Below are 57017 nucleotides of genomic sequence, written 5' to 3' on the forward strand. Positions count from 1 at the left end.
ATCGAAGCCTTCGAAGTGCGGGCTCATCACCGGGCCGATCCGCTCTTCGGCGAGCACATGCACCTGCATGTCCGCCGGCCATGGCGGTTCGGCATAGACCAGCAGGGCATCCAGCCCCGGGCGGCGAGGATCGAGATCGCCTTCGCCAGCTGAAAGGTGCAGGCGCAACTCCGGCAGGTCAGCCTTCAAACGTCCCAGGCGCGGGATGAACCAGCGCGCCAGCAGGCTGCCGGAACAACCGAGCACGAAGGGCGCTTCGTCGGCATCGCGGGAAAGCTCGGCGCAGACACTGCGCAAGCGGTCGAAGGCCTCGAAGCTGGCATCACGCAGGCGCACCCCGGCATCTGTGAGTTTGACGCCACGCCCGTCCTTGGCGAACAGGGCCACGCCCAGATGCTCCTCAAGCACCTTGATCTGTCGGCTGACGGCGCCATGGGTGACGTGAAGTACTTCGGCAGCCTGGCTGACACTGTTCAGCCGGGCGGTCGCCTCGAAGGCCCGCAGGGCGTTGAGGGGGGGAAGGTCCTGGGCCATTTGACTTGTGAGTTTTCCTGACAGGTTTTCGCAATCTTATCGGTTTTCAGCCGGGCATGTCGTGGGTAGAGTAAAGCCCATCGACCAGTGTCGGCCTCTTCGCGGGCAAGCCCGCTCCCACAGATTCCAAGTGCGACGCCGTACCTGTGGGAGCGGGTTTACCCGCGAAGAAGCCAGCACGATCCCAACCCATACACCGCTTATGGAGCGCCCCATGACCCAGACCCAATACCGCGCCGGCCCCGATGCCAACGGCCTGTTCGGCTCGTTCGGCGGCCGCTACGTGGCCGAAACCCTGATGCCCCTGGTGCTGGACCTGGCCCGCGAATACGAAGCCGCCAAGGCCGACCCCAAGTTCCTCGAAGAACTCGCCTATTTCCAGCGCGACTACATCGGCCGCCCCAACCCGCTGTATTTCGCCGAGCGCCTGACCGAGCACTGCGGCGGCGCGAAGATCTTCTTCAAGCGTGAAGAGCTCAACCACACCGGCGCGCACAAGGTGAACAACTGCATCGGCCAGGTGCTGCTGGCCAAGCGCATGGGCAAGAAGCGCCTGATCGCCGAGACCGGCGCCGGCATGCACGGCGTGGCCACCGCCACCGTCGCCGCGCGCTTCGGCCTGCCCTGCGTGATCTACATGGGCGCCACCGACATCGAGCGCCAGCAGGCCAACGTGTTCCGCATGAAGCTGCTGGGCGCCGAGATCGTCCCGGTGACCGCCGGCACCGGCACCCTCAAGGACGCCATGAACGAGGCCCTGCGCGACTGGGTCACCAACGTCGAGGACACCTTCTACCTGATTGGCACCGTGGCAGGCCCGCACCCGTACCCGGCGATGGTCCGCGACTTCCAGTCGATCATCGGCAAGGAAACCCGCGCCCAGTTGCAGGAGAAGGAAGGGCGCCTGCCCGACAGCCTGATCGCCTGCGTCGGCGGCGGCTCCAACGCCATGGGCCTGTTCCACGACTTCCTCGATGATGCCAGCGTGCAGATCATCGGCGTCGAAGCCGGCGGCCACGGCGTGCACACCGACAAGCACGCGGCCAGCCTCAACGGCGGCGTACCGGGCGTGCTGCACGGCAACCGCACCTACCTGCTGCAGGACGACGACGGCCAGATCACCGACGCCCACTCGATCTCAGCAGGCCTGGACTACCCCGGCATCGGCCCGGAGCACGCCTACCTGCACGAAGTGAAGCGCGTGGAGTACGTCAGTATCACCGACGACGAGGCCCTCGACGCCTTCCACGCCACCTGCCGCCTGGAGGGCATCATCCCGGCGCTGGAAAGCTCCCACGCCCTGGCCGAGGCGATCAAGCGCGCGCCGAAACTGCCCAAGGACCACCTGATGGTGATCTGCCTGTCCGGTCGCGGCGACAAGGACATGCAAACCGTGATGAACCACATGGCCGCCCAGGAGAAACAGGCATGAGCCGTCTCGAACAACGCTTCGCCGAACTCAAGGCCGAAGGCCGTTCCGCCCTGGTCACCTTCGTCACCGCCGGCGACCCGGGCTACGATGCCTCGCTGGAGATCCTCAAGGGCCTGCCGGCCGCCGGTGCCGACGTGATCGAACTGGGCATGCCGTTCACCGACCCGATGGCCGACGGCGTGGCCATCCAGCTCGCCACCCTGCGCGCCCTGGAAGCCGGTCAGACCCTGGCCAAGACCCTGCAGATGGTTCGCGAATTCCGTGTGGATAACCAGACCACGCCCATCGTGCTGATGGGGTATTACAACCCGATCCACCGTTTCGGCGTGGAGCAGTTCGTCGCCGAGGCGAAAGAGGCGGGCGTCGATGGTCTGATCATCGTCGACCTGCCACCGGAACACGACGCCGAGCTGGCCACGCCAGCCCAGGCCGCGGGCATCGACTTCATCCGCCTGACCACCCCGACCACCGACGATGCGCGCCTGCCGCGCGTGCTGGAGCGCAGCTCCGGGTTCGTCTACTACGTGTCGGTGGCGGGTGTGACCGGTGCGGGTTCGGCGACCACCGAGCATGTGACCGAGGCCATTGCGCGCCTGCGTCGGCATACCGATCTGCCGATCAGCGTTGGCTTTGGTATCCGCACGCCTGAACAGGCTGCAGCTATCGCCCGTCTGGCCGATGGCGTGGTGGTCGGTTCGGCGCTGGTCGACAAGATCGCCCAGGCCAAGGATGCCGGCCAGGCGGTGAAGGATGTGCTGAGCCTGTGCTCGGCGCTGGCCGAAGGCGTGCGCGCTGCCCGCAACTGATCCGCGCAGCAGGTGTATTTGTGGGAGCGGGCTTGCCCCGCGATAACGATGGTGGACTCACCGCCGCTGTCGCGGGACAAGCCCGCTCCCACGTTGCATCAAGCACCAAATATCGACAGATCCAACGGCCTGATCGCCCCCATCCAGATCGCATGATCGCGATGATCCGCCAGCTCATCGCCAGTTTCCGGGTGCAGGAACACCACCAGCCCCTTGCGATACAACGCCAGCCACGGCAACACCACACCCACCACCTCCGGCCCGAAGGCCAGCTGACAGCTCCAGTCCGGGTGCGGCCCGACCGGTTTCTGATGCATGCGTCCCATGGTCACGGGAAACAGCCGCGTTGCTTCCTCGCACAGCTCACGGGCCTGTTCCATGGTCGATGCGTCGTAGTACACGTGGGCGTGATAGCCCTTGATCCTTTGCACGATGGCTCCTGATTACAGTAATACGAACATCTTGAAGTCTACGCCATCCCTGTAGGAGCGGCCTTCTCCAGCCAATCCACGAACCGCTGGATCAGCGCCCCGCGCCGTTTGCGCGGCGGCAGCACCACGTAATACCCGCGCTCCGACCGCAAACTGCCTTCCATAGGCCGACACAACAACCCTTGCTCGACCAGCCCATCAACCAGGTGCGCCCAGCCAATCGCCACCCCTTGCCCGGCAATCGCGGCCTGGATCAGCAGCGTGTAGTTATCAAACCGCAGCTGCCCTGACGGAGGGGGACTGTCCACACCAAGACCACGAAATACCCCCGCCCAATCGAACCAGCGACTGGCCTGCTCACCCTTCAAATGAAGCAAAGGCAATCGTTGCAAAGCCACGGCTGACAGAGGTTTGCCATGAGTCAGCCGTGGGCTGCAGACTGGGAAGACCTCCTCGTCGAACAACCAGCGACTCTCGCCCTGATGGAAGCGCCCATCGCCAAACAGCACCGCCACATCGATGTCCGGGCGCAGCATCCCCTGGCTGCGCTCGCCGGTCACCAGGCTTACATCCACCTGTGGATAAGCCTCGTGGAAACGCTGCAGACGCGGCATCAACCAGAACGCGGCAAACGCGAAGTCAGTGGCCACCTGCAACACCTCGCGCTGACCACGCCCGCTGGCCAAGGCAACACCATCGTCCATGGCCTGCAACCCTTGATGCACCTGTTCGAACAGCAGCTGGCCCGCTTCGGTCAGCTCGATACCCCGGTAGATGCGGTCGAACAACCGCGTTCCCAACTGCGCCTCCAGGCGCTTCACCTGCTGGCTCACCGCCGGCTGCGTGGTGCCCAGCTCCACGGCGGCAGCGGTAAAACCGCGCAGACGTGCGGCGGCCTCGAACACGCGCAAGGCATCGAGGGACAGGTCGGCAAGGTGCTCAAACATAAGCTTGGCTAATCCCAGTCATTGCCCGGCATGGGCTTTACCCACGTTATCCACAGCACCATGCTGGATTGCAAGCGTTCACCATAACTCTCGACGATGGAAGGGCACCATGAAGCAACCCAACATCCTGTTCATCATGGCCGACCAGATGGCCGCGCCGCTGTTGCCGATCTACACCCCATCGCCGATCAGGATGCCCAACCTGGCGCGCCTCGCCGAGCAGGCCGTGGTGTTCGACTCCGCCTACTGCAACAGCCCGCTGTGCGCCCCCTCGCGCTTCACCCTGGTCAGCGGCCAGTTGCCCAGCCGCATCGGCGCCTACGACAACGCCGCCGACTTCCCCGCCGACATTCCGACTTACGCCCACTACCTGCGCCGCCTCGGCTACCGCACCGCGCTGTCGGGCAAGATGCACTTCTGCGGCCCGGACCAGCTGCACGGCTACGAAGAACGCCTGACCAGCGACATCTACCCGGCCGACTACGGCTGGGCGGTGAACTGGGACGCGCCTGACCAGCGCCCGAGCTGGTACCACAACATGTCCTCGGTGCTGCAGGCCGGGCCGTGCGTGCGCACCAACCAGCTGGATTTCGATGAAGAGGTGGTGTTCAAGGCACGCCAGTACCTCTACGACCATGTGCGCGAAGACGATGGCCGGCCTTTCTGCCTGACCGTGTCGATGACCCACCCCCACGACCCGTACACCATCCCCAAACGCTACTGGGATCTCTACGAGGCTGTGGATATCCCGCAGCCCCGCGACATGATCGCCCAGAGCCAGCAAGACCCTCACTCGCAACGCCTGCTCAAGGTCTACGACCTGTGGGACAAGCCCCTGCCTGTGGACAAGATCCGCGACGCCCGCCGCGCCTACTTCGGCGCCTGCAGCTACATCGACGACAATATCGGCCTGCTTGTGCAGACGCTGGAAGACTGCGGCCTGGCCGACGACACCCTGATCGTCTTCTCCGGCGACCACGGCGACATGCTTGGCGAGCGGGGGCTTTGGTACAAGATGCACTGGTTCGAGATGTCGGCGCGGGTACCGCTGCTGATCCACGGGCCCAGGCACTTCAATCCTGCGCGCATCAGCGCCAGCGTCTCCACCTGCGACCTGCTGCCGACCCTGGTCGAACTGGCCGGCGGCACTGTGGATAAAAGCCTGCACCTGGACGGCCGCTCACTGCTCGGCCACCTGCAAGGGCAGGGCGGTCATGACGAGGTGATCGGCGAATACATGGCCGAAGGTACCGTCGGCCCGCTGATGATGATCCGCCGTGGCGCCTACAAGTTCGTGTACAGCGAGGACGACCCCTGTTTACTCTACGACCTGAGCCGCGACCCGCACGAGCGGGAGAACCTCACCGGCAGCCCCGAGCACCAGGCGCTGCTGCAGGCATTTGTCGATGAAGCGAAGCAGCGCTGGGATATCCCCAGCCTGCGCCAGCAGGTGCTGGCCAGCCAGCGCCGCCGCCGCCTGGTGGCCGAGGCGCTGGCCATCGGCACGCTGAAAAGCTGGGACCACCAACCGCTGGTGGATGCCAGCCAACAGTACATGCGCAACCACATCGATCTCGACGACCTCGAGCGCAAGGCACGTTATCCACAGCCCGCACCCCTGGATTGAGAAGAGAGGCCGCCATGCAGAAGTTCTCCACCGCCGTGCTCGCCCTGGCCCTGAGCCTGGGCACGGCCCACGCCGCCGACGGCGACGCGCAATGCAGCACCGTGAAACTGGCCGACCCTGGCTGGAGCGATATCGCCAGTACCAACGCCGTGGCCCGCCTGCTCCTGGAAAGCCTGGGCTACCAGGTGAAGATCGACAGCCTGGCCGTGCCGATCATCTACGGTGGCCTGAAGGATGGCCGGGTGGATGCCTTCCTCGGCAACTGGATGCCGGCGCAGCAAGGCTTCCATGACAAGTTCATCGCCAATGGCGACGTGCAGCAGCTGGCGCGCAACCTGGAGGGCACCGAATTCACCCTGGCGGTGCCCGATTATGTGTGGGAGGCCGGCGTGAAGGACTTCGCCGACCTGCACAAGCACGCCGACAAATTCGACAAGAAGCTCTATGGCATCGGCTCCGGCGCACCGGCCAACCTGTCGCTGAAAGAGATCATCGAAAAGAACGATTTCGCGCTTGGGCAGTGGAAGCTGGTCGAGTCCAGCGAACAGGCGATGCTGGCCCAGGTGGATCGGGCGGTGAAGAAGCAGCAGTTCATCACCTTCCTGGGCTGGACGCCGCACCCGATGAACGTGAAGTTGAAGATGCATTACCTGACGGGGGGCGAAAAATGGTTTGGCAGCAAAGGCGATGTGTACACGCTGACCCGCAAGGGATATCCACAGGCGTGCCCGAATGCGGCGAAGCTGCTGGCCAACCTGACGTTCACGCTGGATATGGAGAACAGCATCATGGCCGAGGTTGTGGATAAGAAGGTGAGCTTTGATGAAGCGGCCAGGGGGTGGGTGAAGGCTCATCCACAGGTGCTGGATGCGTGGCTCACAGGGGTGACCACCAAAGCTGGCGGGGAATCCCAAGCGGCCGTAAAAGCTAAACTCTGACCCGTTGAGCGACATCTAACCCCTGTGGGAGCGGGTTCACCCGCGAACACCGGCACAGCCGGTGCCATGCACCGCGGTGCTCGCGTCGCGGGTAAACCCGCTCCCACAGGGCTGGTGAAATCTTCAGGATTCCCTATTCCCATGCCCCGCCTGACTCACCTGCTGCCCTTCCTCACCTGGCTCCCCCGCCAATCGGGCCGCAGCCTGCGCCAGGACCTGCTGGTGGGCCTGAGCGGCGCCATCCTCGCCCTGCCGCAATCGATCGCCTACGCGCTGATCGCCGGCCTGCCCGCCGAGTACGGCCTGTACGCCGCCATCGTGCCGGTGCTGGTGGCCTGCCTGTGGGGCTCTTCCTGGCACCTGATCTGCGGCCCCACCGCCGCTATCTCCATCGTTCTCTACGCCAGCATCAGCCCGCTAGCCGTGGCCGGCAGCGCCGACTACGTGACCCTGGTGCTGCTGCTGACCTTCATCGGCGGCATCTTCCAACTCTTGCTGGGGCTGCTGCGCTTCGGCGCGCTGGTCAACTTCGTCTCCCATTCGGTGGTGCTGGGCTTCACCCTCGGTGCCGCCGTCGTCATCGCCCTGGGGCAACTGCCCAACCTGCTGGGCCTGGACCTGCCAAGCCAGGCCACGGCTCTGAAGACCGTGCAGGAACTGGCCGGCCATGTTGGCGAGGTGGACATGCCATCGCTGATGCTGGGGCTGAGCACCCTGGCGATTGGCGTGCTGTTGAAGCTGTGGCGTCCACGCTGGCCGAGCTTGTTGATAAGTCTGCTGCTGGTGAGCCTGGCAGCCTGGCTGTTGCCCGGCGTGTTCGGCCATGTGCCGCGCGTGCCCGCTTTCGTCGGCCAGTTGCCACCGCTCAGCCCACTGCCGTTACTCGATGTGGAACTGATCCTGCGCCTGCTGCCCAGTGCCGTGGCTGTCGGTATGCTCGGGCTGGTCACCAGCCTGTCCATCGCCCGTTCGCTGTCCGCCCGTTCCGAGCAACTGATCGACGCCAACCAGGAGATCCGCGCCCAGGGCTTGTCGAACATCGTCGGGGCGTTCTTCTCCGGCTACCTGTCCTCCGGCTCCTTTACCCGCTCCGGGCTCAGCTACGACGCAGGCGCCCGCTCGCCGTTGGCCGGGGTGTTCTCGGCGCTGTGGGTGGCGCTGTTCGCGGTCGCTGGTGCCGGGCTGATCGCCCATCTGCCGATCCCGGCAATGGCGGGCAGCATCCTGCTGATCTGCTGGGGGCTAGTGGACCATCGCGGCATCCGCGCGCTGTTCCGGGTCAGCCGCTCGGAGTTCCTGGTGATGGCGCTGACCGCCGCCGCGACCCTGCTGCTCGAGCTGCAGACGGCGATCTACGCCGGGGTGCTGGCATCGCTGTTCTTCTACCTCAAGCGCACCTCGAGGCCGCGAGTACAGCAGAGCCGGGAAGGGGGGGCGGACGTGTTGCGGGTGGGCGGGTCGATCTTCTTCGGCGCGGCGCATTACCTGCAGCTGCGCTTGCAGCGCTGCCAGGGGCCGCATGTGGTGATCGATGCGCGACAGGTGAACTTCATCGATTATTCGGGTGTGGATATGTTGCACCGCGAGGCGCGGCGGTTGATGCGCAATGGCGGGAGCCTTACGTTGCAGCGGGCAAGGCCGCAGGTGATCGAGGAACTGCAGAAGCTGGAAGGCATGGCGAGTTGCCCGATTCGCTTCGAGGGCTGACGGTCAACTGGTATTTCTGTCAGTTGCGAACAGCGTGCAGGCGATGAAAGAGTGAATAACGCTCATTCACTGCGGAGCACGCCATGAGTAGTTGCGTTCATCTCGCACTGGCACTCGTGCCATTACTAGCCGCTCCAGGCAGCAGCGCTGTGGACAATTGCTGGAGCGTTACCGATGCACAGGCACGTATCGCCCGGCTGGAAAGCGATATGACAGCGCGCGAGCCCTACACCGGCATAACGCAATCCGCAGCAAAACTCGCTCACTACCAACAGCAGGTCGAGCTGGAGCGCCAATTCATCCGACAGAGCTCCGACGTCAACTGCGCGCCAGCTGACGACGCAGCTCATCCAGCACAGGGGCCGTGTCCGGACGCACCCCCCGCCAGATAAAGAACGCCTCGGCCGCCTGCTCGGCCAGCATCCCCAGTCCATCCAGCACCTTGGCCGCACCCAGCTTGGTGGCCCACAGGCAGAACGGCGTCGGCTCCTTGCCATACATCATGTCGTAGCAGACGGTGCTTCCTGCCTCGACCAGGCTGTCGGCAATCGGCGGCAGTTCGCCAGACAAGCTCGCAGAAGTAGCGTTGATGATCACGTCCACCGGCTCCTGCAACCAGCTGAAACCACTGGCCACCACCGGCCCCAGCTCATCGAACTCCCGCGCCAGCTGCTCGGCTTTCTCGACGGTGCGGTTGGCGATCACCAACGATTGCGGGTTGTGCGCCAGGATAGGCTCCAGCACGCCCCGAACAGCACCGCCGGCGCCAAGGATAAGGATACGCTTGCCCGCCAAGACCACCCCGGCGTTCACCGTCAGGTCACGCACCAGCCCGGCGCCATCGGTGTTGTCACCCTGCAGGGTGCCATCAGCCAGCTTGGTCAGGGTGTTCACCGCGCCGGCACGCTGGGCGCGCGGGGTGAGGCTGTCGCACAGGCGATAGGCCTCTTCCTTGAACGGCACGGTAACGTTGGCGCCGCTGCCTTGCTTGAAGAAGCCTGTGGCGCAGTCGCTAAACTCGTCCAGTGGCGCCAGCAGGGTGGCGTACTCCAGGTCCTGGCCGGTCTGGTCGGCGAACAGGCGGTGGATCAGCGGCGACTTGCTGTGGCCAATGGGGTTGCCGAATACGACGTACTGGTCCATGGGAGCTCCTCGGTTATCCACAGGCTTACTGGGCGAGCCAGTCGCGGTCCTGCAGGAAATAGTCGGTCAGGCGCGCTTCTTCGCTGCCCGGCTCGGCTTTCCAATCGTAGCCCCAACGTACCTGCGGCGGCAGCGACATCAGGATCGACTCGGTGCGACCACCGGACTGCAAACCGAACAGCGTGCCACGGTCGTAGACCAGGTTGAATTCAACATAGCGGCCACGGCGGTATTCCTGGAATTCGCGCTGCTTGGCGGTGTACGGCGTGTCCTTGCGGCGTTGGATGATCGGCAGATAGGCATCGACGTAGGCATCGCCGATGGCGCGCATGAAGGCGAAGCAGGTGTCGAAGTCCCACTCGTTCAGGTCGTCGAAGAACAGGCCGCCGATGCCGCGCGGCTCGCCACGGTGCTTGAGGTGGAAGTAGCGGTCGCACCAGGCCTTGTAGCGTGGGTACACATCGGCGCCGAACGGCGCGCAGGCCTGTTCGGCGACGCGGTGCCAGTGCACGCAGTCTTCCTCGTTGCCGTAGTACGGGGTCAGGTCGAAGCCGCCGCCGAACCACCACACCGCCTCTTCACCCTCTTTCTCGGCGATGAAGAAGCGCACGTTGGCGTGGGAAGTCGGCACATGCGGGTTGTGCGGGTGGATCACCAGCGACACGCCCAGGGCCTCGAAGCCACGGCCCGCCAGCTCCGGGCGGTGGGCGCTGGCCGACGGCGGCAGGCCGGCGCCGAACACGTGGGAGAAATTCACCCCACCTTTCTCGATCACCTTGCCCTCGCAGATCACCCGTGTGCGACCGCCGCCGCCGGCATCGCGCACCCAGGCATCCTCGACGAAGCGGGCGCCGCCGTCTTCGGTTTCGAGGGCAGAGCAGATGCGGTCTTGCAGGTCGAGCAGGTAGGCTTTTACGGCCTCGGTGCGGCTGGTCATCGGGTCACCTGGAAGGAGCGGGAAAATTCGCCGCGTAGCATACCACCGGCCGACGCCGCGTCGCAGTTGACGGCGGTCAAGCAAAGGCGTCCGATAGAAGGCCTTTGCGACCCTCGACGACAGGAGTGTGTGATGGCCAAGCGTATCCAGTTCAGCCAGCATGGCGGCCCGGAAGTCCTGCAACTGGTGGAGTTCGACCCGGCACCGCCCGGCCCGCAGCAGGTGCGGGTGCGCAACCATGCAATCGGCTTGAACTTCATCGACACCTATTTCCGCAGCGGGCTGTATGCGCCGCCTGCGCTGCCTTCCGGGTTGGGCACCGAAGCGGCCGGCGTGGTCGAGGCGGTGGGCGAGGGCGTCAGCCGGATCAAGGTCGGCGACCGCGTGGCCTATGCCGGTGGGCCGCTGGGGGCCTACAGCGAGGTGCATACGCTGCCGGAGGCCAACCTGGTGAAGCTGCCGGAGGCGATCAGCTTCGAACAGGCGGCGGCGGTGATGCTCAAGGGGCTGACCACGCAGTACCTGCTCAAGCAGACCTATGCCGTGCAACCGGGGGACTTCGTGCTGTTCCATGCCGCCGCCGGCGGTGTGGGCTCGCTGGCGTGCCAGTGGGCCAAGGCGCTGGGCGCGAAGCTGATCGGCACCGTCAGCTCTCCCGAGAAAGCCGAACGAGCCAAGGCCCTCGGCGCCTGGGCGACCATCGACTACAGCCATGAAGACGTGGCCAAGCGTGTGCTGGAGCTGACAGACGGTCAGAAGTGCGCGGTGGTGTATGACGGCGTGGGGGCGGATACCTGGTTGACCTCGCTGGATTGCCTGAGGCCGCGAGGGTTGATGGTGAGCTTCGGCAATGCCTCCGGCGCGGTAACCGGGGTCAACTTGGGGATCCTGTCGCAGAAGGGGTCGTTGTATGTCACCCGGCCGACGCTGGGGAGCTACGCCAACAATGCCGAGAACACCCAGGCCATGGCCGATGACCTGTTCGCGATGATCGCCAGTGGCAAGCTGGTTGTGGATATCCAGCAGCGGTATCCGTTGAGCGAGGCGGCCAAGGCGCAGGCGGAGTTGTCGGCGCGGCGGACTGTTGGCTCGACTGTTCTGCTGCCTTGAGATCCTGGGGCCGTTTTACGGCCCTTCGCCGGCAAGCCGGCTCCTACAGGTTATGCGTGGTCCTTGTGGGAACCGACTTGTTCAGCTCATTGATGCGATTTTTATTCGACACATCCCTGCTCACCTGCTCGACGGAAGAGCGCAATCGCTTCGCATTGACCTGTGAACTCAACAAGTATTGCGTTGTTTTCATGTACTGAATCTCCATGGCTACCCAGACTCTGTGGGAACGGGGTCACCTGCGAAGCAGGTGCTGCGATAGATGGCACCGGCTTTGCCGGTGTTCGCGGGTAAACCCGCTTCCACAGGTTATGCGTGGCCCTTGTGGGAGCGGGCTTGCCCGCGATTGCGTCAGTTCAGCCGATGGATTTCTTGACTGCCGGCGCGGACTCGATGCCATCGAGCATCGCCTCCACCAGCCCCTCCGCCATTTCCAGCGAATGCAGGCTCGACCAATACATGCCTCGCCCCTCGTCGCGCAGGTGGTCGAGGGCCTTGATGCCGGTGTCATAGGCACAGCGCAGGTAGAGCGCTACGTGTACCAGGGCGTCGTGGGCTTCGATGTTGGGGTTTACGGTGAAGAGTGGCGGGTGGCCGGCGTCGCAGCGGCCGAAGGGGTGGGTGGTAGTGCTGGGGAGTGGTGGATCGGGGACAATTTTCTTCATAGTTTGCTCCAGAGTTGGAGCTGACACCTGCCCGTTACCACACGGTTGGGTGGCAGCTGTACGCGGAGTGGTAAACCGGACTGGAGACACTTCCGGCAGGCAAAAGCCTCCCGCGCACAGCCGCCATAGGCTGCAGTGCTCCAGAACTACCGGGTTACCACACCCGATCGCCAAGTTATTCGGCGATGGTCTGGAGCCTAGAGGCAGGAGTTCCCACTGAGAAGGTAATGGCGGTCGACAGACTGCGTAGGATATTTCTCTGAATTCAGAATGGGCAGCCATCTGGGTGCAAATCAGAAAAATCGGCGGGGAATTCTGGGGCCGCTTTGCGGCCCTTTCGCGACACAAGGCCGCTCCCACAGATGCCAGCGCCAAGCCTGAGAGCTGCGCTGTACCTGTAGGAGCGGCCTTGTGCCGCGAAACGAGGGCGAAGCCCTCGCCAGCGGTATCAGCCCGGGCGCACAACCTCACCGGTCGCCAGGTCGCGAATCAGGCTCGGGTTCTTCCGCCCACCCAACGCCCCACCCAGCACCATGTCCAGCTCGTTGTGGAAATACTGCTCCACCCGCAACCGGCTCTTGGCCGCCGGCCGCCCGGCCGGGTTGCAGGAGGTGGAGATCAACGGCCCGACCAGCGCGCACAACTCACGCACCTGTGGATGATCGCTGACCCGCAGCGCCACGGTGTCGTGCTGCCCGGTCACCCACTCGGGCAGCAGGCCCTGGTGCGGCACCAGCCAGGTGTTCGGCCCCGGCCAGGTGGCGCTCATGCGGTCGATCCAGTCCTGGGGGAAATCCTCGAACAGAAAGTCGAACTGGCGGATATTGTCGGCGACCAGGATCAGCCCTTTATCCACAGGCCGCGACTTGAGCGCCAGCAGGCGATACACCGCGTCCTCGTTCCACGGGTCGCAGCCCAGGCCCCAGACCGCTTCCGTCGGATAGGCGATCACCGCACCCGCCTTCACCTCGCGCGCGGCTTGTTGCACACGCCAACTGCTCACCATTTTCCGTCTCTCCGCATAAACGCCGTGCGCGCAGTGTACTTAGCCGGCACGGGCAAACCAACGCCCGGCTTCATTGCTCACCCGGCCTTCGAGCTCCAGCTCGGTAAGGCTGGCCAGTACCTGGGCCAGTGGCAGGCCGCTGCTGCTGGCCAGGCCCTCGGTGGTCTGGGGTGCGGCGTGGAGCAGGGCGATCAATGGATGAGCGGGTTTATCCACAACCGCAGGCGGCAGGTTCTGCCAACCGCGCAGGCTGTCGAGGATCTGCTCCACGCTTTCCACCAGCAGGGCGCCATCGCGGATCAGCTGGTGGCAGCCCTTGGCGCCGGGGTGATGAATGGACCCGGGAATCGCGTACACCTCCCGCCCCTGTTCGGCGGCAAGCCGTGCGGTGATCAACGAACCGCTGGCCAGGCTGGCCTCGACCACCAGCACACCCAGCGACAAGCCGCTGATGATCCGGTTGCGACGCGGGAAATTGCCGGCCAGCGGCCCGGCATCCAGCGGATACTCGGAAACCAGCGCGCTGCCACTGTCGAGCATTGCCCGTGCCAGGTCACGGTGGCGCTGTGGATAAAGTTTTTGCAACCCCGTGCCGAGCACCCCGATGGTGTGCCCGCCGGCCTTCAAAGCGGCCCGATGAGCGGCACCGTCGACGCCCAGCGCCAGCCCGCTGGTGATGGTGAAACCGGCCTGGGAAAGGCATCGGGAAAACGCGCCTGCGGTATCCAGCGCCGGGGGTGAAGCACGCCTGCTGCCCACGATCGCCAGTTGCGGTTGTTCGAGTAAATCGGGGTCGCCCGCGACGAACAACAGCGGCGGCGGATCGTCTATCTCGGCCAGCAACGCCGGGTAGCCAGGCCCGTCCCACATCAGTAAATGCTGGCCCGGACGCTCTAGCCAGCGCCTTGCAGCCAATGCGCCATCGCGCACTTGCGGGCTGCGCCGGGCGTCTGTACTGGCAGCCTTCAGCCCCAACGCCTGCCAGGCACTGGCCGGCGCGCTGAGTGCCGACGAGGCACTGCCGAACGCTTCGATGAGGGTATGGAAACGACGCAAGCCAATCTCCGGAAGGCTATGAAGACGCAGCCGCGCCTCCAGTTCCGCAGGCGGACAAGGCGACGAACGGGATGGGTTCATGGTGGATCGTCCTTGATCGACAGGGGGCCAGATACGTGGCACAACCTGTGGATAACTTTGTGAGTAACGCTTTGAAAAGCTGTCCATGAAACGGCAGCTATCAAGCCCATAGAGACCCTAGCCAAGCTTCACAGGTGCCGAACGCCCCATTTCCCTTTATTATGTGTGCTCAGTTTTCAACCGACCGCACAGTGACTGCCTGACCGCCATGGCCATTTTGAACATTCTCGAATTCCCCGATCCGCGCCTGCGCACCATCGCCAAACCGGTGACGGCGTTCGACGACGCCCTGAGCCAGCTGATCGACGACATGTTCGAGACCATGTACGAGGCGCCGGGCATCGGCCTGGCCGCTACCCAGGTCAACGTGCACAAGCAAGTCGTGGTGATGGACCTGAGCGAAGACCGCAGCGAGCCGCGCGTCTTCATCAACCCCACGGTCGAGGAGCTGACCCACGACATGGGCCAGTACCAGGAAGGCTGCCTGTCGGTGCCCGGCTTCTACGAGAACGTCGATCGCCCGCTGCGCGTGCGGGTCAAGGCCCAGGACCGCGACGGCAAGCCCTACGAACTGGAATGCGAAGGCCTGCTGGCCGTGTGCGTGCAGCACGAGTTCGATCACCTCAACGGCAAGCTGTTCGTCGACTACCTGTCCCAGCTCAAACGCGACCGGATCAAGAAGAAGCTGGAAAAGCAGCACCGCCAGCAAGCCTGATCCCCACCTTCCAGAAGGCTTGCTCCGGCAAGCCTTTTTCTTTTTGAAGAAGCGAGAACTCCATGCGCATCGTCTTCGCAGGCACTCCAGAGTTTGCCGCCGAACACCTCAAGGCCCTGCTCGACAGCCCGTACGAGATCGTGGCCGTCTACACCCAGCCCGACCGCCCGGCTGGCCGTGGCCAAAAGCTCATGCCAACCGCAGTCAAGGCGCTGGCTGTAGCCCATGACATCCCGGTGTACCAGCCGCAGACCCTGCGCAACGCCGAGGCGCAAGCCGAGCTCGCCGCGCTCAAGCCGGACCTGATGGTGGTGGTCGCCTACGGCCTGATCCTGCCGCAAGTGGTGCTGGATATTCCGCGCCTGGGCTGCATCAACAGCCACGCCTCCCTGCTGCCACGCTGGCGCGGTGCGGCGCCGATCCAGCGCGCCGTGGAGGCTGGTGACGCCGAGAGCGGCGTGACCGTGATGCGCATGGAAGCCGGCCTGGACACCGGCCCGATGCTGCTCAAGGTGGTTACCCCGATCAGCGCCGAGGACACCGGTGGCACCCTGCATGACCGTCTCGCCGAAATGGGTCCGCCTGCTGTAGTCCAGGCAATCGCCGGCCTGGCCGACGGTTCGTTGCAAGGTGAAGTCCAGGACGATGCCCTGGCCACTTATGCCCACAAGCTGAACAAGGACGAAGCCCGCATCGACTGGAGCCGCCCGGCCGTCGAGCTGGAGCGCCTGATCCGTGCCTTCAACCCCTGGCCGGTGTGCCACAGCACCCTCGACGGCGAAAGCGTGAAGGTGCTGGCCGCCAACTTGTCCACAGGCAAGGGCGCCCCCGGTGAAATCCTCTCCGCCAGCAAGGACGGCCTGGTCGTCGCCTGCGGTGATGGCGCCCTGAGCCTGACCCGCCTGCAACTGCCCGGCGGCAAGGCCCTGGCCTTCAGCGACCTGTTCAACAGCCGCCGCGAGAAGTTCGCCAGTGGCAAGGTGCTCGGCCAATGAACCCACGCCTGGCCGCCGCCCGTGCCCTTGCCGCCGTGCTTAGTGGCAAGGCCTCGCTGAACAGCTCGCTGCCGGCGCAACTGGACAAGGTCGAGGAGCGCGACCGCGGCCTGACCCAGGACCTGGCCTTCGGCACCGCCCGCTGGCAACCGCGCCTGGACCTGCTGGCCGCGCAACTGCTGCAGAAGCCGTTCAAGGCCGCCGACGCCGATGTGCAGGCGCTGCTGCTGGTCGGCCTGTACCAGCTGTTCTACACGCGCATCCCGGCCCACGCCGCCATCGGCGAGACCGTGGGTTGCGCCGACAAGCTCAAGAAGCCGTGGGCCAAGGGCCTGCTCAATGCCGTGCTGCGCCGCGCCCAGCGTGAAGGCGAGGAGCTGCTCGCCGGCATGGAACGCGACCCGGTGGTGCGTACCGCCCACCCGCGCTGGCTGCAGAAGTCGCTGAAAGCCTTCTGGCCGGAACAATGGGAAGCCATCTGCGCCGCCAACAACGCCCACCCGCCGATGATCCTGCGGATCAACCGCCGCCATCACAGCCGCGACGCCTACCTGGCGCTGTTGGCCGAGGCCGGCATCCAGGCCAGCGCCTGCCAGTACAGCCGCGACGGCATCGTCCTGGCCGAGGCCTGCGACGTGCGCGGCCTGCCGGGCTTCACCGACGGCTGGGTGAGCGTGCAGGACGAAGCCGCGCAGCTGTCCGCCGACCTGCTCGAACTGGCCCCCGGCCAGCGCGTGCTCGACGCCTGCTGCGCCCCGGGCGGCAAGACCTGCCACCTGCTGGAAGCCGAGCCAGGCCTGGCCCACATGGTCGCCATCGACCTGGAAGCCAAGCGCCTGGCCCGCGTGCGCGAGAACCTCGACCGCCTCAAGCTCGATGCCGAGCTGATCGCCTGCGACGCCCGCGACACCGCCAGCTGGTGGGACGGCAAGCCGTTCCAGCGCATCCTGCTCGATGCGCCGTGCTCGGCCACCGGCGTGATCCGCCGCCACCCGGACATCAAGCTGACCCGCCAGGCCGAGGACATCCCGGCCCTGGCCGCGCTGCAAGGCGAGCTGCTCGACGCCCTGTGGCCGACCCTGGAAGTGGGCGGCATGCTGCTCTACGCCACCTGCTCGAGCCTGCCGACCGAGAACACCGAAGTGATCGACGCCTTCCTCGCCCGCACCCCCGGCGCCCGCGAGCTGGACCTGGCCACCGAGGCCGGCCTGCGCCAGCCCCATGGCCGCCAGTTGCTGGCCCAGGAAGGCGGCCACGACGGTTTCTACTATGCCAAGCTGATCAAGATTGCCGCCTCGCGCGGGTAAAGAACAAAAAGGGTAGGGAGTAGCGGATGAAGATCATCATCCTCGGCGCAGGCCAGGTAGGCGGTACGCTGGCAGAGCACCTGGCCAGCGAAGCCAACGACATCACCGTGGTCGACACCGACAGCGAGCGCCTGCGCGACCTGGGCGATCGCCTGGACATCCGCACCGTGCAGGGGCGCGCCTCACTGCCGACGGTGTTGCGCCAGGCCGGCGCTGACGACGCCGACATGCTGGTGGCGGTAACCAACAGCGACGAAACCAACATGGTCGCCTGCCAGGTGGCCTATTCGCTGTTCCACACCCCGACCAAGATCGCCCGGGTGCGCGAGTCGGCCTACCTGACCCGCGAAGAGCTGTTCGACAACGACCACATCCCGGTGGACGTGCTGATCAGCCCCGAACAGGTGGTGACCAACTACATCAAGCGCCTGATCGAACACCCGGGCTCGCTGCAGGTGATCGACTTCGCCGAAGGCAAGGCCCAGCTGGTGGCGGTCAGGGCTTACTACGGCGGCCCGCTGGTAGGCCAGCAACTGCGCCAGATCCGCGCCCACATGCCCAACGTCGACACCCGCGTGGCGGCAATCTTCCGCCGCGACCGGCCGATCACGCCCCAGGGCGACACGGTGATCGAGGCCGACGACGAGGTGTTCTTCATCGCCGCGAAGAAGGACATCCGCGCGGTGATGGGCGAGCTGCGGCGCATCGACGAGACCAACAAGCGCGTGGTCATCGCCGGCGGCGGGCAGATCGGCGAACGCCTGGCCGAGGCCATCGAGAGCCGCTACCAGGTAAAGATCATCGAGATGAACCCGGCGCGCTGCCGCTACCTCTCCGACACCCTCGAGAGCACCGTGGTGCTGCAGGGCAGCGCCTCCGACCGCGACCTGATGCTCGAAGAGAACATCGCCGACGCCGACATCTTCCTGGCCCTGACCAACGACGACGAGGCCAACATCATGTCGTCGCTGCTGGCCAAGCGCCTGGGCTCGCGCAAGGTGATGACCATCATCAACAACCCGGCCTACGTCGACCTGGTGCAGGGCGGCGAGATCGACATCGCCATCAGCCCGCAGCTGGCCACCATCGGCACCTTGCTGGCCCACGTGCGCCGCGGCGATATCGTCAGCGTGCACTCGCTGCGCCGCGGCGCGGCCGAGGCCATCGAGGCGGTGGCCCATGGCGATTCGAAGTCGAGCAAGGTAGTGGGCAAGGCCATCGAGGACATCTCGCTGCCGCCGGGCACCACCATCGGCGCGATCATCCGCGACGAGGAAGTGCTGATCGCCCACGACGACACGGTGATCGAGTCGGGCGACCATGTGATCCTGTTCGTTGTGGATAAAAAGCATATTCGGGACGTGGAGAAGCTGTTCCACGTGGGCCTGAGTTTCTTCTAGAAGAGAAAGCCAACCCCTGTGGGAGCGGGTTTACCCGCGAATACGATTGCCGATTCAGCGACGCATTCGCGGGTGAACCCGCTCCCACAGGCGCCCGCAACATCATGGATTCGGGAGAGAAACCTATGCGCGAATCGCTGGAGAAGATGCTGGCCAAGGGTGTGGATAACCCGCTGCTGAGGTTCGGGCTGGGCAAGGCCTGGCTGGACGAGGGCAATGGGGCTGAAGCAGCGGTGCACCTGGCGGCTTGTGTGAAGCAGGATCCGAAGTACTCGGCGGCGTGGAAACTGCTGGGGAAGGCGTATCAGTTGAGCGGGGATCTGGACGGCGCGCGCAAGGCCTGGGAAGAGGGGATCGTCGCGGCGCAGGCCCATGGCGACAAGCAGGCTGAGAAAGAGATGACCGTGTTCCTGAAGAAATTGAACAAGATCTGAGATCGCCGGGGCTGCTTTGCAGCCCTTTCGCGGCACAAGGCCGCTCCTACAGGGGATCGCGGTCACCTTGTAGGAGCGGCCTTGTGCCGCGAAGCGCCCCCAGCAATCTCAATACCAGCGCGGCTCGCCCGCCGGACGCTTCTTGAAGCGCTTCATGCTCCACATGTACTGGCTCGGGTACTCGCGCACATAACGCTCGACCACCTTGCTCATGGCCGCCGCCGATTCAGTCACATCGGTGCTGTACATCGCTTCCGGCGCCGCTTCCAGGAACACCTTGAAGCCCGAGCCATCCGGCAACCGCAGGGCATGCAGGAAAACACCCACCGCCTTGCCGCCAGCCAGCATGTTCGGCACGAACTTGCTGGTCAGCGCCTGGGTGCCGAGGAACGGCACGAACACGCCCGCCGACTCCGCCGGTTCCGGGTCGGCCGGAATCCCCACCTGGCCACCCCGACGCACTTCCTTGATCACGCTGAGGATGCCTTCCTTGGTCGAAGGCGCCACGCGGTTGCCCATCTGTACGCGCTGTTCACGCAGCAAGTCATCCACAGCCTTCAATTTGGGCGGGCGGTAGAAGATGATCGGTTTGCACTGGTTGCAGTAGAAGTGGTTGAGCACCTCCCAGTTGCCCAGGTGGCTGGTGATGCCGACCACGCCCTTGCCCGAGGCCAGGGCCTGCTCCAGCACTTCCAGGCCGTGCACTTCCTTGACCAGCTCCAGCGAGCGCTGCGGCGGCCAGATCCAGGCGCAGGCGCTCTCGACAAACGACTTGCCGATATCCTTCAACGCGCGGCCAACCAGCTGCTCGCGCTCGACCGGGTCCATCTCCGGGAAACACTTGGCCAGGTTGATCCGCACGACATTGCGCGAGCCATTGGGGACTTTCCACATCAGCCAGCCGATACCGGAGCCGACGCGCTGCACAGCGCCCCAGGGCAGCTTGGCAAACAGGCGCAGCACCCCGACCATCAGGGCGCCCTTGAACTTTTCCACAGGCGAATTCCTTATTTCAGCAAGGCGCGCATTGTACCCCGTCAGCGCACCAGCGCGGCGTAGCGATCGCAGTCGGTGGTGTGGTCCATGACCATGCCGGTGGCCTGCATGAAGGCGTAGCAGATGGTCGGCCCGACAAAGGTGAAGCCGGCCTTCTGCAGGGCCTTGCTCATGGCCTTGGCTTCGTCGGTGACCGCCGGCACGTCGCCGCGCCCCTGGAAATGATTGATCTTCGGCGCGCCGCCGACGAACGACCACAACCACTCTGCCGGGTTATCCACAGCCAGCCAGGCCTGGGCATTGCGGCGCACGGCCTTGAGCTTGAGGCGGTTGCGGATGATGCCGGGATCAAGCATCAGCTCCTCGATGCGCTCGTCGCTCAGGCGCGCCAGTTTCACCGGGTCGAAGCCATCCAGCACCTGGCGATAGCGCTCGCGTTTCTTCAATACCGTGATCCACGACAACCCCGCCTGGAACCCTTCGAGCAAAAGCATCTCGAAGAGCAACGCCGGGTCGCGCTGCGGCGTTCCCCATTCGTGGTCGTGATAGGCCTGGTACAACGGATCGTCGGAACACCAAAAGCAGCGTGGCATAAGGCTCCAATAACGTAGAGGGCGAGGCGAATCGGGTATACTCCCGCTCTTTACATCCGCATCCCCAGATACAGGTGAATTTCGTGAGCCAGCCTACGCCAGCCGTGCGTACCTTCCAAGACCTGATCCTCGCCCTGCAGAACTACTGGGCCGAGCAAGGTTGTGTGGTGCTTCAGCCCTACGATATGGAAGTAGGCGCCGGCACTTTCCACACCGCTACCTTCCTGCGCGCCGTCGGCCCGGAGACCTGGAACGCCGCCTACGTGCAGCCCAGCCGTCGCCCTGCCGACGGGCGGTATGGCGAAAACCCCAACCGCCTGCAGCACTACTACCAGTTCCAGGTGGTGCTCAAGCCGAACCCGGCCAACTTCCAGGAGCTGTACCTCGGCTCGCTGAAAGCCATCGGCCTGGATCCGCTGGTTCACGACATCCGCTTCGTCGAAGACAACTGGGAATCGCCGACCCTCGGCGCCTGGGGCCTGGGTTGGGAAATCTGGCTGAACGGCATGGAGGTGACCCAGTTCACCTACTTCCAGCAGGTCGGCGGCATCGAGTGCTACCCGGTCACCGGTGAAATCACCTACGGCCTGGAGCGCCTGGCCATGTACCTGCAGGGCGTGGACTCGGTCTACGACCTGGTATGGGCCGACGGTCCGTTCGGCAAGGTCACCTACGGCGACGTGTTCCACCAGAACGAAGTGGAACAGTCGACCTACAACTTCGAGCACGCCAACGTCGAGAAGCTGTTCGAACTGTTCGACTTCTACGAAAGCGAAGCGAACCGCCTGATCAAGCTGGACCTGCCGCTGCCGACCTACGAAATGGTCCTGAAGGCCTCGCACACCTTCAACCTGCTGGACGCCCGCCGCGCCATCTCGGTGACCGAGCGCCAGCGCTACATCCTGCGCGTACGTACCCTGGCCCGGGACGTGGCGCAAAGCTATCTGCAAGCCCGCGCACGCCTGGGCTTCCCGATGGCCTCTCCCGAACTGCGTGACGAAGTGTTGGCTAAGCTGGAGGCTGCACAATGAGTGCTCAAGATTTCCTGGTTGAACTGGGCACCGAAGAGCTGCCACCGAAGGCCCTTGCCACTCTGGGCGACGCCTTCCTCGCCGGCATCGAGAAAGGCCTGCAGGCCGCCGGCCTGAACTACACCGGCAAGCAGGTCTACGCCGCGCCGCGCCGCCTGGCCGTGCTGATCCGCCAGCTGGACGTGCAGCAGCCAGACCGCAGCATCAACATCGACGGCCCGCCCGTGCAGGCCGCGTTCAATGCCGAAGGCCAGCCAACCCAGGCCGCCCTGGGCTTCGCCAAGAAGTGCGGCGTGGAGCTGTCGGACATCGACCAGAGCGGCCCCAAGCTGCGCTTCTCCCAGCACATTCCGGGCAAGGCCACCGCCAGCCTGCTGCCGACCATCGTCGAGGATTCGCTCAACGACCTGCCGATCCCCAAGCGCATGCACTGGGGCGCCAGCCGTGAAGAGTTCGTGCGCCCGACCCAGTGGCTGGTGATGCTGCTGGGCGACCAGGTGGTCGACTGCACCATCCTGGCCCAGAAGGCCGGCCGTGAATCCCGTGGCCACCGCTTCCACCACCCGGAAAACGTACTCATCACCACCCCGGCCAACTACGTCGAGGACCTGCGCAAGGCCCACGTGCTGGCCGACTTCGCCGAGCGTCGCGAGCTGATCAGCAAGCGTACCGCCGAGCTTGCCATGCAGCAGGAAGGCACGGCCATCGTGCCGCCGGCACTGCTGGACGAAGTGACCGCCCTGGTCGAGTGGCCGGTGCCGCTGGTGTGCTCGTTCGAGGAGCGTTTCCTCGAGGTGCCGCAGGAAGCCCTGATCACCACCATGCAGGACAACCAGAAGTACTTCTGCCTGCTGGACAACGAAGGCAAGCTGCTGCCGCGCTTCATCACCGTGGCCAACGTCGAGAGCCGCGATCCGAAGCAGATCGTCGAAGGTAACGAGAAGGTCGTGCGCCCACGCCTGACCGACGCCGAGTTCTTCTTCAAGCAGGACAAGAAGCAGCCGCTGGAAAGCTTCAACGAGCGCCTGAAGAACGTGGTGTTCCAGGCTCAGCTGGGCACCGTGTTCGACAAGGCCGAGCGCGTTTCCAAGCTAGCCGCCTTCATTGCCCCGTACATCGGTGGCAGCGCCGCCAACGCTGGCCGTGCAGGCTTGCTGTCCAAGTGCGACCTGGCTTCGGAAATGGTCGGCGAATTCCCTGAAATGCAGGGCATCGCCGGCTACTACTACGCCCTCAACGATGGCGAGCCGCAAGACGTCGCCCTGGCGCTGAACGAGCAGTACATGCCGCGCGGCGCCGGCGCCGAGCTGCCGCAGACCCTCACCGGTGCCGCCGTGGCCATCGCCGACAAGCTCGACACCCTGGTCGGCATCTTCGGCATCGGCATGCTGCCCACCGGCAGCAAGGACCCGTACGCCCTGCGCCGTGCCGCCCTGGGCGTGCTGCGCATCCTGATCGAGAAGCAGCTGGACCTGGACCTGGCCGTCGCGGTCGAGTTCGCGGTCAAGCAGTTCGGTGCCAAGGTCAAGGCCGCCGGCCTGTCCGAGCAGGTGCTGGAGTTCGTCTTCGACCGCCTGCGCGCGCGCTACGAGGACGAAGGCATCGACGTCTCCACCTACCTGTCGGTGCGTGCCCTGAAGCCGGGCTCGGCGCTGGACTTCGACCAGCGCGTGCAGGCCGTGCAGGCCTTCCGCAAGCTGCCCGAAGCCGAAGCCCTGGCCGCGGCGAACAAGCGCGTGTCGAACCTGCTGGGCAAGGCCGAAGGCGCCATCGCCGACCAGGTCGAACCGAAGTACTTCGACAACGCCAACGAGTTCTCCCTGTACTCGGCCATCCAGCAGGCCGACCAGGCCGTGCAACCGATGGCGGCCGCGCGTCAGTACAGCGAGGCCCTGGCCCGCCTGGCTGCCCTGCGTGACCCGGTCGACGCCTTCTTCGAGGCGGTGATGGTCAACGCCGAGGACGCCAAGGTACGCGCCAACCGTTATGCCCTGCTCAGCCGCCTGCGCGGTCTGTTCCTGGGCGTGGCCGATATCTCGCTGCTGGGGTGAGTCGTTGAAACTGCTGATTCTTGATCGAGACGGAGTGATCAACCACGACTCCGACGCCTATATCAAGTCGCTGGAGGAATGGATCCCCATTCCCGGCTCGATCGAGGCCATCGCGCAGTTGAGCAAGGCGGGCTGGACGGTGGCGGTGGCCACCAACCAGTCCGGCATTGCCCGCGGCTACTACCCGCTGGAAACCCTCGAGGCCATGCATGAGCGCCTGCGCGCGCTGGTGGCCGAGCAGGGCGGCGAGGTCGGCCTGATCGTGCATTGTCCGCACGGCCCGGACGAGGGCTGCGACTGCCGCAAGCCCAAGCCCGGCATGCTGCGGACCATTGCCGAGCACTACCAGGTGCCGCTGGCCGGCGTATGGTTCGTCGGCGACAGCAAAGGTGACCTGGAGGCGGCCCTGGCCGTCGATGCACAACCCGTGTTGGTAAAAACCGGCAAGGGCGAAAGGACCCTGGAAAAAGGTGTCCCGCAAACTACACTGATTTTCGACGATCTGGCAGCCATCGCCAGAGAACTTATTTAAATGAGTGCGCCAGGACCGGCGCACTTTTCATTAGGCGGGCACGCCCCGCAACGGTACATGCCACTATGTCGATCCTGCAGGCGATCAGAATCTTTCTTTTTTACCTGCTGTTGGGCACCAGTTCGCTGCTGTGGTGCTCGCTGAGCTTCTTCGTCGCGCCTTTCCTGCCGTTCCCCAAGCGCTACAAGTTCATCAACGTGTATTGGTGCCGCTGTGCGTTGTTCCTGGTGAGGACGATCCTGCGGATCGACTACAAGATCACCGGCGCCGAGAACGTGCCTGACGTACCTTGCGTGATCCTGTCGAACCACCAGAGCACCTGGGAGACGTTCTTCCTGTCGGCGTACTTCTCGCCGCTGAGCCAGGTGCTCAAGCGCGAGTTGCTGTACGTGCCGTTCTTCGGCTGGGCCATGGCCATGCTGCGACCGATCGCCATCGACCGGAAGAACCCCAAGGAGGCCCTGCGCCAGGTTGCCAGCCAGGGCGACGAGCTGCTCAAGCAGGGCACCTGGGTGTTGATCTTCCCCGAAGGCACCCGCGTGCCACATGGGCAGATGGGCAAGTTCTCCCGCGGCGGCACCGCGCTGGCGGTGAATGCCGGCCTGCCGGTACTGCCGATCGCCCACAACGCCGGCAAGTTCTGGCCGCGTGAAGGCTGGGGCAAGCGCCCGGGCACCATCGAGGTGGTGATTGGCGAGCCGATGTATCCGGAGGGGACAGGCCCGCGTGCCATCGCCGAGCTCAACGACCGTGCCCAGGCATGGAACGAGGCGGCCCAACGCGCCATGGGTTCACTGCCGCCAGCGGCGGAAAAACCCGAGCAGCAGCCGGCCTGACGATCTGTGGATAACGTGTTAGCAATTTTTGGATTAAGCGTCTTCAACCATAGCTAAGTGATTGAATTAGCTATTTATTTCCATGTATGACGTTTTTTCGAAAATCGTGCATAAGTTTTTTCCCGCGATAAAAAAACCGGCTTTTACGCCGGTTTTTTTGTGCATGGGTTTCCCTTCTAGCTAGTTGACGCGACACCTGTAGGAGCGGCCTTGCCGAGGCGTCGGACCGGTCGGAAAGGGCCGCAGAGCGGCCCCAGTGCCTCACACCTTGTCGATATCCACATCCCGGGTCTCTTTCAGGCAGAAGATCCCCACCACCAGGCTCACCCCGGTGATCAACACCGGGTACCACAGCCCATAGAAGATATCCCCGGTGTACACCACCAACGCGAACGATACCGTCGGCAGGAAGCCGCCGAACCAGCCGTTGCCGATGTGGTAGGGCAGCGACATCGAGGTGTAGCGGATGCGCGTCGGGAACAGCTCGACCATCACCGCCGCCAGCGGCCCGTAGGTCATGGTGGCGATCAGGATCATGGCGACGATCAGCACCACCACCATCACCTGGTTCACGTGCGCGGGATCCGCCTTGGCCGGGTAGCCGGCGCTATCGATGGCACTGCGCATGGCCGTCTCGTCGAAGCCATTGATGGTCTTGGCGCCGATGCTGACGATCACTTCGCTGCCGGCGACATTCACCGAGCTGTAGGGCAGGCCCTGCTTGACCAGGAACGTCTTGACCTTGTCGCACGGGCTGTCGAAGCGTGCCTTGCCCACCGGGTCGAACTGGAAGGTGCAGCCCTTGGGATCGGCGGTGACGACGATCGGCGCCTGGCGACTGGCGGCGTCGATCTGCGGATTGGCGTAATGGCTCAGGGCCTTGAACAGCGGGAAGTACAACACCGTCGCCAGCAAAAGGCCAAGCATCAGGATCGGCTTGCGCCCGACCCGGTCCGACAGCCAGCCGAAGAACACGAAGAACGGCGCACCGATCACCACGCTGATGATCAGCAGGGTGTTGGCTTGGGCCGGGTCCATCTTGAGCATCTGGGTCATGAAGAACAGCACGTAGAACTGCGCGGTGTAGAAGGTCACCGCCTGCCCGGCATTGATGCTGAACAGCGCGGTGAGCACCACCTTGAGGTTGGGCCACGAGGTGAACGACTCGCGGATCGGCGACTTGCTCACCTTGCCCTGGGCCTTCATTTTCACGAAGGCCGGCGACTCGTGCATGCTCATGCGGATCCAGGTGGAAATCGCCAGCAGCACGATCGACAGCAGGAACGGCAGGCGCCAGCCCCAGGTTTCAAACTGGTCGCCACTGATGTAGCGGCTGGCCAGGACCACGAGCAGCGACAGCAGCAGGCCGAGGGTGGCGGTGGACTGGATGAAGCCGGTATGGAAACCGCGCTTGCCGGGTGGCGCGTGTTCGGCGACATAGGTGGCCGCGCCGCCGTATTCACCGCCCAGCGCCAGGCCCTGGAGCATGCGCAGCACCACCAGGATGATCGGCGCGGCGATGCCGATGCTGGCGTAGGTGGGCAACAGGCCCACGGCGAAGGTCGACAGGCCCATCAGCACGATGGTCACCAGGAAGGTGTACTTGCGCCCGATCATGTCGCCCAGCCGGCCGAACACCAGCGCGCCGAACGGGCGCACCAGGAAGCCGGCGGCGAAGGCCATCAGGGCGAAGATGAAGGCGGTGGTGTCGTTGACCCCTGCGAAGAACTGCTTGCTGATGACCGCGGCCAGCGCGCCATAGAGAAAAAAGTCATACCACTCGAACACCGTCCCGAGGGATGACGCGAAAATGATCTTGCGCTCTTCACGACGGCTTGGGCTGCTCGCCGCCGCCCCCTGTTCCTGGATGTAGTCCGACATCGTTGCTGTCCTCGGCCCGCGGGCCACAGTGATTATTCTTGTTGTTCCACTGCCGGCGACTTGCGATCACAAGCCACCGCTGTTGCAAACACCCGGGTCAGGGCGTCGGTATCGCGCTGGCGTCGCTGAGGTTGGTCTGGGTATTGGCCCCCTTGAGGATCAGTTGTGCCGCCTTCTCGGCAATCATCAACGTGGGTGAACAGGTATTGCCGGAGACGATCTGCGGCATGATCGAGGCGTCGGCCACGCGCAGGCCTGGGATGCCATGAACGCGCAGCTGGCTATCCACGACGTCCAGCGCGCCACTTCCCATGCGGCAGGTGCCCACCGGGTGGAAGATGGTGGTGCCGATCTGGCCGGCGGCCTGGTGCAGGTCGTCCTCGCTCTGCAAGGCGGGGCCTGGCAAATACTCGCGAGGATCGAAGGCCGCCAGGGCAGGGGCCTGGACGATGCGCCGGGTGAGGCGGATGGCCTCGGCGGCGACGCGCAGGTCCTCGGGGTCGCTCAGGTAGTTGGGGTCGATCACCGGCGCGGCATTCATGTCCGCCGAGCGGATGTCGATCCGTCCACGGCTCGCCGGGCGCAGGTTGCACACCGAGGCAGTGAAGGCCGGGAAGCGATGCAGCGGTTCGCCGAAACGGTCCAGTGACAACGGCTGCACGTGGTACTGCAGGTTGGCGCTTGCCTGCTCGGGGCCTGAACGGGCGAAGGCGCCCAGCTGGCTCGGCGCCATGGCCAACGGGCCACTGCGGTCGTAGGCGTAGCGCAGGCCCATGCCCAGCTTGCCCCACAGGCTGTTGGCCATCTGGTTGAGGGTGCGGGTGTTGCGGACCTGGTAGATCAGGCGCAGTTGCAGGTGATCCTGCAGGTTGCCGCCGACCCCGGGCATCTCATGGCGAACCCCGATACCCAAGCCTTCGAGCAGCTTGCGCGGGCCGATGCCGGAGCGTTGCAGAATACCGGGCGAGCCCACGGAGCCCGCGCACAGGATGATCTCGCGGCGAGCGGCGAACGCGTGCCAGGCGCCTTGCCACAGGGCCTTCACCGCCCGGGCGCGGGTGTTGTCGAGCAGCACCTGGTCGACCTGCACGCCCGTCAACACTGTCAGGTTGGGGCGCTTGAGGATGGGCCTGAGAAACGCCTTGGCCGAGTTCCAGCGTACACCGCTGCGCTGATTGACCTGAAAGTATCCACAGCCGGCGTTGTCGCCCGTGTTGAAGTCGCCGACCTTGGCGATGCCACTCTGCTCGGCGGCATCGCGGAAGGCATCGAGGATCGGCCAGCTGTAGCGCTGCTGCTCGACCCGCCATTCCCCTTCCGCGCCGTGACTGTCGCTGGCGCCGGCGAAGTGGTTCTCGCTGGCCTTGAACAAGGGCAGCACATCCTTCCACGCCCAGCCGTCGTTGCCTTGCTCGGCCCAGCGGTCATAGTCGGCGGCCTGGCCACGCATGTAGATCATGCCGTTGATCGACGAGCAGCCGCCCAGCACCTTGCCCCGTGGATAACCCAGGCTGCGACCGTTCAGGCCGGGCTGGGCTTCGGTCTTGAGGCACCAGTCGGTGCGTGGATTGCCGATGCAGTAGAGGTAACCGACGGGGATGTGAATCCAGGGATAGTTGTCGCGACCACCCGCCTCGAGCAGCAATACGCGGCACGAAGGGTCGGCGGACAAGCGGTTGGCCAGCAGGCAACCGGCGGGACCGGCACCCACGACCACATAGTCGTAGACAGGATCGGCTGATGGCATGTGCAACCTCGCGCCTGATTATTATTCTTGTCCCGATCCATCTTATTGATTAATTTCGCCGAGGAAACACGAGATTTCGCGCAGCCGTTGTGCGTTTTAGCACAGCGACTATCTGATTGTGGGAGCGGGCTTGCCCCGCGATGGCTTCAACAGCCAGCACATCCAAGGACGCCCATGTTCGACTGGAACGATCTGCGGTTTTTCCTCGAGTTGCAGCGCAGCGGCCGCCTGCTTACCGCCGCCAAGCGCCTCAACACCACCCACAGCACCGTGGCCCGGCATATCGAGAGCATCGAAAAGCACCTGGGCACCGCGCTGTTCGTCCAGCACGCCCAAGGCTACGAACTCACACCCTCCGGCCAGGCCCTGCTCAAGCACGCCGAAGCCATGGAGAACGTTGCCCTGCTGGCGCAGGAAGAAATCACCCAGGCCATCACGCCACTGGGCAAGATCCGCCTGGGGGTGACCGAAGGCATCGGCATCATGTTCTTCACCCCGCGCATGAAGGCCTTGTTCCAGCGCTACCCGGGGCTCGAAGTGGAGCTGGTGGCGGTGCCGCGGTTCGTCAGCATCCTCAACCGCGAAGCCGAGATCAGCATTCACCTGGAACGCCCCAACGCCGACCTGCTGATCACCCGCAAGCTCACCGACTACCGCCTTGCCCTGTACGCCAGCCAGGATTACCTGGACCGCGCACCAGCGCTGCACAGCCGCGAAGACCTGGCTCGGCACAGCTGGATCGGCTATGTCGACGACCTGCTGTTCAGTCAGGAGCTGCTGTTCCTCAACAGCTTCTGCCGGGCGCCCAACGTGGTGTTCCGCAGCACCAGCGTGATCGCCCAGCAGCATGCTGCCCAGGCCGGTCTGGGCATCGCCGTGCTGCCCAACTACATGGCCCGCCACGATCCGAAGCTGGTGCGCGTGCTGCCCAGCGAGACCATCCAGCGCAGCTACTGGATCTGCACCCGCCGCGAGCTGCACAAGTCTGTACGCCTGCGGGTGGTGTGGGACTACCTGCTGGCGCTGTGCGCCGCCGAGCAGGACGAGTTGCTAGCCGAGTAGCGCCTTACCGGCCAACAGTACCGCAGCGCCACAGCCCACCACGGCGAACAGCTGCTGCAGGCGCGGGCCGGCCAGCTTGCTCGCCAACGGCCGCGCCAGCAGCAGGCCCAGCACCGCCCCCACGGCGAACGGCGCCCCGACCCACCAGTGCATCACCCCCGCCACGCTGGCGCTGACCACGCTGCCGGTGGACACCAGGGCGATCACCGCCAGCGAGGTGGCGACGATGCTTTTCATGTTCAGGTTGGTATAGCGGTTCAGTGCCGGGATGATCACGAAACCACCACCGACGCCCAACAGGCCTGATAGCAACCCAGACAGCATCCCAGTGAACGCCAGTGCCCGGGCGCAGGGCAGGGTCCAGCGCAAGCGCCCCTGCAGCGGGTTGAGCACGCAGGGCATGATCTCCCGCTCCCCACAGGGCGACTCACCACGCAGTTCACGCGCCGCCTTGCGCCAGATCCGCAGGCAGGCATACACCAGCACCCCGGCGAACACCAAGGCCAACGGCGTGTTGGGCAAACGATGGGCGAGCATCAGGCCGAACGGCGCACAGGCAATCCCGATCACCGCGATGAACACGGCCGCCCGGTAGCGCACCAGCCCCTGACGCAAGCCGAGTACCGCACCGACCGACGCCGCCAGCCCCACGGCCAGCAGGCCGATCGGCGCCGCCTCGACCATGCTCAGACCCAGTCCGAACACCAGCAGCGGCACCGCCAGGATGCCACCGCCGGCGCCGGTCAGGGCCAGCACCGCGCCAATGATCGCGCCGAGCCCTGCGCCCAGCAGTTGGTGTTCGATCACTGCTGCGCCTCGACCACCAGAGGTTGCGGCCGGGCCAGCCATTCGCGGCCCTTGAGCATGGCCTTCCAGTACAGCGGCGGCAGGATCTGCGCCTTGAGCAACCAGGCCAGACGGGTTGGCTTGCGGCCATCGAGCAGCCAGCGCGGGAAGCTCGGCGCCACCTTGCCGCCATAGGTGAACTCGGCCAGGACGATCTTGCCGCGCTCGACCGTCAAAGGACAGGAGCCGTAGCCATCGTACTGGGCCAGGGTCGACAGGCGACCGAGTGCCACCAGCACATTGTTGGCCACCACCGGCGCCTGCTTGCGGGCGGCGGCGGCGGTCTTGGCGTTGCTGGTATTGACCACGTCACCCAGCGCGTGGACATTGCCGAACTGGCGATGACGCAGGGTATGCGGGTCGACATCCACCCAGCCCGCCGCATCGGCCAGCGGGCTCTGGCGGATGAAGTCAGGCGCCACCTGGGGCGGCACCACATGCAGCATGTCGAAGGCCTCGACCCGGGTTTCTGTGCTGCCGTCGGGGAGGGTGCGGATGAACGTGGCGCGCTTGTTCTGACCATCCACCGCCGTCAGGCGATGCTGATAGTTCAGGTCCACGCCGTACTTGTCGATGTAGCTCATCAGCGCCGGCACATAGTCCGGTACACCGAACAGCACCGCCCCGGCATTGAAGAAGCTGGCCCTGACATTGCCCAGGTGCCCATTGCGCAACCAGTGATCGCAGGACAGGTACAGCGCCTTCTGCGGCGCACCGGCGCATTTGATCGGCATCGGCGGCTGGGTGAAGAGGGCGCGCCCCTGCTTGAGGTTCTGCACCAGTTGCCAGGTGTAGGGGGCCAGGTCGTAGCGGTAGTTGGAGGTGACGCCGTTGCGTCCGAGGGTCTCGCTCAAACCCTCGATGGCGTTCCAGTCGAGTTTCAATCCCGAGCAGACCACCAGTTGCTCATAGCTGACCGCACGCCCGTCCTCGAGCACCACCAACTGCCCCTGAGGGTCGAAGCCCTCCACCCGTGCCTTGATCCAGCGCACGCCACGGGGCAGGGTGGCCGCCATGGTCTGGGCGGTACTCGGCGCCTTGAACACACCGGCGCCGACCATGGTCCAGCCGGGCTGGTAATAGTGCACGTCGGCGGGGTCGATCAGGGCAATATCCAGCGACGGATCACGGGCGATGAGGCTGGAGGCGGTGGCGATACCGGCGGCACCGGCGCCGACGATCACCACCTTGTGGTGGTCGGCACGGGAGGAATCGGCAGGGGACAGGGCAGGCATGGCGGTGTTCCTTGGAAATCTCGTTATGGGTACGGCGCGGCTTACAGCTTGTTCAGCGGGATCTTCAGGTAGCTCACACCGTTGGCTTCAGGTTCGGGGAATTGCCCGCTGCGCATGTTGATCTGCACCGACGGCAGGATCAGCACGGGCATGTCGAGAGTCTTGTCACGGGCTTCGCGCATCTCGACGAAGCTCTCTTCACTGACACCTTCGTGGATATGAATGTTGTCGGCGCGTTGCTCGGCCACGGTGGTGACGTAACACAACTCACGACCACCGGGCAGGTAGTCATGGCACATGAACAGCCGGGTCTGGTCGGGGAAGGCCAGCAAGCGACGGATCGACCGGTACAGGGTCTTCGCGCTGGCGCCCGGAAAATCGCAACGGGCGGTGCCATAGTCGGGGGTGAACAAGGTGTCGCCGACGAACACTGCGGTCTCGCCCGCGTCCTCGACCATGTAACTCATGCACGCCGGAGTATGCCCTGGGGTGTGCAGGGCACGGGCATGCAGGTTGCCGATGCGAAATCCCTCTTCATCTTCGAACAGGACATCGAACTGGCTGCCGTCACGGGCAAAACCCGGCTCGGCGTTGAACAGGGTGCCGAAGACTTTCTGCACCTGGGTGATCTGCGCACCGATCGCGATGGTGCCGCCAAGCTGCTCCTTGAGGTAGGCCGCGGCGGACAGATGGTCGGCGTGCACATGAGTATCCAGGATCCATTGCACCTTGGCGTCCAGCGCCTTGACGCGAGCAATCAGCTTGTCCGCCGAATCGGTGCAGGTGCGCCCTGACTTGGGGTCATAGTCCAGCACGCTGTCGATCAGCGCGCATTGGCGCGTCTCGCCATCCATGACCAGGTAGCTGATGGTCCAGGTCGCCTTGTCGAAGAATTCTTCAACGTGAAGGTTGTTGCCGATGATCATTGCACTCTCCAGTTATCCACCGGGCCTCCTTGAAGGCATAGGCAGTGAAGGGTGCTTTATCAAGATACATGCCAGCCTTTCAGATAGGACGCCGTCCCCTTGCAGGAGCGGCCTCGTGCCGCGATGGGCTGCGCAGCCCCCCCATTCCAGCCAGCCAAAGGTGACAGTTCCTGGCAGTCGACTGTCAGCCGATGGCAGTGTTTGGCAGTCCTTGCTACCCTCGCCAGGTCCTCCACCTGGTGCTGTCATGCTAGCCGCTTCCCATCCCGCGATCCTCGCGCTGGTGTCCTACCTCGAACACGATGTGCTGCCCAGCATCGTGCTGGACACCGACTACAACATCCTGGCTGCCAACGCGGCGTACCGTCGCCAGTTCGGCAACGAGGAGCACGCGCCGATCGGCGAAAAATGCCACCGGGTCTCGCACCACTATGCCGTGCCCTGCGACCAGGCCGGGGAGCATTGCCCGCTGCGCAAGTCGCTGGACAGCAAGATGCCCGAGCGCGTGCTGCACATCCATCACACCCCGCGAGGGCCGGAGCATGTGGATGTGGAACTGCGCCCGATCCTCGATGACGAGGGCAGGGTGGTGGCCTTCGTCGAACGCCTGACCAGCGTCACCCTGGCATCGGCACAACCTCAACAACAAGGGTTGGTTGGCCGGGCGCCAGCCTTCAAGACCGCAGTGGCCAGTTTGCAACGTGCAGCCCCCGCGCAGATTCCGGTGTTGCTCCAGGGCGAGTCGGGCACGGGCAAGGAGCTGTTCGCCCGCGCCTTGCACCTGGGCAGCCCCCGAGCCAATGGCCCCCTGGTGGTGGTGGACTGCACCGGGCTGACCGAGTCGTTGTTCGAGAGTGAACTGTTCGGCTATGAGAAGGGCGCCTTCACTGGAGCGACTCAACGCAAGATCGGCCTGGCCGAAGCCGCTCACGGTGGCACCCTGTTCCTCGATGAGATCGGTGAAGTACCGCTGGCGATGCAGGTGAAACTGCTGCGCCTGATCGAGTCCGGCAGCTTCCGCCCGGTCGGCAGCACGCGTACGGTCCATTCGGATTTTCGCCTGGTCTCGGCCACGCACAAGCCATTGAAAGAGATGGCTGCCGAGGGGACGTTCCGCGAAGACCTGTATTACCGCATCAGCGGATTCCCGATTCGCCTGCCATCACTGCGTGAGCGAGTCGAGGATTTGCCGTTGCTCTGTGAGAGTCTGCTGCAACGCATGGCCGGCAAGCACTCGCCCAAGGTTACCGCCGAAACACTCTCGTGCCTCAACCTGCATACCTTCCCAGGCAACATTCGTGAGCTCAGGAACATCCTGGAACGGGCCAGGCTGTTTGCCGATGACGGTTTCATTCGTCCGGAACATCTGCCCGAAGACATCCATCCGATGTCAGATCAGGGCCACTTGCGCAGTCGGGGGCGCAAAGAAATGGCCGACCTGGCGCACGCCCTGGAAACCTTCAAAGGATCACGCAACGAACTGGCAGCACATCTGGGCATGAGTGAACGCACGCTGTATCGGCGACTCAAAACCCTCGGGCTGTAAATGTTCCACGTGAAACATCCCGAGGATTTGAGTCGTTACCTGCTGTCAGCGGGTCGCGGCGCCCTCGGCTTCGAGTAGCAAACGCGCATAGTGCTGCAGGTCGACGTTACCGCCGGTGAGGATGACCCCGACTCGCTTGCCCCGCAGCCGTTCGCGCAGCTTCACTACCGCTGCTGCCGCCAGGCAGCCGGTGGGCTCGACCAACAGGTTCATGCGCTCAGCCAGAAAACCCATGGCCTGCAGCAACTCCGCGTCCGATACCGTGACCATGTCGCTCACCAGCTGCTGGATCAATGGAAAGGTGATCGTCCCCAGCGACTGCGACTGCGCGCCGTCGGCCAGGGTCGCTGGCGTGTCGATGCTCACCAGTTTGCCGGTGCGGAAGGACTGCTGACCGTCGTTGCCGGCCTCGGGTTCGACCCCGATCACTTCGCAGTCGGGGCTGCGTAAATGCGCCGCCAGGGCACAGCCGGAAATCAGCCCACCGCCGCCCACCGGTACCAGCAATACGTCCAGCGGGCCAGTCTCCTCGAACAGCTCGAGCGCCGCGGTGCCTTGCCCGGCGATCACATCCGGGTGATCGAACGGAGGGATCAGCGTGTAACCGTGATCCAACTGCAATTGACGGGCGATGGCGAGACGGTCTTCGCGGTAGCGGTCATAGGCGACCACAGTGGCACCGTAGCCTTCGGTGGCTGCCCGTTTTGCCGCAGGGGCGTCGGCGGGCATCACGATCACCGCCGGCATACCCAGCTCCCGGGCGGCGAGGGCGACGCCCTGGGCGTGGTTGCCAGACGAATAAGCGACCACTCCGCGTTGCCGGCTGGCCGGATCGAGCCGCATCAGCGCATTGAGCGCGCCACGAATCTTGAAGGCGCCCATGCGCTGAAACTGTTCGCACTTGAAGAAGACCTGCGCATCAACCCGGGCGTCGAGGGTGGAGGAGGTGAACACAGGAGTACGGTGGACATGGCCTTGCAGGCGATCGGCTGCGGCTTGCACGTCCTGGACTGTAGGTAGCGATTGTTCGGTCATGGCGATTCCTTGGCACGAAGACACGCACGGCAGCCAGATTAGCTGCCGTGCGCGTGTTTTACGAGAGGCTGTGCCTCGCGTCTCGCTGATCAGTGGGTCGAAGCCGCCACCAACTGGTTGAGGTGACTGACACCGCCCATCAGGGTGCCGCCCCGGGTTTCAAAACCGACCATCCCTTTCCAGCCGGTGTACTGCATCGCGTCGACCAATGCCGGGAAATTGAGGGTGCCGCGGCCCAGCGCGCTGGCGAGTTTCGACCCGGGCGCGGCAGCCTGATCGACACGCTGCTCGACGCAGGTCATCTGGTCTCGTTCAGCTGCCGGGAAGGGGTGTGCGGCTCGTGCGAAACCACTGTGCTGGAAGGCACGCCCGACCACCGCGACTTCGTGCTCAGCCCTCACGAGCAGGAAGCAGGGAAGACGATGATGATCTGCGTGTCGGGTTGCAAGTCGCCTCGCCTGGTGCTGGACCTGTAAAGACCGCCGGTAATCGCAAGCGGTGCCGGCCATTCATGAGCAGGGCAACTATCTGTTACAGTCCGTCGAATCTATGTGGTGTTCCCCAGGAGATGTACAAGGATGTCGCTTCACGAATGGTTCGGTTTTGTCGTCGTCGCCATGCTGGTTACCCTGACCCCAGGTCCCGGGGTCATCATGGCGCTGTCCAACTCGGTGGCCTACGGACCGCGACGGGCGATGCTCGGCTCGATCGGCAACGCCTTCGGCTTGCTGGCAATCTCGGCCGCCACCAGTGCCGGGTTGGGGGTGGTGCTACAGGCGTCCGCCACCGCCTTACTTCTACTCAAGGTGCTCGGCGCGAGCTACCTGATCTACCTGGGCGTCAAGCAGTGGAGGAGCCGCACCAGCGCCTTCGACAAACTCGACCAGCCGGCCGGGCGCGCCTCCACCAATAACAGGCTGATGCTCAACGGCGTGACGGTGGCGCTGACCAACCCCAAGGCGATCCTGTTCTTCGCAGCGTTCCTGCCGCAGTTCATCCGTCCGGGCAGTGATTCGACCGTGCAGTTGGGCATTCTCGTGCTGACCTTCGCGGCCTGCTCGATCGTCTCCCACGCCTTCTATGTGACCCTGGCCCAGGTGCTGCGTCGCAAGCTCGCCTCGCCGAACCGTGCGCGGTTGATGAACCGGCTGTTCGGCGCCTCGTTCGTGGCGCTGGGAGCGAGCCTGTTCACCGTTCAGGCGAAAGTTGCCTGAATATCAGTCATACCTGCTGATTCAAAAAAAAGCCAATACTCGCGTATTGGCTTTTTTCTTTTGCGTGTCCGACCGAAAGATCAGAAGTCCAGGTTGGACACCGACAGCGCGTTGCTTTCAATGAAGTCGCGACGCGGTTCGACCGCATCACCCATCAGGGTGTTGAACAGCTGATCGGCGGCGATGGCGTCCTCGATGGTCACCTTGAGCATGCGGCGCACGGTCGGATCCATGGTGGTTTCCCACAGCTGGTCCGGGTTCATCTCACCCAGCCCTTTGTATCGCTGGATGGTATGGCGCTTGGTGCTTTCGTTCATCAGCCAGTCGAGGGCTTCCTTGAACTCGGTAACTGCCTTGCGACGTTCGCCACGCTGAACATAGGCGCCGTCGCCCAGCAAGGTACCCAGCTTTTCACCCAGGGCAACGACAGTCTTGTAGTCATTGCTGCCGAAGAAGTCACGGTTGAAGGTGACATAGCTGGCCAAACCATGGGATGTCGTTTCAACGACAGGCAGCCAGAGGTTGCGCTCCTTGTCCTCATGCAAGTCGGCTTTATAAACCAGACCGGAGCGCTGGCTGTTATCCAGGCGCTGCTGGAACGCCTTCAGCCAATCGTCCATCTGCGCCTTGTTGGCCAGTTGCTCGAGAGAAACCTTATTCAGGTAGATGAAGTGCTCGGTCAGCTCTTCCGGGTACAGACGCGACAGACGCTTCAACGTCTTCATCACACCGCGGAATTCATTTACCAGGGCTTGCAGCTGAACACCGGAGACGGCTGGCGCAGCTTCGTCCAGGTGCAGGCTGGCATCCTCAAGGGCCGACTGGGTCATGTATTCTTCCATGGCCTCGTCGTCCTTGATGTACTGCTCCTGCTTGCCTTTCTTCACCTTGTACAGCGGTGGCTGGGCGATATAGATGTAGCCACGCTCGACCAGCTCCGGCAATTGACGGAAGAAGAAGGTCAGCAGCAGGGTACGGATGTGCGAACCGTCGACGTCAGCATCGGTCATGATGATGATGTTGTGATAACGCAGCTTGTCGATGTTGTACTCTTCGCGGCCGATGCCACAACCCAGTGCGGTGATCAGCGTGCCGACCTCCTGGGAAGAGATCATCTTGTCGAAGCGCGCTTTCTCGACGTTGAGGATCTTGCCCTTGAGCGGCAGGATCGCCTGGGTGCGACGGTTACGGCCTTGCTTGGCCGAACCACCTGCGGAGTCACCCTCCACCAGGTACAGTTCGGAAAGGGCAGGGTCCTTCTCCTGGCAGTCGGCCAGTTTGCCCGGCAGGCCAGCGATGTCCAGCGCGCCTTTGCGGCGAGTCATCTCACGGGCCTTACGCGCCGCTTCACGGGCACGGGCAGCGTCGATCATCTTGCCGACCACCGCCTTGGCTTCGTTGGGGTTCTCCAACAGGAAGTCGGCGAAGTACTTGTTCATCTCCTGTTCCACGGCGGTCTTCACCTCCGAGGAAACCAGCTTGTCCTTGGTCTGCGAGCTGAACTTCGGATCCGGCACCTTGACCGAGATGATCGCGGTCAGACCTTCACGGGCGTCGTCACCGGTGGTGGCGACCTTGTTCTTCTTCGCCAGACCTTCCTGCTCGATGTAGCTGTTCAGGCTACGGGTCAGCGAGGAACGGAAACCGACCAGGTGGGTACCACCATCGCGCTGGGGAATGTTGTTGGTGAAGCACAGCAGGTTTTCGTTGAAGCTGTCGTTCCACTGCAGGGCGACTTCGACACCCACGCCATCGTCACGCTGGACGTTGAAGTGGAAGACCTGGGAATTGACCGGGGTCTTGTTGGTGTTCAGGTATTCAACGAATGCGCGCAGGCCGCCTTCGTACTTGAAGAACTCTTCCTTGCCGCTGCGCTCGTCCTTCAGCAGGATGCCAACACCCGAGTTCAGGAACGACAGCTCGCGGATACGCTTGGCGAGAATGTCCCAGCTGAAGTGGATGTTCTTGAAGGTTTCAGCCGAGGGCTTGAAGTGGATGTGGGTACCGGTGGTTTCGCTTTCACCGACGACCGCCATGGGTGCCTGTGGCACACCATGGACGTAGGTCTGTTCCCAGATCTTGCCGCTACGACGAACGGTGAGCACCAGTTGCTCGGACAGGGCGTTCACCACCGAAACACCTACGCCGTGCAGACCGCCGGATACCTTGTAGGAGTTGTCGTCGAACTTACCGCCGGCGTGCAGGACGGTCATGATGACCTCGGCTGCGGAAACGCCTTCTTCTTTATGCACGTCGACTGGAATGCCACGGCCGTTGTCACGGACGCTGATGGATTCGTCCGGGTGAATGATGACGGTGATGTCATCGCAGTGACCGGCCAGGGCTTCGTCGATCGAGTTGTCGACCACCTCGAACACCATGTGGTGCAGGCCGCTGCCGTCATCGGTGTCGCCAATGTACATGCCGGGACGCTTGCGTACGGCATCCAGCCCTTTCAGCACCTTGATGCTGGAGGAGTCGTACGTTTGATTTTCGCTCATGCCTTCACTCCCGATGGTCGTGGGTCTGGGTGATACGGCCTTGTTCCACGTGGAACAAGGCGACTGGCGTTTCCGTCTGCCAGCCTTCCCTCAGAAATTCGTGGTCTACACAGGTGATGAACACCTGGCAGTTCAATTCTTCAAGCAAGCGGCACAGGGCGCGGCGGTGCTGCTCGTCCAACTCGGACGGCAGGTCATCCACCAGATAAATACACTGACCGCGACGAACCTGGCTGACCAGATGTCCCTGGGCAATGCGCAGGGCACAGACCACCAGCTTCTGCTGCCCGCGCGAGAGGATGTCGGCCGCGTTGTTCGCGCCCAATCGCAGGCGCAGATCAGCACGCTGTGGCCCGGCCTGGGTATGGCCCATCTGCTGATCGCGAAGGAGAGAGGTTGCGAGGACTTCGTTGAGTTCCCGGTCCTTGTCCCAGCCTCGGTAGTAGCTCAGGGTCAGCCCGTCCAGTTCGACCAGCTCGCTCAGGGTACGCTCGAAGACAGGCTTCAAGGCCTTGATGTAGTTGCGACGGTATTCATCTATTTCCGCACTGGCGAGACATAACTCCCGATCCCAGGCGGCTTGCGAAACGGCATCAAGTGTACCATGCCGCAGCCATGAGTTCCGCTGCCGCAAGGCCTTCTGCAGGCGCTGCCAGGTCGCCATGAAGCGAGGTTCCACGTGGAACACGCCCCAGTCGAGAAACTGCCGGCGCACCTTGGGCGCACCTTCAAGCAGGCGGAAACTGTCCGGGTTGATCAGTTGCAGGGGCAACATCTCGGCCAGTTGCGCGGCACTGCGCGCATTCTGGCCGTCGATACGGATGGTGAAATCACCCTGCCGCTCCCGTGAAACACCCAGGTTGCTGGTACCACCTTCGGCCAGTTCGACCTGACCGAATACGGTACAGGTCGGCTGCTCGTACTGAATCACCGGGTTCAACCGGGTGCTGCGGAACGAGCGGGCGAGCCCCAGCAGGTGCACGGCTTCGAGCACGCTGGTCTTGCCACTGCCGTTGGCGCCGTAAAGGATGTTGATGCGGGGGGAGGGTGAGAGGGTCACCGGGTGCAGGTTGCGCACCGCGGTGACCGAGAGACGTCGAAGGGACATGTCGCCTGCTATGGCTTACAGACGCATCGGCATGACAACGTAGGACGAGTCGTCATTGCCGGCTTCCTGCAGCAAGGCGCTGCTGTTGGAGTCGGACAGAATCAGGCGAACCTGTTCAGTGGTCATGACACCCAGCACGTCCAGCAGGTAGCTGACGTTGAAACCGATCTCCAACGAGCTGCCGTTATAGTCGACGCTGATCTCTTCTTCCGCTTCTTCCTGCTCCGGGTTGTTGGCCTGGATCTTCAGCTGGCCGGCGGCCAGTTGCAGACGGATGCCGCGGTACTTCTCGTTGGACAGGATCGCGGTACGGCTGAACGCCTCGCGCAGCGCCTGGCGGTCACCGATCACCAGCTTGTCGCCGCCCTTGGGCAGGACGCGCTCATAGTCCGGGAACTTGCCGTCAACCAACTTGGAGGTGAAGGTGAACTCACCAGTGGTGGCACGGATGTGATGCTGGCCCAGGACGATGCTGACCATGCCTTCCGGATCGGTGAGCAGGCGCGCCAGCTCGAGGATACCCTTGCGTGGCACGATGACCTGATGGCGTTCAGCCTGGCCGATCGCCGCCTGCATGGCGCACAGCGCCAGACGGTGGCCATCGGTGGCGACGGCGCGCAGGGTGTCGGTGGACACTTCCAGCAGCATGCCGTTGAGGTAGTAGCGCACATCCTGCTGGGCCATGGCGAAGCTGGTGCGCTCGATCAGGCGGCGCAGCTTGCTCTGTTCCAGGTTGCAGGTCAGCGAACCCGGGCCTTCTTCCACGGTCGGGAAGTCATTGGCCGGCAGGGTGGACAGGGTGAAACGGCTGCGGCCAGCCTTGACCAGCAGCTTCTGCTCGTCGACCTTGATGTCGATCAGCACATCGCTGGGCAGGCTCTTGCAGATGTCCATCAGCTTGCGCGCCGGAACAGTGATCTCGCCCGGCTCCGCAGGCTCTTCCAGCTGGACGCGGCCAACCAGTTCGACTTCCAGGTCGGTACCGGTCAACGACAGCTGCTGGCCTTGCACGACCAGCAGGACGTTGGACAGGACCGGCAAGGTCTGGCGGCGCTCGACGACGCCTGCGACCAGTTGCAGGGGTTTCAACAGGGCTTCGCGTTGAATGGTGAAATGCATGGTCTAGTCCCTTGCCTTCAATTAGCTGCGCAGACGGCCATCAGGTCGTCAGCGTGCGCAGCAGGTTCTTGTAGTCCTCGCGGATGTCCGCGTCGGATTCCTTCAATTCGTTGATCTTGCGGCAGGCGTGCAGCACGGTGGTGTGGTCGCGGCCGCCGAACATGTCACCGATCTCCGGCAGACTGTGGTTGGTCAGCTCTTTCGACAACGCCATGGCCACCTGACGTGGTCGCGCAACGGAGCGCGACCGCCGTTTGGACAGCAGATCGGAGATCTTGATCTTGTAGTACTCGGCCACGGTGCGCTGGATGTTATCCACACTGACCAGCTTGTCCTGCAGCGCCAAAAGATCCTTGAGCGATTCACGGATCAGCTCGATGGTGATGTCGCGGCCCATGAAGTGCGAGTGGGCAATCACCCGCTTCAGGGCGCCTTCGAGCTCACGCACGTTGGAGCGGATACGCTGGGCGATGAAGAACGCGGCATCGTGCGGCAGCTCGACCTTGGCCTGGTCGGCCTTCTTCATCAGGATCGCCACGCGGGTTTCCAGCTCCGGCGGCTCGACGGCCACCGTCAGGCCCCAGCCGAAGCGGGACTTCAGGCGCTCTTCCAGGCCTTCGATCTCCTTCGGGTAGCGGTCGCTGGTGAGGATCACCTGCTGGCCGCCCTCGAGCAGGGCGTTGAAGGTGTGGAAAAACTCTTCCTGGGAACGCTCCTTGCGGGCGAAGAACTGGATGTCATCGATGAGCAACGCATCGACCGAACGGTAGAAGCGTTTGAATTCGTTGATCGCGTTCAGCTGCAGCGCCTTGACCATGTCGGCGACGAAACGCTCCGAATGCAGGTAGACCACCTTGGCGTTCGGGTTCTTCTTCAGCAGGTGGTTACCCACAGCGTGCATCAAGTGCGTCTTACCCAGACCAACGCCACCATAAAGGAACAGTGGGTTGTAGCCGTGCTTGGGGTTGTCGGCAACCTGCCAGGCTGCGGCCCGGGCCAGCTGGTTCGACTTGCCTTCGACGAAGGTTTCGAAAGTGAAGGTGCGGTTCAGGTAGCTGGTGTGCTTCAGGGCACCCTCGACCTGCACCGTACGCTGTTCGGTACGCCCACTGGCAACCGGAGCGGTCGCGATCTCGGCCATGCTGTCGAAGCTGTCGCGCGAAGAAGGTTCTTCGACTTCGGCAACCTGCGTCGGCTCCACCACAGGTGCACTGACAGGCTCGAGCACCGGCGCTGCCTGCTGCACCTGCGCCTGTTGCGCAAGGGTTGCCGCGACGGCGGCACTGACAGGGGCGTTGGGAGCAGCACGGGCTGCGGAGCTGCGACGGCTGCCTATTAATAAGGAAAGAGCGGGAGCGATACCGCTGCCCTGTTCACCCAGCAGTTCTAGCAGGCGGCCAAGGTACTTTTCATTGACCCAGTCGAGCACGAAGCGGTTGGGCGCATAGACGCGCAACTCGTCGCCTTCGGCTTCGACCTGTAGCGGGCGGATCCAGGTGTTGAATTGCTGGGCAGGCAGCTCATCGCGCAGAAGCTCCACGCACTGCTGCCAAAGTTCCACTGACACGGATATCCCCTGAGTTGAAAGCCGGATGAGGCAAAAACAAACCGCCATTGTACCGGGCGGGCGGTCAGTTATCCACACGTGACGCCACCCACTATCAGGGTAAATCCGCCAAAAAACGACTCGAACACCACTCATCCACTGTTGATAAGCCCTGTGGATAACAGCGCCTGTGGGCTATGCACAACCCTGGGTTCTGATCTGTGGATAAATCAGCTGTGGATAAACACCCTTTTCCCCCACAGGTTTTCCTCACCCCAGGCACAGACAGAACACCCCTTACCGACAAGGTTATGGTTTTCTGTACAGCCCGCAGTTAAAGGGCTCAAATAGGTTATCCACAGAAGGTTATCCACCTAAGATCTATAAGTTCTTCAGAAAAGCTTTTTATATGCCTCTTCTGTTTTTTTGATTTGCCGCTTTCAGGTCAGCCAGGTCGAGGTAGCACCCGTCGACCTGCCTCGACCTTCCATAAGGAAAGGCTGGTTGGAAATTGACCTATCGCCTTGCTTTCTCTAGAATCGCCGATCTCTTAAAAAGGGGGCCCTTCCGGCCCGTTGTCGACCAACCCAGGTAACACGCCATGAAACGTACTTTCCAACCAAGCACCATCAAGCGCGCCCGCACCCACGGTTTCCGTGCCCGTATGGCTACCAAGAACGGCCGTGCCGTTCTGTCGCGTCGCCGTGCCAAAGGCCGTAAGCGTCTGGCCATTTGATTTTTCGGTACAGGTGGTGAGTCAGGACTTCAGTCGGGACAAGCGACTGCTTACACCCCGGCACTTCAAAGCGGTCTTCGACTCCCCAACCGGCAAGGTTCCAGGGAAAAACCTGCTTATCCTTGCCCGCGAGAACGGCCTCGATCATCCACGCCTCGGCCTGGTAATCGGCAAGAAGAGCGTCAAGCTCGCCGTTCAACGCAATCGCCTGAAACGCCTGATGCGCGATTCGTTCCGCCTGAACCAGCAAATGCTGGCAGGGCTGGATATCGTGATCGTTGCACGCAAGGGGTTGGGCGAAGTGGAAAACCCAGAATTGCACCAACACTTTGGCAAGCTCTGGAAGCGACTGGTCCGCAGTCGGCCCTCTCCAGCGGTCGCCGATTCCGCAGGGGTAGACAGTCACGATGCGTAAACTGGCCCTCGTTCCGATCCAGTTCTACCGTTATGCCATCAGTCCACTGATGGCCAGTCACTGTCGTTTCTATCCCAGCTGTTCCTGTTACGCCTATGAAGCCATCGAAAACCATGGCCTCTTGCGTGGTGGGTGGCTGGCCGTTCGTCGCCTGGGGCGTTGTCATCCGTGGAACGACGGCGGTTTCGATCCCGTTCCACCTGCTCCTTCCTCCCGAACTTCTTCGATAGCCGAGTAATCATGGATATTAAACGCACGATCCTGATCGTCGCCCTGGCAATCGTGTCCTATGTCATGGTCCTCAAGTGGAACCAGGACTATGGCCAGGCTGCCCTGCCGACTCAGAATGCTGCTGCCAGCAATGCTGCCCCGGCCCTGCCGGACACCGTGCCGGCCGGCAACTCCGGTGCAAGCGCCGATGTGCCGAGCGCCAATGCTGAATCCAGCCCTGCTGAACTGGCGCCGGTCGCGGTCAGCAAGGACCTGATCCGGATCAAGACCGATGTCCTGGACCTGGCTATCGACCCGGTCGGTGGTGACATCGTCCAGCTGAACCTGCCGAAGTACCCACGTCGCCAGGACCATCCGGACATTCCGTTCCAGCTGTTCGACAATGGCAGCGAGCGCGTGTACCTGGCCCAGAGCGGCCTGACCGGCACCAACGGCCCGGACGCCCGCTCCACGGGTCGCCCGCTGTACGCCGCCGAACAGAAGAGCTTCCAGCTTGCCGACGGTCAGGACCAACTGTCCGTCGACCTGAAGTTCAGCGAGAACGGCGTCAACTACATCAAGCGCTTCAGCTTCAAGCGCGGTGAGTACGACCTGACCGTCAGCTACCTGATCGACAACCAGAGCGGCCAGGCCTGGAGCGGCAACATGTTTGCCCAGCTCAAGCGCGACGCCAGCTCCGATCCGTCGTCGAGCACTGCCACCGGTACGGCCACCTACCTGGGCGCCGCCCTGTGGACAGCTTCCGAGCCGTACAAGAAAGTGTCGATGAAAGACATCGACAAGGGCAATTTGAAAGAAAATGTGACCGGCGGCTGGGTCGCCTGGCTGCAGCACTACTTCGTGACCGCCTGGATCCCGAGCAAGTCGGACAACAACGCCGTCCAGACCCGCAAGGACAGCCAGGGCAACTACATCATCGGCTTCACCGGCCCTGCGCTTGACGTCCCTGCCGGCGGTAAGGTCGAAACCAGCGCGATGCTGTATGCCGGTCCCAAGATCCAGTCCAAGCTCAAGGAACTGTCCCCAGGCCTGGAACTGACCGTCGACTACGGCTTCCTGTGGTTCATCGCCCAGCCGATCTTCTGGCTGCTGCAACATATCCACAGCCTGCTCGGCAACTGGGGCTGGTCGATCATTGTCCTGACCATGCTGATCAAAGGCCTGTTCTTCCCGCTGTCGGCCGCCAGCTACCGCTCGATGGCGCGCATGCGTGCCGTGGCGCCGAAACTGGCCCAGCTCAAGGAACGCTTCGGTGACGATCGCCAGAAGATGTCCCAGGCGATGATGGAGCTGTACAAGAAAGAGAAGATCAACCCGCTGGGCGGCTGCCTGCCGATCCTGGTACAGATGCCGGTGTTCCTGGCCCTGTACTGGGTACTGCTGGAAAGCGTAGAGATGCGCCAGGCACCGTGGATGCTGTGGATCACCGACCTGTCGATCAAGGATCCGTTCTTCATCCTGCCGATCATCATGGGCGCCACCATGTTCATCCAGCAGCGTCTGAACCCGACCCCGCCGGATCCGATGCAGGCCAAGGTGATGAAAATGATGCCGATCATCTTCACCTTCTTCTTCCTGTGGTTCCCGGCCGGTCTGGTGCTGTACTGGGTTGTGAACAACTGCCTGTCGATCGCACAGCAGTGGTACATCACCCGCAGCATCGAGGCAGCGACCAAGAAAGCTGCCGCTTGACGGGCAAGCCTGTTTGCCTGTGAATAAAAACGCCCCCTAGTGGGGCGTTTTTGCTATCTGACGAATTCGTTGTAGAGGCTTTCGAGCATGAACACTGTGCGTGAAACCATTGCCGCCATCGCTACCGCCCAGGGCCGCGGTGGGGTCGGCATCGTCCGCTTGTCCGGGCCGCTGGCCAGCCAGGCCGGGCAGGCCGTCACCGGCCGCGCGCTGACCCCGCGCCATGCCCACTACGGCCCGTTCCGCGATGCCGATGGCCTGGTCCTGGACGAAGGCATCGCGCTGTTCTTCCCCGGGCCGAACTCGTTCACTGGCGAAGACGTGCTGGAGCTGCAGGGCCACGGGGGGCCGGTGGTCATGGACATGCTGCTGCAGCGTTGCCTGCAACTGGGCTGCCGGTTGGCACGCCCGGGCGAGTTCAGCGAGCGTGCGTTCCTCAACGACAAGCTCGACCTGGCCCAGGCCGAAGCCATCGCTGACCTGATCGAAGCCAGCTCCACGCAAGCTGCCCGTAATGCCCTGCGTTCGTTGCAAGGAGCGTTCTCCAAGCGCGTGCATGGGCTGACCGAAGCGCTGATTGCCTTGCGCATCTACGTCGAGGCCGCAATTGACTTCCCTGAGGAAGAAATCGACTTCCTCGCTGACGGCCATGTGTTGCGCATGCTCGATGACGTGCGCAGCGAGTTGTCCACAGTGCAGCGTGAGGCCGGGCAGGGTGCCCTGTTGCGTGACGGCATGACGGTGGTCATCGCCGGTCGGCCGAACGCCGGCAAATCGAGCCTGCTCAACCAGCTCGCCGGACGCGAGGCGGCGATCGTCACCGATATCGCCGGCACCACCCGGGACATCCTGCGCGAACATATCCACATCGATGGCATGCCGTTGCATGTGGTCGACACCGCCGGTCTGCGCGATACCGATGACCATGTGGAAAAGATCGGGGTGGAAAGGGCGCTCAAGGCCATAGGCGAGGCTGATCGGGTGCTGCTGGTCGTCGACTCGACCGCACCGGAAGCCAGTGATCCCTTTGCGCTGTGGCCGGAATTCCTGGATCAACGACCAGATGTGGCAAAGGTCACGCTCATCCGTAACAAGGCCGACTTGAGTGGTGAACGTGTCGGCATGGAGCAGAGTGACGATGGGCATGTAACCATTACCCTGAGTGCCCGCGAAGACGACATGGGGCTGGACCTGCTACGTGACCACCTCAAGGCCTGCATGGGGTATGAACAGACCGCGGAGAGCAGCTTCAGCGCCCGTCGCCGGCACCTGGAAGCGCTGCGCCAGGCCAGTGAGCACCTGGAGCATGGTCGTGCGCAGCTGACCCTGGCTGGCGCCGGAGAGCTGTTGGCGGAGGATCTGCGCCAGGCACAGCAGGCGCTGGGTGAAATCACCGGGGCGTTCAGTTCGGACGACCTGCTTGGCAGGATTTTCTCGAGCTTCTGCATCGGCAAATAGTCCACAGCCCTTCGATAACAAGGCCGCTCCTGTCTGGAGCGGCTTTTTTTTGCCTGTGATTCAGGTTTGTGGGAGCGGGCCTGACCCACGAACACCGGTGCAGCCGTTGCCAAATCTGTAAGCCTGCTTCGCGAGGCAAGCTCGCTCCCACGACGTCATCCACAGATTAAAGTCCTGACTCGGGAGCTCTGTGGAAAACTCGGCCTCAGCTCCGTTGATAACCGGGCTTTTTTTCTGAGGACAAACCGCCCTGTGGGTAACAGGCACATTCATCCACAGGTTAAACAGCGCTATCCAGAGCCCACAGGCCTGTTTCGACACAGGGTTTTGATTCTCTGTACATGCCGTATTCTGTGGCCTTGGAAGACTTATGCACAGACAGGATGGGCCCTAAACATAAACATAAAAACAAAGCTTTTTTAAATTTTTCCTCTTTGTTTTCTTTTGCCTGCCACTCATCCACAGCCTGCTCATTTTTTGCTCAGAAGGTTTCTTTGAAGGGCGGTAAGTCCCTATACTTGTCCGCTTACCTTCTCTATTCGCAAAAACAGGCACGAGGTGCGTGGTGGATTTCCCTTCCCGTTTTGAAGTGATCGTCATCGGCGGCGGCCATGCCGGTACCGAGGCTGCGCTTGCGTCCGCACGCATGGGTGTGAAAACCCTGCTGCTGACCCACAACGTGGAAACCCTCGGTCACATGAGTTGCAACCCGGCCATCGGCGGCATCGGCAAGAGCCACCTGGTCAAGGAAATCGATGCGCTCGGCGGCGCCATGGCGCTGGCCACCGATAAGAGCGGCATCCAGTTCCGCATCCTGAACAACCGCAAGGGCCCGGCCGTACGCGCCACCCGTGCGCAGGCCGACCGCGCCATCTACAAGGCGGTGGTGCGCGAAATCCTGGAAAACCAGCCGAACCTGTGGATATTCCAGCAGTCCTGCGATGACCTGATCGTCGAGCAGGACCAGGTCAAGGGCGTGGTCACGCAAATGGGCCTGCGCTTCTTCGCCGACTCCGTGGTCCTGACTAGCGGCACCTTCCTCGGCGGACTTATCCACATTGGTCTGCAGAACTACTCCGGTGGTCGCGCCGGCGATCCACCCGCCAACGCCCTGGCCCAGCGCATGCGTGAACTGCCGCTGCGCGTCGGCCGGCTGAAGACCGGCACGCCGCCGCGCATCGATGGCCGTTCCGTGGACTTTTCGGTGATGACAGAACAACCGGGCGACACGCCGATCCCGGTGATGTCGTTCATGGGCAATGCCGAAATGCATCCGCGCCAGGTGAGCTGCTGGATTACCCACACCAACGCCCGCACCCACGAGATCATCGCCTCGAACCTCGACCGTTCGCCGATGTACTCCGGCGTGATCGAAGGCATCGGCCCGCGCTACTGCCCGTCGATCGAGGACAAGATCCATCGCTTCGCCGACAAGGAAAGCCACCAGGTGTTCATCGAGCCGGAAGGCCTGACCACCCACGAGCTGTACCCCAACGGTATTTCCACTTCGCTGCCGTTCGACGTGCAGCTGGAGATCGTCCGCTCGATCCGCGGCATGGAAAACGCCCACATCGTCCGTCCGGGCTATGCCATCGAGTACGACTACTTCGACCCGCGCGACCTGAAGTACAGCCTCGAGACCAAGGTCATCGGCGGCCTGTTCTTCGCCGGCCAGATCAACGGCACCACCGGTTACGAAGAGGCCGGCGCCCAGGGCCTGCTGGCCGGGACCAACGCCGCGCTGCGTGCCCAGGGCCGTGAAACGCTGGTGCCCGCGCCGCGACGAGGCCTACATCGGCGTGCTGGTCGACGACCTGATCACCCTGGGGACCCAGGAGCCGTACCGCATGTTCACGTCACGTGCCGAGTACCGGTTGATCCTGCGCGAAGACAACGCCGACCTGCGCCTGACCGAGAAAGGCCGCGAACTGGGTCTGGTCGACGACCAGCGCTGGGCTGCGTTCTGCGCCAAGCGCGAAGGCATCGAGCGTGAAGAACAGCGCCTGAAGAGCACCTGGGTTCGTCCGGGTACGCCGCAGGGCCAAGCTGTTGTGGATAAGTTCGGCACGCCGCTGGCCCATGAATACAGCCTGCTCAACCTGCTCGCCCGTCCGGAAGTCGACTACGCTGGCTTGATCGAGGCGACCGGCGGTGAAGTGATCGATCCACAGGTTGCCGAGCAGGTCGAGATCAAGACCAAGTACGCCGGCTACATCGACCGCCAACAGGACGAGATCGCCCGGCTGCGCGCCAGCGAAGACACGCGCCTGCCTGTGGATATCGACTACACCACGATTTCCGGCCTGTCCAAGGAGATCCAGGGCAAGCTCGGGCAGACCCGCCCGGAGACCCTGGGCCAGGCTTCGCGCATTCCGGGTGTCACCCCGGCGGCGATTTCCCTGTTGCTGATTCACTTGAAAAAACGCGGCGCAGGCCGCGAATTGGAGCAAAGCGCTTGAGTTCCCCGGTCACCCCGCAACACGCCGAAGAGTTGTCCACAGGTGCGCGCCAGCTTGGTGTCGAGCTGAGCGCGCAGCAGCATGAGTTGCTGCTGGGCTACCTGGCCCTGTTGATCAAATGGAACAAGGCCTACAACCTGACCGCGGTGCGCGACCCGGACGAGATGGTCTCGCGCCACCTGCTCGACAGCCTGAGTGTCATGCCGTTTATCCACAATGACACCCAGCGCTGGCTGGATGTCGGCAGCGGCGGCGGCATGCCGGGCATTCCGCTGGCCATCCTGCATCCGCACAAACAGGTGACGGTGCTGGACAGCAACGGCAAGAAGACCCGTTTCCTCACCCAGGTGAAGATGGAACTGAAACTGGACAACCTCACGGTTATCCACAGCCGGGTGGAAGAGGTCCAGCCCGGGCAGCCGTTCTGCGGGATCGTTTCCCGAGCGTTCAGCAGCATGGAGAATTTCACCAACTGGACCCGCCACCTGGGTGACGCCCGCACGCAATGGCTTGCAATGAAGGGGCTGCATCCTGCCGACGAACTGGTAGCATTGCCCGCAGACTTCACAGTGGAAAGCGAGCAGGCCCTGACCGTTCCAGGTTGCCAGGGCCAGCGCCATCTGCTGATACTGCGCCGCAAGGCATGACTGGGAACACACGCAACAATGGCTAAGGTATTCGCAATCGCGAACCAGAAGGGTGGTGTGGGCAAGACCACCACCTGCATCAATCTCGCCGCATCGCTGGCCGCGACCAAGCGTCGCGTGCTGCTGATCGACCTCGATCCACAGGGCAACGCCACCATGGGCAGCGGTGTGGATAAACACGAGCTCGAGCACTCGGTGTACGACCTGCTGATCGGGGAATGCGACCTGGCCCAGGCCATGCACTACTCCGAGCACGGCGGTTACCAGCTGTTGCCGGCCAACCGCGACCTGACCGCCGCCGAGGTGGTCCTGCTGGAAATGCAGATGAAGGAGAGCCGCCTGCGCAACGCGCTGGCGCCGATCCGTGAGAACTACGACTACATCCTCATCGACTGCCCACCGTCGCTGTCGATGCTGACGCTCAACGCCCTGGTCGCCTCCGATGGCGTGATCATCCCCATGCAGTGCGAGTACTACGCGCTGGAAGGTCTCAGCGACCTTGTGGATAACATCAAGCGCATCGCTGCCCGGTTGAACCCGGAGCTGAAGATCGAAGGCCTGCTGCGGACCATGTACGACCCGCGCCTGAGCCTGAACAACGATGTATCGGCGCAGCTCAAGGAACACTTCGGCGACCAGCTGTACGACACGGTGATCCCGCGCAACATCCGCCTGGCCGAGGCGCCGAGCTTCGGCATGCCGGCCCTGGCCTACGACAAGCAATCCCGCGGCGCGCTCGCCTATCTGGCGCTGGCCGGGGAACTGGTTCGCCGTCAGCGCCGTCCATCACGCATTGCACAGACAACTTAAGGAATCCGCATGGCCATCAAGAAACGCGGTCTCGGACGTGGGTTGGATGCACTGCTCAGTGGTCCTTCCGTCAGCGCGCTCGAGGCGCAGGCTGTCAAGATCGACCAGAAGGAACTGCAACACCTGCCGGTCGAGCTGATCCAGCGCGGCAAGTACCAGCCGCGTCGCGACATGGATCCCGAGGCGCTGGAGGAACTGGCGCACTCGATCCGCACCCACGGCGTCATGCAACCGATCGTGGTGCGCCCGATCGGCGACAACCGCTACGAGATCATCGCCGGTGAGCGGCGCTGGCGCGCCACCCAGCAGGCTGGCCTGGACACCGTTCCGGCCATGGTCCGCGAAGTGCCCGACGAAGCCGCCATCGCCATGGCGCTGATCGAGAACATCCAGCGCGAGGACCTCAACCCGCTGGAAGAGGCGCTCGCCCTGCAGCGCCTGCAGCAGGAGTTCGAGCTGACCCAGCAGCAGGTGGCGGACGCCGTCGGCAAGTCGCGGGTAACCGTGGCCAACCTGCTGCGCCTGATCTCGCTGCCGGAGGCGATCAAGACCATGCTCGCCCACGGCGACCTGGAGATGGGCCATGCCCGCGCCTTGCTCGGCCTCGAGGAAGATCGCCAGGAAGAAGGGGCGCGTCATGTTGTCGCACGCGGGCTCACCGTGCGCCAGACCGAGGCACTGGTGCGCCAGTGGCTCAATGGCAAACCTGAGCCGGTCGAGGCGAGCAAACCTGATCCGGACATTGCCCGTCTCGAACAGCGTCTGGCAGAGCGCCTGGGCTCGGCGGTACAAATTCGCCATGGCAACAAGGGCAAAGGTCAGTTGGTTATTCGCTATAACTCCCTTGACGAGTTGCAGGGCGTGCTTGCTCACATCCGCTGAAACAATTCCTGTTGTAGCGCGCAGTCGGAAATCACTACCGAAGAGTTGAATAGGGGTTAATCCACCCCTATACTCTGCGCGCATTTTGTCGGCACAAATTATGCCAAGTCATTGCTGACTAGGCGGTCGACTTTAGAGGAGCAGTTGTGATGGAAATCCGCACGCCAAACCGCCTGCCTTTCCATCGCTGGGCGGTTTTTCCGGTACTGCTGGCTCAATTTGTCGTCCTGCTGCTGGCAACGCTGGTGTTGTGGCAGTGGAAAGGGGCGGTCAGTGGATATTCAGGCCTCTGCGGAGGGTTGATTGCCTGGCTGCCCAATGTGTATTTCGCCTGGAAGGCTTTTCGCTTCAGCGGAGCCCGGGCGGCGCAGGCCATCGTCAAGTCGTTCTACGCGGGCGAGGCAGGCAAGATGATTTTGACGGCAGTGCTGTTTGCACTGACCTTCGCAGGAGTGAAGCCATTGGCGCCGTTGGCAGTATTCGGCGTCTTCGTGCTGACCCTTTTGGTCAGCTGGTTCGCGCCCCTGCTGATGAATAAAAGACTTTCGAGACCTTAGGGCGTTTGAGGCAACCATGGCAGAAGAAACCGCTTCGGGTTATATCCAGCACCACTTGCAGAACCTGACCTACGGTCAACTACCAGACGGCAGCTGGGGCTTCGCCCATTCGGCTGCAGAAGCCAAGGCAATGGGCTTCTGGGCGTTCCACGTGGACACCCTGGGCTGGTCCGTCGCGCTGGGTCTGATCTTCCTGTTCATCTTCCGCATGGCGGCCAAGAAGGCGACTTCCGGCCAACCTGGCGGTCTGCAGAACTTCGTTGAAGTGCTGGTCGACTTCGTCAACGGCAGCGTGAAGGACTCCTTCCACGGCCGTAGCCCGGTGATCGCCCCGCTGGCACTGACCATTTTCGTCTGGGTGTTCATGATGAACGCCATCGACCTGGTGCCGGTCGACTGGATTCCGAAAGCGGCGGCCTGGATCTCCGGTGACCCGCACCTCGTCTTCCGTGCGGTGCCAACCACCGACCCGAACGCGACCCTGGCCATGGCCTTCTGCGTGTTCGCCCTGATCATCTTCTACAGCATCAAGGTCAAGGGCCTGGGTGGCTTCATCGGCGAGCTGACCCTGCACCCGTTCGGCAGCAAGAACATCTTCGTGCAGATCCTGCTGATCCCGGTCAACTTCCTGCTCGAGTTCGTCACCCTGATCGCCAAGCCGATCTCGCTGGCACTGCGTCTGTTCGGCAACATGTACGCCGGCGAGCTGGTGTTCATCCTGATCGCCGTGATGTTCGGCTCCGGCCTGCTGTGGCTGAGCGGCCTGGGTGTGGTGCTGCAGTGGGCGTGGGCTGTGTTCCACATCCTGATCATCACCCTGCAAGCTTTCATCTTCATGATGCTGACCATCGTCTACCTGTCGATGGCTCACGAAGATAACCATTAAGACCGCCTGGCGTGTCTGATAGCCTTCCCCGCCCGTTTGGGGGGAGGGCTTAAAAAGTCCGCAAGGGCATGCTGTACCAAACGATTTGTTTTACCGCTTCAAACTAAAAACCTAACCAATACGACGTAAAAGTCGGGAGGAAAGATGGAAACTGTAGTTGGTCTGACCGCTATCGCTGTTGCTCTGCTGATCGGCCTGGGTGCTCTGGGTACCGCCATTGGTTTCGGCCTGCTGGGCGGCAAGTTCCTGGAAGGCGCTGCTCGCCAGCCAGAAATGGTTCCGATGCTGCAGGTCAAAATGTTCATCGTTGCCGGTCTGCTCGACGCCGTAACCATGATCGGTGTTGGTATCGCTCTGTTCTTCACCTTCGCGAACCCCTTCGTTGGTCAGATCGCCGGCTAATCACTCGTTCCTACGAGTTGATTGGTGTGATGGACAAAGACCGAGCGAGGTGTTGGCGTGAACATTAATGCAACCCTGATTGGCCAATCCGTTGCTTTTCTGATTTTTGTACTCTTCTGCATGAAGTACGTATGGCCTCCGGTCATCACTGCCCTGCAAGAGCGCCAAAAGAAGATTGCCGACGGCTTGGACGCTGCCAACCGCGCAGCTCGCGACCTGGAGCTGGCCCAAGAGAAAGCGGGTCAGCAACTGCGTGAAGCGAAGGCACAGGCAGCCGAAATCATTGAGCAAAGCAAGAAACGCGCTGCTCAGCTTGTCGAGGAAGCCCGTGAACAGGCTCGCGTCGAAGCTGACCGTGTGAAGGCTCAGGCTCAAGCCGAGATCGAACAGGAACTGAACAGCGTCAAAGACGCCCTGCGTGCCCAAGTGGGTGCCCTGGCCGTTGGCGGTGCTGAAAAGATCCTTGGCGCCACAATCGATCAAAACGCGCATGCGGAGCTGGTTAACAAACTGGCCGCTGAAATTTAAGCGAGGGCGATCATGGCAGAACTGACCACGTTGGCCCGACCTTACGCTAAGGCTGCCTTCGAGCATGCCCAGGCCCATCAGCAACTGGCCAATTGGTCAGCCATGCTCGGCCTGGCTGCTGCGGTGTCGCAAGACGACACCATGCAGCGCCTGCTCAAGGCCCCGCAACTGACTAGCGCAGAAAAGGCCGCCGCATTCATTGAAGTGTGCGGTGACAAGTTTGACGCCAAGGCACAGAATTTCATTCATGTTGCCGCGGAAAACGAACGTCTCCTGCTTCTGCCGGAGATTTCGACTCTGTTCGACCTGTACAAGGCCGAGCAAGAGAAGTCCGTGGACGTGGAAGTCACCAGTGCTTTTGCGTTGAACCAAGAACAGCAAGACAAACTCGCCAAGGTTCTCAGTGCACGGTTAGGCCAGGAAGTGCGCCTGCACGCGTCGGAGGATGCCAGCCTGATCGGCGGCGTCGTCATCCGCGCTGGCGACCTGGTAATCGACGGTTCGGTTCGCGGCAAGATCGCGAAACTGGCCGAAGCCTTGAAATCTTGAGTTTGAAGGGGCAGCAGAGCAATGCAGCAACTCAATCCTTCCGAAATTAGTGAAATCATCAAGGGCCGCATCGACAACCTCGATGTCGGCTCCCAAGCCCGTAACGAAGGTACCGTCGTTTCGGTTTCCGACGGCATCGTGCGGATCCACGGTCTGGCCGACGTCATGTACGGCGAAATGATCGAGTTCCCTGGCAGCGTATTCGGCATGGCCCTGAACCTGGAGCAAGACTCCGTAGGTGCAGTGATCCTGGGTGCCTATGACACCCTCGCCGAAGGCATGAGCGCCAAGTGCACCGGCCGTATCCTGGAAGTTCCGGTTGGTAAGGAACTGCTGGGTCGCGTCGTCGACGCACTGGGTAACCCGATCGACGGCAAAGGTCCTCTGGGCAACACCCAGACCGACGCGGTCGAGAAAGTAGCTCCAGGCGTGATCTGGCGTAAGTCGGTAGACCAGCCTGTACAGACTGGCTACAAGTCCGTCGACGCCATGATCCCTGTCGGCCGTGGCCAGCGCGAGCTGATCATCGGTGACCGTCAGATCGGCAAGACCGCCATGGCCATCGACGCCATCATCAACCAGAAAGACTCCGGTATTTTCTGTGTTTATGTTGCAGTCGGCCAGAAGCGTTCCACCGTTGCCAACATCGTTCGCAAGCTGGAAGAAGCTGGCGCCCTGGCCAACACCATCGTGGTCGTTGCCAGTGCCTCGGAATCCGCCGCACTGCAGTTCCTGGCCCCGTACGCCGGCTGCACCATGGGCGAGTTCTTCCGTGACCGCGGTGAAGACGCCCTGATCGTTTACGATGACCTGTCCAAGCAGGCCGTTGCCTACCGTCAGATCTCCCTGCTGCTGCGCCGTCCACCAGGACGTGAAGCGTACCCAGGCGACGTGTTCTATCTCCACTCCCGTCTGCTGGAGCGTGCATCGCGCGTTTCCGAAGAGTACGTCGAGAAGTTCACCAACGGTGCCGTAACCGGCAAGACTGGCTCGCTGACCGCTCTGCCGATCATCGAAACCCAGGCTGGCGACGTTTCCGCGTTCGTTCCGACCAACGTGATCTCGATCACCGACGGTCAGATCTTCCTGGAATCGGCCATGTTCAACGCAGGCATCCGTCCTGCCGTTAACGCCGGTGTGTCGGTATCCCGTGTTGGTGGTGCCGCCCAGACCAAGATCATCAAGAAGCTGTCCGGTGGTATCCGTACCGCCCTGGCCCAGTACCGTGAACTGGCGGCATTCGCCCAGTTCGCTTCGGACCTGGACGAGGCTACCCGCAAGCAGCTGGAGCATGGTCAGCGCGTTACCGAGCTGATGAAGCAGAAGCAGTACGCGCCAATGTCGATCGCCGACATGGCCCTGTCGCTGTACGCCGCTGAGCGTGGTTTCCTGACCGACGTAGAAGTCGCCAAGGTCGGTAGCTTCGAACAAGCTCTGATCGCCTACTTCAACCGTGATCACGCCGAACTGATGGCGAAGATCAACGTGAAGGGTGACTTCAACGACGAAATCGACGCTGGCATGAAAGCCGGCATCGAGAAGTTCAAGGCCACCCAGACCTGGTAAGCCGCAGCGGGGGCTCCGGCCCCCGCTTGCTAACCTGATAGGTGATACATGGCAGGCGCAAAAGAGATTCGCAGTAAGATTGCGAGCATCAAAAGCACGCAAAAAATTACCAGCGCCATGGAG

54 protein-coding genes and 2 pseudogenes (2 of these 56 running past the window's edge) are annotated in these 57017 nt (G+C 63.1%); 35 read left to right on the forward strand and 21 right to left on the reverse strand.

The window, feature by feature from the left end; translation table 11 throughout:
* A protein-coding gene (locus ACZ899_RS19270) for a LysR family transcriptional regulator (protein WP_234560776.1) crosses the window boundary here: on the reverse strand, positions 1–534 show its 5' portion. Its footprint begins 363 nt before the window's first position; 534 of the gene's 897 nt are visible here — the first part of the coding sequence; the start codon lies at positions 532–534; its stop codon lies off the left edge, out of view.
* Between the two features lie 214 nt (positions 535–748).
* Between ACZ899_RS19270 and trpB the strand changes: the two genes are divergently transcribed.
* A complete protein-coding gene (gene trpB / locus ACZ899_RS19275; RefSeq protein WP_011531493.1) occupies positions 749–1966 on the forward strand; it encodes a tryptophan synthase subunit beta in 1218 nt (405 codons plus the stop codon).
* Positions 1963–2772, forward strand: coding sequence for a tryptophan synthase subunit alpha (gene trpA, locus ACZ899_RS19280; RefSeq protein ID WP_234560777.1), 810 nt, complete (start codon positions 1963–1965; stop codon positions 2770–2772). The genes trpB and trpA overlap by 4 nt, the downstream gene beginning before the upstream one ends.
* A 98-nt stretch (positions 2773–2870) precedes the next feature.
* Here the strand turns inward: trpA and ACZ899_RS19285 are convergent, their stop codons facing one another.
* Both ACZ899_RS19285 and ACZ899_RS19290 read right to left on the reverse strand, forming a co-directional pair.
* Positions 2871–3203 carry a DOPA 4,5-dioxygenase family protein gene (locus ACZ899_RS19285; protein WP_028688720.1) on the reverse strand — a complete coding sequence of 111 codons (333 nt, stop codon included), beginning with the start codon at positions 3201–3203 and terminating at the stop codon, positions 2871–2873.
* A 38-nt stretch (positions 3204–3241) separates the two neighbouring features.
* A complete protein-coding gene (locus ACZ899_RS19290) occupies positions 3242–4150 on the reverse strand; it encodes a choline sulfate utilization transcriptional regulator (RefSeq protein WP_186712222.1) in 909 nt (302 codons plus the stop codon).
* 109 nt (positions 4151–4259) lie between these two features.
* Between ACZ899_RS19290 and betC the strand changes: the two genes are divergently transcribed.
* The 3 genes from betC (at position 4260) to ACZ899_RS19305 (ending at position 8422) form a co-directional block, all read left to right on the forward strand.
* Positions 4260–5777 (forward strand): choline-sulfatase, encoded by a 1518-nt coding sequence (betC, locus tag ACZ899_RS19295; RefSeq protein ID WP_234560778.1) that lies wholly within the window; start codon positions 4260–4262, stop codon positions 5775–5777.
* 14 nt (positions 5778–5791) lie between these two features.
* Positions 5792–6715 carry a choline ABC transporter substrate-binding protein gene (gene choX / locus ACZ899_RS19300; RefSeq protein ID WP_234560779.1) on the forward strand — a complete coding sequence of 308 codons (924 nt, stop codon included), beginning with the start codon at positions 5792–5794 and terminating at the stop codon, positions 6713–6715.
* A 141-nt stretch (positions 6716–6856) separates the two neighbouring features.
* Positions 6857–8422 carry a SulP family inorganic anion transporter gene (locus tag ACZ899_RS19305; RefSeq protein WP_234560780.1) on the forward strand — a complete coding sequence of 522 codons (1566 nt, stop codon included), beginning with the start codon at positions 6857–6859 and terminating at the stop codon, positions 8420–8422.
* A 318-nt stretch (positions 8423–8740) separates the two neighbouring features.
* Here the strand turns inward: ACZ899_RS19305 and aroE are convergent, their stop codons facing one another.
* A complete protein-coding gene (aroE, locus tag ACZ899_RS19310) occupies positions 8741–9565 on the reverse strand; it encodes a shikimate dehydrogenase (RefSeq protein ID WP_234560781.1) in 825 nt (274 codons plus the stop codon).
* 25 nt (positions 9566–9590) lie between these two features.
* A complete protein-coding gene (hemF, locus tag ACZ899_RS19315) occupies positions 9591–10502 on the reverse strand; it encodes an oxygen-dependent coproporphyrinogen oxidase (protein WP_234560782.1) in 912 nt (303 codons plus the stop codon).
* A 132-nt stretch (positions 10503–10634) separates the two neighbouring features.
* On the opposite strand from hemF, the gene ACZ899_RS19320 reads away from it, so the two are divergent.
* Positions 10635–11612, forward strand: a complete 978-nt coding sequence (locus ACZ899_RS19320) for an NADPH:quinone reductase (RefSeq protein WP_234560783.1) — start codon at positions 10635–10637, stop codon at positions 11610–11612.
* A 356-nt stretch (positions 11613–11968) separates the two neighbouring features.
* Here the strand turns inward: ACZ899_RS19320 and ACZ899_RS19325 are convergent, their stop codons facing one another.
* The 3 genes from ACZ899_RS19325 to dprA all read right to left on the reverse strand — a co-directional run bounded on the left by ACZ899_RS19325 (position 11969) and on the right by dprA (position 14420).
* Positions 11969–12277 carry a DUF3077 domain-containing protein gene (locus tag ACZ899_RS19325; protein ID WP_234560784.1) on the reverse strand — a complete coding sequence of 103 codons (309 nt, stop codon included), beginning with the start codon at positions 12275–12277 and terminating at the stop codon, positions 11969–11971.
* A 448-nt stretch (positions 12278–12725) separates the two neighbouring features.
* On the reverse strand, positions 12726–13283 hold the full coding sequence (gene tsaC / locus ACZ899_RS19330; RefSeq protein WP_028690052.1) for an L-threonylcarbamoyladenylate synthase type 1 TsaC: 558 nt from the start codon (positions 13281–13283) through the stop codon (positions 12726–12728).
* Positions 13284–13322: 39 nt separating this feature from the next.
* Positions 13323–14420: a DNA-processing protein DprA gene (gene dprA, locus ACZ899_RS19335; protein ID WP_234560785.1), complete on the reverse strand. Its 1098-nt coding sequence runs from the start codon at positions 14418–14420 to the stop codon at positions 13323–13325.
* A gap of 208 nt (positions 14421–14628) precedes the next feature.
* Here dprA and def point away from each other — a divergent pair, with 208 nt between their 5' ends.
* The 5 genes from def (at position 14629) to ACZ899_RS19360 (ending at position 19271) form a co-directional block, all read left to right on the forward strand.
* Positions 14629–15135 (forward strand): peptide deformylase, encoded by a 507-nt coding sequence (def, locus tag ACZ899_RS19340; protein ID WP_234560786.1) that lies wholly within the window; start codon positions 14629–14631, stop codon positions 15133–15135.
* 62 nt (positions 15136–15197) lie between these two features.
* The gene (fmt, locus tag ACZ899_RS19345) at positions 15198–16130 is read left to right on the forward strand and encodes a methionyl-tRNA formyltransferase (RefSeq protein WP_186732136.1); all 933 of its coding nucleotides are present in this window, start codon (positions 15198–15200) and stop codon (positions 16128–16130) included.
* Positions 16127–17437 (forward strand): 16S rRNA (cytosine(967)-C(5))-methyltransferase RsmB, encoded by a 1311-nt coding sequence (gene rsmB / locus ACZ899_RS19350; RefSeq protein WP_234560787.1) that lies wholly within the window; start codon positions 16127–16129, stop codon positions 17435–17437. The genes fmt and rsmB overlap by 4 nt, the downstream gene beginning before the upstream one ends.
* A 26-nt stretch (positions 17438–17463) precedes the next feature.
* Entirely contained in the window at positions 17464–18837 is a 1374-nt protein-coding gene (gene trkA, locus ACZ899_RS19355; RefSeq protein ID WP_050707620.1) for a Trk system potassium transporter TrkA, read from the forward strand.
* Positions 18838–18962: 125 nt separating this feature from the next.
* On the forward strand, positions 18963–19271 hold the full coding sequence (locus ACZ899_RS19360) for a tetratricopeptide repeat protein (protein ID WP_186712233.1): 309 nt from the start codon (positions 18963–18965) through the stop codon (positions 19269–19271).
* A gap of 108 nt (positions 19272–19379) precedes the next feature.
* On the opposite strand, the gene ACZ899_RS19365 is transcribed toward ACZ899_RS19360, so the two are convergent.
* Positions 19380–20267: a lysophospholipid acyltransferase gene (locus ACZ899_RS19365; protein WP_234560788.1), complete on the reverse strand. Its 888-nt coding sequence runs from the start codon at positions 20265–20267 to the stop codon at positions 19380–19382.
* Between the two features lie 41 nt (positions 20268–20308).
* A complete protein-coding gene (locus tag ACZ899_RS19370; RefSeq protein ID WP_110736108.1) occupies positions 20309–20860 on the reverse strand; it encodes a DNA-3-methyladenine glycosylase I in 552 nt (183 codons plus the stop codon).
* Positions 20861–20943: 83 nt separating this feature from the next.
* Between ACZ899_RS19370 and glyQ the strand changes: the two genes are divergently transcribed.
* The 4 genes from glyQ to ACZ899_RS19390 all read left to right on the forward strand — a co-directional run bounded on the left by glyQ (position 20944) and on the right by ACZ899_RS19390 (position 25310).
* Complete coding sequence (gene glyQ, locus ACZ899_RS19375) at positions 20944–21891, forward strand: glycine--tRNA ligase subunit alpha (protein WP_011531473.1); 948 nt, start codon at positions 20944–20946, stop codon at positions 21889–21891.
* Positions 21888–23942 carry a glycine--tRNA ligase subunit beta gene (gene glyS / locus ACZ899_RS19380; RefSeq protein ID WP_234560789.1) on the forward strand — a complete coding sequence of 685 codons (2055 nt, stop codon included), beginning with the start codon at positions 21888–21890 and terminating at the stop codon, positions 23940–23942. The genes glyQ and glyS overlap by 4 nt, the downstream gene beginning before the upstream one ends.
* A 4-nt stretch (positions 23943–23946) precedes the next feature.
* Positions 23947–24474 (forward strand): D-glycero-beta-D-manno-heptose 1,7-bisphosphate 7-phosphatase, encoded by a 528-nt coding sequence (gene gmhB / locus ACZ899_RS19385; protein ID WP_234560790.1) that lies wholly within the window; start codon positions 23947–23949, stop codon positions 24472–24474.
* Positions 24475–24539: 65 nt separating this feature from the next.
* Positions 24540–25310, forward strand: coding sequence for a lysophospholipid acyltransferase family protein (locus tag ACZ899_RS19390; RefSeq protein WP_198742534.1), 771 nt, complete (start codon positions 24540–24542; stop codon positions 25308–25310).
* A gap of 261 nt (positions 25311–25571) precedes the next feature.
* Here ACZ899_RS19390 and ACZ899_RS19395 read toward each other — a convergent pair whose 3' ends face one another.
* Positions 25572–27191: an MFS transporter gene (locus ACZ899_RS19395; protein ID WP_186732141.1), complete on the reverse strand. Its 1620-nt coding sequence runs from the start codon at positions 27189–27191 to the stop codon at positions 25572–25574.
* Between the two features lie 97 nt (positions 27192–27288).
* Entirely contained in the window at positions 27289–28938 is a 1650-nt protein-coding gene (locus tag ACZ899_RS19400) for a GMC family oxidoreductase (RefSeq protein WP_234560791.1), read from the reverse strand.
* Between the two features lie 174 nt (positions 28939–29112).
* Between ACZ899_RS19400 and ACZ899_RS19405 the strand changes: the two genes are divergently transcribed.
* Complete coding sequence (locus ACZ899_RS19405) at positions 29113–30000, forward strand: LysR family transcriptional regulator (RefSeq protein ID WP_234560792.1); 888 nt, start codon at positions 29113–29115, stop codon at positions 29998–30000.
* On the opposite strand, the gene ACZ899_RS19410 is transcribed toward ACZ899_RS19405, so the two are convergent.
* The 3 genes from ACZ899_RS19410 to ACZ899_RS19420 are packed head-to-tail and all read right to left on the reverse strand — an operon-like array spanning position 29989 to position 33007.
* The gene (locus ACZ899_RS19410; protein ID WP_234560793.1) at positions 29989–30807 is read right to left on the reverse strand and encodes a sulfite exporter TauE/SafE family protein; all 819 of its coding nucleotides are present in this window, start codon (positions 30805–30807) and stop codon (positions 29989–29991) included. The two genes, ACZ899_RS19405 and ACZ899_RS19410, sit on opposite strands and share 12 nt — an antisense overlap.
* A complete protein-coding gene (locus ACZ899_RS19415) occupies positions 30804–32081 on the reverse strand; it encodes an NAD(P)/FAD-dependent oxidoreductase (protein ID WP_234560794.1) in 1278 nt (425 codons plus the stop codon). Before ACZ899_RS19415 ends, ACZ899_RS19410 begins: the two co-directional genes overlap by 4 nt.
* Before the next feature lie 41 nt (positions 32082–32122).
* A complete protein-coding gene (locus tag ACZ899_RS19420) occupies positions 32123–33007 on the reverse strand; it encodes an MBL fold metallo-hydrolase (protein WP_234560795.1) in 885 nt (294 codons plus the stop codon).
* Between the two features lie 247 nt (positions 33008–33254).
* Between ACZ899_RS19420 and ACZ899_RS19425 the strand changes: the two genes are divergently transcribed.
* Positions 33255–34553 (forward strand): sigma-54 interaction domain-containing protein, encoded by a 1299-nt coding sequence (locus tag ACZ899_RS19425; protein ID WP_234560796.1) that lies wholly within the window; start codon positions 33255–33257, stop codon positions 34551–34553.
* Between the two features lie 45 nt (positions 34554–34598).
* Here ACZ899_RS19425 and ACZ899_RS19430 read toward each other — a convergent pair whose 3' ends face one another.
* Complete coding sequence (locus tag ACZ899_RS19430) at positions 34599–35588, reverse strand: threo-3-hydroxy-L-aspartate ammonia-lyase (protein WP_203649241.1); 990 nt, start codon at positions 35586–35588, stop codon at positions 34599–34601.
* An 89-nt stretch (positions 35589–35677) separates the two neighbouring features.
* On the reverse strand, positions 35678–35890 hold the full coding sequence (locus ACZ899_RS19435) for a hypothetical protein (protein WP_232855501.1): 213 nt from the start codon (positions 35888–35890) through the stop codon (positions 35678–35680).
* Between ACZ899_RS19435 and ACZ899_RS19440 the strand changes: the two are divergent.
* Together ACZ899_RS19440 and ACZ899_RS19445 are read left to right on the forward strand one after the other, a co-directional pair.
* Positions 35846–36064: pseudogene (locus ACZ899_RS19440) on the forward strand (2Fe-2S iron-sulfur cluster-binding protein); the annotation flags it as partial. The gene ACZ899_RS19435 and the pseudogene ACZ899_RS19440 sit on opposite strands and share 45 nt — an antisense overlap.
* 102 nt (positions 36065–36166) lie before the next feature.
* A complete protein-coding gene (locus ACZ899_RS19445) occupies positions 36167–36802 on the forward strand; it encodes a LysE family translocator (RefSeq protein WP_232855435.1) in 636 nt (211 codons plus the stop codon).
* Positions 36803–36882: 80 nt separating this feature from the next.
* On the opposite strand, the gene gyrB is transcribed toward ACZ899_RS19445, so the two are convergent.
* From gyrB to dnaA, 4 genes are read right to left on the reverse strand one after another with little or no spacing between them, the layout of a single operon-like run.
* Positions 36883–39303 (reverse strand): DNA topoisomerase (ATP-hydrolyzing) subunit B, encoded by a 2421-nt coding sequence (gyrB, locus tag ACZ899_RS19450; protein ID WP_232855434.1) that lies wholly within the window; start codon positions 39301–39303, stop codon positions 36883–36885.
* Positions 39304–39307: 4 nt separating this feature from the next.
* Positions 39308–40411, reverse strand: a complete 1104-nt coding sequence (gene recF, locus ACZ899_RS19455) for a DNA replication/repair protein RecF (RefSeq protein WP_028690032.1) — start codon at positions 40409–40411, stop codon at positions 39308–39310.
* A 15-nt stretch (positions 40412–40426) separates the two neighbouring features.
* Positions 40427–41530, reverse strand: a complete 1104-nt coding sequence (gene dnaN, locus ACZ899_RS19460; RefSeq protein ID WP_234560797.1) for a DNA polymerase III subunit beta — start codon at positions 41528–41530, stop codon at positions 40427–40429.
* Positions 41531–41570: 40 nt separating this feature from the next.
* Entirely contained in the window at positions 41571–43097 is a 1527-nt protein-coding gene (gene dnaA, locus ACZ899_RS19465; RefSeq protein WP_232855433.1) for a chromosomal replication initiator protein DnaA, read from the reverse strand.
* A 580-nt stretch (positions 43098–43677) separates the two neighbouring features.
* On the opposite strand from dnaA, the gene rpmH reads away from it, so the two are divergent.
* The 16 genes and pseudogenes from rpmH to atpG form a co-directional block, all read left to right on the forward strand.
* Complete coding sequence (gene rpmH / locus ACZ899_RS19470; RefSeq protein WP_003253163.1) at positions 43678–43812, forward strand: 50S ribosomal protein L34; 135 nt, start codon at positions 43678–43680, stop codon at positions 43810–43812.
* Between the two features lie 13 nt (positions 43813–43825).
* Positions 43826–44227, forward strand: coding sequence for a ribonuclease P protein component (rnpA, locus tag ACZ899_RS19475; protein ID WP_234560813.1), 402 nt, complete (start codon positions 43826–43828; stop codon positions 44225–44227).
* On the forward strand, positions 44220–44465 hold the full coding sequence (gene yidD, locus ACZ899_RS19480; RefSeq protein ID WP_011536514.1) for a membrane protein insertion efficiency factor YidD: 246 nt from the start codon (positions 44220–44222) through the stop codon (positions 44463–44465). Before rnpA ends, yidD begins: the two co-directional genes overlap by 8 nt.
* Before the next feature lie 2 nt (positions 44466–44467).
* Positions 44468–46150 carry a membrane protein insertase YidC gene (gene yidC, locus ACZ899_RS19485; RefSeq protein ID WP_050707603.1) on the forward strand — a complete coding sequence of 561 codons (1683 nt, stop codon included), beginning with the start codon at positions 44468–44470 and terminating at the stop codon, positions 46148–46150.
* 87 nt (positions 46151–46237) lie between these two features.
* Entirely contained in the window at positions 46238–47608 is a 1371-nt protein-coding gene (gene mnmE / locus ACZ899_RS19490) for a tRNA uridine-5-carboxymethylaminomethyl(34) synthesis GTPase MnmE (RefSeq protein WP_234560798.1), read from the forward strand.
* Between the two features lie 565 nt (positions 47609–48173).
* Positions 48174–50067, forward strand: a pseudogene (gene mnmG, locus ACZ899_RS19495) (tRNA uridine-5-carboxymethylaminomethyl(34) synthesis enzyme MnmG).
* A complete protein-coding gene (gene rsmG / locus ACZ899_RS19500) occupies positions 50064–50714 on the forward strand; it encodes a 16S rRNA (guanine(527)-N(7))-methyltransferase RsmG (RefSeq protein WP_234560799.1) in 651 nt (216 codons plus the stop codon). The pseudogene mnmG and the gene rsmG overlap by 4 nt, the downstream one beginning before the upstream one ends.
* Before the next feature lie 18 nt (positions 50715–50732).
* Positions 50733–51524 (forward strand): ParA family protein, encoded by a 792-nt coding sequence (locus tag ACZ899_RS19505; RefSeq protein WP_011536509.1) that lies wholly within the window; start codon positions 50733–50735, stop codon positions 51522–51524.
* A gap of 9 nt (positions 51525–51533) precedes the next feature.
* A complete protein-coding gene (locus tag ACZ899_RS19510) occupies positions 51534–52406 on the forward strand; it encodes a ParB/RepB/Spo0J family partition protein (protein ID WP_110736140.1) in 873 nt (290 codons plus the stop codon).
* A 149-nt stretch (positions 52407–52555) separates the two neighbouring features.
* Positions 52556–52963, forward strand: a complete 408-nt coding sequence (locus ACZ899_RS19515; protein ID WP_008092225.1) for a F0F1 ATP synthase subunit I — start codon at positions 52556–52558, stop codon at positions 52961–52963.
* A 16-nt stretch (positions 52964–52979) separates the two neighbouring features.
* Positions 52980–53849, forward strand: coding sequence for a F0F1 ATP synthase subunit A (gene atpB / locus ACZ899_RS19520; protein WP_046857652.1), 870 nt, complete (start codon positions 52980–52982; stop codon positions 53847–53849).
* A 144-nt stretch (positions 53850–53993) separates the two neighbouring features.
* Positions 53994–54251 (forward strand): F0F1 ATP synthase subunit C, encoded by a 258-nt coding sequence (atpE, locus tag ACZ899_RS19525; protein WP_003097235.1) that lies wholly within the window; start codon positions 53994–53996, stop codon positions 54249–54251.
* A gap of 57 nt (positions 54252–54308) precedes the next feature.
* The gene (locus ACZ899_RS19530) at positions 54309–54779 is read left to right on the forward strand and encodes a F0F1 ATP synthase subunit B (protein ID WP_023383136.1); all 471 of its coding nucleotides are present in this window, start codon (positions 54309–54311) and stop codon (positions 54777–54779) included.
* 12 nt (positions 54780–54791) lie between these two features.
* Positions 54792–55328 carry a F0F1 ATP synthase subunit delta gene (locus tag ACZ899_RS19535; RefSeq protein WP_023628561.1) on the forward strand — a complete coding sequence of 179 codons (537 nt, stop codon included), beginning with the start codon at positions 54792–54794 and terminating at the stop codon, positions 55326–55328.
* Positions 55329–55349: 21 nt separating this feature from the next.
* Entirely contained in the window at positions 55350–56894 is a 1545-nt protein-coding gene (gene atpA / locus ACZ899_RS19540) for a F0F1 ATP synthase subunit alpha (RefSeq protein ID WP_050707597.1), read from the forward strand.
* 48 nt (positions 56895–56942) lie between these two features.
* Positions 56943–57017, forward strand: partial view of a F0F1 ATP synthase subunit gamma gene (atpG, locus tag ACZ899_RS19545; protein WP_028690020.1) — the 5' portion only. The gene runs 786 nt beyond the window's last position; the window shows 75 of its 861 coding nt (coding positions 1–75); its start codon is at positions 56943–56945; the stop codon falls past the right edge of the window.

The sequence above is a fragment of the Pseudomonas sp. TE31087 genome, assembly GCF_057284075.1.

Excerpts from the sequence above, each read along its gene's own strand:
- trpB (WP_011531493.1), top strand. The coding sequence starts at position 749 with ATGACCCAGACCCAATACCGCGCCGGCCCCGATGCCAACGGCCTGTTC.
- yidC (WP_050707603.1), top strand. The coding sequence starts at position 44,468 with ATGGATATTAAACGCACGATCCTGATCGTCGCCCTGGCAATCGTGTCC.
- glyS (WP_234560789.1), top strand. The coding sequence starts at position 21,888 with ATGAGTGCTCAAGATTTCCTGGTTGAACTGGGCACCGAAGAGCTGCCA.
- gyrB (WP_232855434.1), bottom strand. The coding sequence starts at position 39,303 with ATGAGCGAAAATCAAACGTACGACTCCTCCAGCATCAAGGTGCTGAAA.
- ACZ899_RS19325 (WP_234560784.1), bottom strand. The coding sequence starts at position 12,277 with ATGAAGAAAATTGTCCCCGATCCACCACTCCCCAGCACTACCACCCAC.
- ACZ899_RS19425 (WP_234560796.1), top strand. The coding sequence starts at position 33,255 with ATGCTAGCCGCTTCCCATCCCGCGATCCTCGCGCTGGTGTCCTACCTC.
- ACZ899_RS19445 (WP_232855435.1), top strand. The coding sequence starts at position 36,167 with ATGTCGCTTCACGAATGGTTCGGTTTTGTCGTCGTCGCCATGCTGGTT.
- trpA (WP_234560777.1), top strand. The coding sequence starts at position 1,963 with ATGAGCCGTCTCGAACAACGCTTCGCCGAACTCAAGGCCGAAGGCCGT.
- choX (WP_234560779.1), top strand. The coding sequence starts at position 5,792 with ATGCAGAAGTTCTCCACCGCCGTGCTCGCCCTGGCCCTGAGCCTGGGC.
- recF (WP_028690032.1), bottom strand. The coding sequence starts at position 40,411 with ATGTCCCTTCGACGTCTCTCGGTCACCGCGGTGCGCAACCTGCACCCG.
- betC (WP_234560778.1), top strand. The coding sequence starts at position 4,260 with ATGAAGCAACCCAACATCCTGTTCATCATGGCCGACCAGATGGCCGCG.
- tsaC (WP_028690052.1), bottom strand. The coding sequence starts at position 13,283 with ATGGTGAGCAGTTGGCGTGTGCAACAAGCCGCGCGCGAGGTGAAGGCG.
- ACZ899_RS19320 (WP_234560783.1), top strand. The coding sequence starts at position 10,635 with ATGGCCAAGCGTATCCAGTTCAGCCAGCATGGCGGCCCGGAAGTCCTG.
- ACZ899_RS19535 (WP_023628561.1), top strand. The coding sequence starts at position 54,792 with ATGGCAGAACTGACCACGTTGGCCCGACCTTACGCTAAGGCTGCCTTC.
- atpA (WP_050707597.1), top strand. The coding sequence starts at position 55,350 with ATGCAGCAACTCAATCCTTCCGAAATTAGTGAAATCATCAAGGGCCGC.
- ACZ899_RS19290 (WP_186712222.1), bottom strand. The coding sequence starts at position 4,150 with ATGTTTGAGCACCTTGCCGACCTGTCCCTCGATGCCTTGCGCGTGTTC.
- ACZ899_RS19395 (WP_186732141.1), bottom strand. The coding sequence starts at position 27,191 with ATGTCGGACTACATCCAGGAACAGGGGGCGGCGGCGAGCAGCCCAAGC.
- aroE (WP_234560781.1), bottom strand. The coding sequence starts at position 9,565 with ATGGACCAGTACGTCGTATTCGGCAACCCCATTGGCCACAGCAAGTCG.
- ACZ899_RS19505 (WP_011536509.1), top strand. The coding sequence starts at position 50,733 with ATGGCTAAGGTATTCGCAATCGCGAACCAGAAGGGTGGTGTGGGCAAG.
- hemF (WP_234560782.1), bottom strand. The coding sequence starts at position 10,502 with ATGACCAGCCGCACCGAGGCCGTAAAAGCCTACCTGCTCGACCTGCAA.
- ACZ899_RS19360 (WP_186712233.1), top strand. The coding sequence starts at position 18,963 with ATGCGCGAATCGCTGGAGAAGATGCTGGCCAAGGGTGTGGATAACCCG.
- def (WP_234560786.1), top strand. The coding sequence starts at position 14,629 with ATGGCCATTTTGAACATTCTCGAATTCCCCGATCCGCGCCTGCGCACC.
- ACZ899_RS19390 (WP_198742534.1), top strand. The coding sequence starts at position 24,540 with ATGTCGATCCTGCAGGCGATCAGAATCTTTCTTTTTTACCTGCTGTTG.
- dnaN (WP_234560797.1), bottom strand. The coding sequence starts at position 41,530 with ATGCATTTCACCATTCAACGCGAAGCCCTGTTGAAACCCCTGCAACTG.
- mnmE (WP_234560798.1), top strand. The coding sequence starts at position 46,238 with ATGAACACTGTGCGTGAAACCATTGCCGCCATCGCTACCGCCCAGGGC.
- atpE (WP_003097235.1), top strand. The coding sequence starts at position 53,994 with ATGGAAACTGTAGTTGGTCTGACCGCTATCGCTGTTGCTCTGCTGATC.
- dprA (WP_234560785.1), bottom strand. The coding sequence starts at position 14,420 with ATGAACCCATCCCGTTCGTCGCCTTGTCCGCCTGCGGAACTGGAGGCG.
- ACZ899_RS19515 (WP_008092225.1), top strand. The coding sequence starts at position 52,556 with ATGGAAATCCGCACGCCAAACCGCCTGCCTTTCCATCGCTGGGCGGTT.
- atpB (WP_046857652.1), top strand. The coding sequence starts at position 52,980 with ATGGCAGAAGAAACCGCTTCGGGTTATATCCAGCACCACTTGCAGAAC.
- ACZ899_RS19430 (WP_203649241.1), bottom strand. The coding sequence starts at position 35,588 with ATGACCGAACAATCGCTACCTACAGTCCAGGACGTGCAAGCCGCAGCC.
- ACZ899_RS19420 (WP_234560795.1), bottom strand. The coding sequence starts at position 33,007 with ATGATCATCGGCAACAACCTTCACGTTGAAGAATTCTTCGACAAGGCG.
- yidD (WP_011536514.1), top strand. The coding sequence starts at position 44,220 with ATGCGTAAACTGGCCCTCGTTCCGATCCAGTTCTACCGTTATGCCATC.
- fmt (WP_186732136.1), top strand. The coding sequence starts at position 15,198 with ATGCGCATCGTCTTCGCAGGCACTCCAGAGTTTGCCGCCGAACACCTC.
- trkA (WP_050707620.1), top strand. The coding sequence starts at position 17,464 with ATGAAGATCATCATCCTCGGCGCAGGCCAGGTAGGCGGTACGCTGGCA.
- ACZ899_RS19400 (WP_234560791.1), bottom strand. The coding sequence starts at position 28,938 with ATGCCATCAGCCGATCCTGTCTACGACTATGTGGTCGTGGGTGCCGGT.
- ACZ899_RS19305 (WP_234560780.1), top strand. The coding sequence starts at position 6,857 with ATGCCCCGCCTGACTCACCTGCTGCCCTTCCTCACCTGGCTCCCCCGC.
- ACZ899_RS19510 (WP_110736140.1), top strand. The coding sequence starts at position 51,534 with ATGGCCATCAAGAAACGCGGTCTCGGACGTGGGTTGGATGCACTGCTC.
- ACZ899_RS19435 (WP_232855501.1), bottom strand. The coding sequence starts at position 35,890 with ATGACCTGCGTCGAGCAGCGTGTCGATCAGGCTGCCGCGCCCGGGTCG.
- rpmH (WP_003253163.1), top strand. The coding sequence starts at position 43,678 with ATGAAACGTACTTTCCAACCAAGCACCATCAAGCGCGCCCGCACCCAC.
- ACZ899_RS19370 (WP_110736108.1), bottom strand. The coding sequence starts at position 20,860 with ATGCCACGCTGCTTTTGGTGTTCCGACGATCCGTTGTACCAGGCCTAT.
- rsmB (WP_234560787.1), top strand. The coding sequence starts at position 16,127 with ATGAACCCACGCCTGGCCGCCGCCCGTGCCCTTGCCGCCGTGCTTAGT.
- ACZ899_RS19415 (WP_234560794.1), bottom strand. The coding sequence starts at position 32,081 with ATGCCTGCCCTGTCCCCTGCCGATTCCTCCCGTGCCGACCACCACAAG.
- ACZ899_RS19405 (WP_234560792.1), top strand. The coding sequence starts at position 29,113 with ATGTTCGACTGGAACGATCTGCGGTTTTTCCTCGAGTTGCAGCGCAGC.